The 55,859-nt window shown below is 68.2% G+C and carries 35 protein-coding genes (1 of these 35 only partly in view); 11 read left to right on the top strand and 24 right to left on the bottom strand.

What is annotated here, in order from left to right:
- Positions 1-110: 110 nt before the first annotated feature.
- Complete coding sequence (locus tag KEG57_RS30475) at positions 111-2,039, bottom strand: hypothetical protein (protein ID WP_272421935.1); 1,929 nt, start codon at positions 2,037-2,039, stop codon at positions 111-113.
- Positions 2,040-2,044: 5 nt separating this feature from the next.
- Positions 2,045-2,782 (bottom strand): hypothetical protein, encoded by a 738-nt coding sequence (locus KEG57_RS30470; RefSeq protein WP_272421934.1) that lies wholly within the window; start codon positions 2,780-2,782, stop codon positions 2,045-2,047.
- A gap of 197 nt (positions 2,783-2,979) precedes the next feature.
- Between KEG57_RS30470 and KEG57_RS30465 the strand changes: the two genes are divergently transcribed.
- Both KEG57_RS30465 and KEG57_RS30460 read left to right on the top strand, forming a co-directional pair.
- The gene (locus KEG57_RS30465) at positions 2,980-4,020 is read left to right on the top strand and encodes a hypothetical protein (RefSeq protein WP_272421933.1); all 1,041 of its coding nucleotides are present in this window, start codon (positions 2,980-2,982) and stop codon (positions 4,018-4,020) included.
- 26 nt (positions 4,021-4,046) lie between these two features.
- Complete coding sequence (locus KEG57_RS30460) at positions 4,047-4,610, top strand: hypothetical protein (protein ID WP_272421932.1); 564 nt, start codon at positions 4,047-4,049, stop codon at positions 4,608-4,610.
- Between the two features lie 90 nt (positions 4,611-4,700).
- On the opposite strand, the gene KEG57_RS30455 is transcribed toward KEG57_RS30460, so the two are convergent.
- Entirely contained in the window at positions 4,701-10,979 is a 6,279-nt protein-coding gene (locus tag KEG57_RS30455; RefSeq protein ID WP_272459084.1) for a MopE-related protein, read from the bottom strand.
- Positions 10,980-11,092: 113 nt separating this feature from the next.
- Positions 11,093-12,013: a hypothetical protein gene (locus KEG57_RS30450; RefSeq protein ID WP_272459083.1), complete on the bottom strand. Its 921-nt coding sequence runs from the start codon at positions 12,011-12,013 to the stop codon at positions 11,093-11,095.
- A gap of 107 nt (positions 12,014-12,120) precedes the next feature.
- On the opposite strand from KEG57_RS30450, the gene KEG57_RS30445 reads away from it, so the two are divergent.
- The gene (locus KEG57_RS30445; RefSeq protein WP_272459082.1) at positions 12,121-13,665 is read left to right on the top strand and encodes a methyltransferase regulatory domain-containing protein; all 1,545 of its coding nucleotides are present in this window, start codon (positions 12,121-12,123) and stop codon (positions 13,663-13,665) included.
- A gap of 38 nt (positions 13,666-13,703) precedes the next feature.
- Positions 13,704-14,336 (top strand): peptidoglycan-binding protein, encoded by a 633-nt coding sequence (locus KEG57_RS30440; protein ID WP_272421928.1) that lies wholly within the window; start codon positions 13,704-13,706, stop codon positions 14,334-14,336.
- A gap of 4 nt (positions 14,337-14,340) precedes the next feature.
- Here KEG57_RS30440 and KEG57_RS30435 read toward each other — a convergent pair whose 3' ends face one another.
- From KEG57_RS30435 to KEG57_RS30425, 3 genes are read right to left on the bottom strand one after another with little or no spacing between them, the layout of a single operon-like run.
- Complete coding sequence (locus KEG57_RS30435) at positions 14,341-18,219, bottom strand: penicillin-insensitive murein endopeptidase (RefSeq protein ID WP_272459081.1); 3,879 nt, start codon at positions 18,217-18,219, stop codon at positions 14,341-14,343.
- A 26-nt stretch (positions 18,220-18,245) separates the two neighbouring features.
- Positions 18,246-18,461, bottom strand: a complete 216-nt coding sequence (locus tag KEG57_RS30430) for a hypothetical protein (RefSeq protein WP_272421926.1) — start codon at positions 18,459-18,461, stop codon at positions 18,246-18,248.
- The gene (locus tag KEG57_RS30425; protein WP_272459080.1) at positions 18,458-19,747 is read right to left on the bottom strand and encodes an MSCRAMM family protein; all 1,290 of its coding nucleotides are present in this window, start codon (positions 19,745-19,747) and stop codon (positions 18,458-18,460) included. The genes KEG57_RS30430 and KEG57_RS30425 overlap by 4 nt, the downstream gene beginning before the upstream one ends.
- A gap of 117 nt (positions 19,748-19,864) precedes the next feature.
- Between KEG57_RS30425 and KEG57_RS30420 the strand changes: the two genes are divergently transcribed.
- From KEG57_RS30420 to KEG57_RS56165, 4 genes are all read left to right on the top strand, one after another.
- The gene (locus KEG57_RS30420) at positions 19,865-21,865 is read left to right on the top strand and encodes a type VI secretion system Vgr family protein (protein ID WP_272459079.1); all 2,001 of its coding nucleotides are present in this window, start codon (positions 19,865-19,867) and stop codon (positions 21,863-21,865) included.
- 10 nt (positions 21,866-21,875) lie between these two features.
- Positions 21,876-22,628 carry a toxin-antitoxin system YwqK family antitoxin gene (locus KEG57_RS30415; RefSeq protein WP_272459078.1) on the top strand — a complete coding sequence of 251 codons (753 nt, stop codon included), beginning with the start codon at positions 21,876-21,878 and terminating at the stop codon, positions 22,626-22,628.
- Between the two features lie 2 nt (positions 22,629-22,630).
- On the top strand, positions 22,631-23,020 hold the full coding sequence (locus KEG57_RS30410) for a DUF4280 domain-containing protein (RefSeq protein ID WP_272421922.1): 390 nt from the start codon (positions 22,631-22,633) through the stop codon (positions 23,018-23,020).
- A 305-nt stretch (positions 23,021-23,325) separates the two neighbouring features.
- On the top strand, positions 23,326-25,014 hold the full coding sequence (locus tag KEG57_RS56165) for a hypothetical protein (RefSeq protein ID WP_372518186.1): 1,689 nt from the start codon (positions 23,326-23,328) through the stop codon (positions 25,012-25,014).
- Between the two features lie 1,744 nt (positions 25,015-26,758).
- On the opposite strand, the gene tssG is transcribed toward KEG57_RS56165, so the two are convergent.
- The 17 genes from tssG to KEG57_RS30320 all read right to left on the bottom strand — a co-directional run bounded on the left by tssG (position 26,759) and on the right by KEG57_RS30320 (position 52,831).
- Positions 26,759-27,820 carry a type VI secretion system baseplate subunit TssG gene (gene tssG, locus KEG57_RS30400; RefSeq protein ID WP_272421919.1) on the bottom strand — a complete coding sequence of 354 codons (1,062 nt, stop codon included), beginning with the start codon at positions 27,818-27,820 and terminating at the stop codon, positions 26,759-26,761.
- A complete protein-coding gene (tssF, locus tag KEG57_RS30395) occupies positions 27,784-29,592 on the bottom strand; it encodes a type VI secretion system baseplate subunit TssF (protein ID WP_272421918.1) in 1,809 nt (602 codons plus the stop codon). The genes tssG and tssF overlap by 37 nt, the downstream gene beginning before the upstream one ends.
- Positions 29,589-30,065, bottom strand: coding sequence for a type VI secretion system baseplate subunit TssE (tssE, locus tag KEG57_RS30390; RefSeq protein ID WP_272421917.1), 477 nt, complete (start codon positions 30,063-30,065; stop codon positions 29,589-29,591). Before tssE ends, tssF begins: the two co-directional genes overlap by 4 nt.
- Before the next feature lie 36 nt (positions 30,066-30,101).
- A complete protein-coding gene (locus tag KEG57_RS30385) occupies positions 30,102-30,596 on the bottom strand; it encodes an Hcp family type VI secretion system effector (protein WP_272421915.1) in 495 nt (164 codons plus the stop codon).
- A 103-nt stretch (positions 30,597-30,699) separates the two neighbouring features.
- Positions 30,700-32,202, bottom strand: coding sequence for a type VI secretion system contractile sheath large subunit (gene tssC, locus KEG57_RS30380; protein ID WP_272421914.1), 1,503 nt, complete (start codon positions 32,200-32,202; stop codon positions 30,700-30,702).
- Between the two features lie 20 nt (positions 32,203-32,222).
- Positions 32,223-32,723, bottom strand: a complete 501-nt coding sequence (gene tssB / locus KEG57_RS30375) for a type VI secretion system contractile sheath small subunit (protein WP_272421912.1) — start codon at positions 32,721-32,723, stop codon at positions 32,223-32,225.
- 173 nt (positions 32,724-32,896) lie between these two features.
- Positions 32,897-33,976: a type VI secretion system protein TssA gene (gene tssA / locus KEG57_RS30370; RefSeq protein WP_272421911.1), complete on the bottom strand. Its 1,080-nt coding sequence runs from the start codon at positions 33,974-33,976 to the stop codon at positions 32,897-32,899.
- 14 nt (positions 33,977-33,990) lie between these two features.
- The gene (locus KEG57_RS30365; RefSeq protein ID WP_272459077.1) at positions 33,991-38,037 is read right to left on the bottom strand and encodes a type VI secretion system protein; all 4,047 of its coding nucleotides are present in this window, start codon (positions 38,035-38,037) and stop codon (positions 33,991-33,993) included.
- Positions 38,034-38,789 (bottom strand): DotU family type IV/VI secretion system protein, encoded by a 756-nt coding sequence (locus KEG57_RS30360; protein ID WP_272459076.1) that lies wholly within the window; start codon positions 38,787-38,789, stop codon positions 38,034-38,036. The genes KEG57_RS30365 and KEG57_RS30360 overlap by 4 nt, the downstream gene beginning before the upstream one ends.
- Positions 38,790-38,796: 7 nt before the next feature.
- Entirely contained in the window at positions 38,797-40,125 is a 1,329-nt protein-coding gene (gene tssK, locus KEG57_RS30355; RefSeq protein ID WP_272459075.1) for a type VI secretion system baseplate subunit TssK, read from the bottom strand.
- Position 40,126: 1 nt separating this feature from the next.
- Positions 40,127-40,453 carry a hypothetical protein gene (locus KEG57_RS30350; protein WP_272421906.1) on the bottom strand — a complete coding sequence of 109 codons (327 nt, stop codon included), beginning with the start codon at positions 40,451-40,453 and terminating at the stop codon, positions 40,127-40,129.
- A 353-nt stretch (positions 40,454-40,806) separates the two neighbouring features.
- A complete protein-coding gene (locus KEG57_RS30345) occupies positions 40,807-41,307 on the bottom strand; it encodes a hypothetical protein (protein WP_272459074.1) in 501 nt (166 codons plus the stop codon).
- Between the two features lie 393 nt (positions 41,308-41,700).
- Positions 41,701-42,384 (bottom strand): hypothetical protein, encoded by a 684-nt coding sequence (locus KEG57_RS30340; protein WP_272421904.1) that lies wholly within the window; start codon positions 42,382-42,384, stop codon positions 41,701-41,703.
- 16 nt (positions 42,385-42,400) lie between these two features.
- The gene (locus KEG57_RS30335) at positions 42,401-42,919 is read right to left on the bottom strand and encodes an SMI1/KNR4 family protein (protein ID WP_272421903.1); all 519 of its coding nucleotides are present in this window, start codon (positions 42,917-42,919) and stop codon (positions 42,401-42,403) included.
- A 1-nt stretch (position 42,920) separates the two neighbouring features.
- Positions 42,921-44,498: an HNH endonuclease gene (locus KEG57_RS30330; RefSeq protein WP_272459073.1), complete on the bottom strand. Its 1,578-nt coding sequence runs from the start codon at positions 44,496-44,498 to the stop codon at positions 42,921-42,923.
- Positions 44,499-44,588: 90 nt separating this feature from the next.
- Positions 44,589-48,296: a hypothetical protein gene (locus KEG57_RS30325; RefSeq protein ID WP_272459072.1), complete on the bottom strand. Its 3,708-nt coding sequence runs from the start codon at positions 48,294-48,296 to the stop codon at positions 44,589-44,591.
- A gap of 119 nt (positions 48,297-48,415) precedes the next feature.
- Entirely contained in the window at positions 48,416-52,831 is a 4,416-nt protein-coding gene (locus tag KEG57_RS30320; protein WP_272459071.1) for a tetratricopeptide repeat protein, read from the bottom strand.
- A 184-nt stretch (positions 52,832-53,015) separates the two neighbouring features.
- Between KEG57_RS30320 and KEG57_RS30315 the strand changes: the two genes are divergently transcribed.
- The 3 genes from KEG57_RS30315 to KEG57_RS30305 all read left to right on the top strand — a co-directional run.
- A complete protein-coding gene (locus tag KEG57_RS30315; RefSeq protein ID WP_272421896.1) occupies positions 53,016-53,606 on the top strand; it encodes a peptidylprolyl isomerase in 591 nt (196 codons plus the stop codon).
- 25 nt (positions 53,607-53,631) lie between these two features.
- Positions 53,632-53,928, top strand: a complete 297-nt coding sequence (locus KEG57_RS30310; protein ID WP_272421894.1) for a polyhydroxyalkanoic acid system family protein — start codon at positions 53,632-53,634, stop codon at positions 53,926-53,928.
- A 267-nt stretch (positions 53,929-54,195) separates the two neighbouring features.
- On the top strand, positions 54,196-55,859 hold the start of the coding sequence (locus tag KEG57_RS30305; protein ID WP_272421893.1) for a tetratricopeptide repeat protein. 3,079 nt of this gene lie beyond the right edge of the window; the window shows 1,664 of its 4,743 coding nt (coding positions 1-1,664); its start codon is at positions 54,196-54,198; its stop codon lies beyond the right edge, outside the window.

The following is a 55,859-nucleotide window of genomic DNA, read 5'->3' as shown; positions in this document are numbered from 1 at the left end:
AAAACCGCGCATCGCGCGGTTTTTCCGCCTTCGGTCCAGGCCGTGCCTGGTCCGGGGTGAAGGGGGCGGACAGCCCCCTTCTGGGGTGCGGGGCAAAGCCCCGCGTCTCGTCAGGGGTCAAGCGCGAGCCGGCCCATCCAGAGGGCGCCCTCGTTGCGAGGAAGGAGGCCGTGTTCGCCCTCGGAGAACCCGAGGACTGCGCTCACGAGCGTCACCTCGCCCGCCCCCACGGCGAGGCTCATGAGCCCCGCGTTGCACGACAGGATCCGATATCCGAGGGGCGCGCCTGCGGGGTCGAGGGCGAACGTGAAGAGCGCGCTGCCGATGCCTGCGCCAAACGTCGGCGTGCCGCCCGGGAGCGGCTGACCGCTTACGTTGAAGCCCGACATGGCGCGGCCTGCGAGGACCACGCGCCCATCCTCGGCGACATCCACGTCGCCGAGCGTGAACGCCTCCGCGAAGGGGCTCGCCGACTGGTCGAAGTACTGCCCCCAGATCTGCTTGCCGGCCCCGTCGAGCGCCACGACGAACCCGTCCTCCCCCACGCCCGTCGTCGTGACGACCTCCAAGCCGAGGTCGATGAAGCCGGCGAAAGGCCCCGCCACCACGACCCCGCCCCCGGGCCGCGCCGCGAGGTGCACCTCATAGCCCAGGCGAGCGTGGACCTGCCCGAGCTCCCGCGCGACGATCGGCGTGCCTTGTGGATCGAACGCCGCGACGAAGAGCTGCGACGCCACCGGCATGGACGACATGGGCCCCACGATGAGCGGCAGACCATTGCCGAGATCGAGCGCGCCGTTGGACAACCCCACGATCCAGGTATTGCCCTCGGCGTCGGCCACGGCGTCGAGCACCTGCTGATCGTACTCGTCGCCGTAGCGGCGCACGTAAAGCAGCTCGCCCGCGGCGTCGTATCCGGTGATGAGCAGGTCCGCGGAGCAGTAGTCCGCGGGCGGCGTTGCCTCGACCGGGCCGCCGGGGAACGGGATCGTGCCGTAGAGGCTCTTCACGAAGCTCACGCCGCCATCGGGGCGCGCCGCGATGTGCGGACCGGGCGGCAAACAATTTTCGAGCGGGAAAAACGCGTCCTCGACGAGCCCGACGCTCCACGCGGCGGCGCCCGCGTCCGACATACGGGCCACGAAATACCCGCGTTGCCCTGGGGTGTTCAGGAGCGCGCCCGCGCCGAGATCGATCTGCGTCGTGAAATGGCCCGCCACGTAGAGATCGCCGCCTTCCTGCGCCGAAAGCGACGAGATCCCGTCCACGCCTTCATCGCCGAACGTACGATCCCAAACGACCTTCCCGTGCGCATCGAAACGGACGAGCACCGCTTGGCCGGCGCCGTCCGCCAGGACCACCCGTTCGCCGAGGTTCAGATTGTTGGCGACGTGGGCGCCGAAGACGAACCCGCCCCACGCGTTCTCGACCTCGAACGCTGGGAGGAAGCCGGCCGGGCCCTGCGCGGGGATCGAGACGAAGCGCGGCGGGAGCGGTTTTGCGGCGGCGTCCTTGCGGGAAAACGTGATCTCGTTCGGCAGCCGCTCGAGCTGCGCCGCCGAGTCGTAATAGGACTGCAGGGTGGCGGTTTCGGCCTCGTACACCGCGCCCTGGAGCTCCATGGGCTGGCCGATCGAGCAGAGCCAGGCGAGCTCGTCACCGGGCGCCTTCAGGCTCACGCCCGTGAACGGGACGCGGACCTTCGTCTCGTCATACAACTCGGCCTCGAGCGGGAACAACGAATCGCCGTTCGGCACGCGGAGGTCGGTGACCACGGGCGTGAACGGGGCGCCGGTCGTGGTCACGTCGAGTTTGTCGAGCCAGATCTCGGCCTCGTCCTCTCCGCTCCCTAGGGCGAGGTTCGCCGTGAGGTCGAAGGCGCCGTCGAGCTCCACGCGGCCATCTTCGCGCGTGGAGAGCTCGACCTCGGGGTTCAGGAAATCGACCTGCAGGCTGCCCACCTCGCCGCGGCAAGCGACGAGCGCGAGCGCGGACAGGGAAGCGACGAGGAGAGGCGCGGTGGGCGAGGACGAGGCCATGGCGATCAGTAGCGTACCGTGAATTGCGCCGAAGTCGGACCCACGCGCAAAGACGCGGCGGCGGGGGCCTGCGCGTTGCGCGCGCCGTAGATCCAGAAACCGAGGCCCAGGCCCGTAACCGCGAGCGCGCCGAGGTAGGCCCCGGTGGCCACCGCGCTCGGCAAACCTTCGAGCTGGAAATCGTCCCCCCTGGCGGCCGCGAGGCCCGTGCACGCGAGGCCCACGCCGAGGGCCGTCGCGAAGATGCCCCGCTCCGTGAATGCGTCGCTCTTCCGCGGGGTGGGTGTTCCGTCGGTCCCGAGCCCGACGAGCGTGGCCGTGACGGAGGCGATGCCGATGCCGATGCCGTTCGCCAGGAAGAGCCTGCCCGCGAAATCGAGGTTCGGGTCGAGGACGCCATAACAACCGGCGACGCCGCACCGCTCGTCGGCCGTCTCCGCGACGCCCATCATGACGCCGCCGGCCACGATGAACGCCGCGCCGAGGCCGAGGACGCCGAGGCTGTATGGAACCGTCGGCGCGCGAAATGACGGCGGGTCTTTCGGCGCGGGCGGCACTTTCTGCGCGGGCGGCGCGGGCGCCAGCGCGGGTGGCGTGGACTCCGCGTCTACGGGCGCGGGATCGGCCTCGGCCTCGAAGCCCATGGTGGGCAGCGCCCCCTGACGCACGACGTCCCCGCTCCCCGCGCATCCCGCCATGAACACGAACGAGAGCCAGCCGAACCTCGAAATGCCCCTGCCCATACCTTCCTCGCGCCTCCTCACCCGGCTTGCCGCGGCATGAACGTTCGCGCCCTCCTGCGCGCGCCACGTTCTCAGAGTTTCGCGCTCGAGACAAGCTGACGCGCCGGGACCGACCGCCACGGCCGCGCCGAGGGCCTCCGCCGCGCGCTTGTATTGTTCTTGATCCGCCGTCGGATCAGCCTGTAACATCGAAAACGATGCGTCCGGTATCGCTCCTTCTCGCGGGCATCGCTCTTTGCACGGTGACCGCGCGTGCCTCGGCGGACGAGCCCGCGGGCACGCGGCAGGCCGATGGGTCGCAGGCGGCGGCGGTCCAGGCGGCGCGCGTCGAGATGGAGGCCGGAAACTTCGTGACGGCCTGCCCCGCGTTCAAGGTCGCCTACCGCGAGGAACCGCGCCCGTCCACGCTCTTCTGGCTCGCCACGTGTTACGACAAGTGGGGCCGCATCGCCACGGCGGCCGTGCACTACGACGAATACCTCACGGCGTTCGAACAGCTCTCGGACCTCGAACAGAAGGCCGAGCGCGACAACGAGGAGGCCGCTTCGGCGCGGCGCCATGCGCTCGAGGCGAAGATCCCCAAGGTCATCCTCCGCGTCCCGCGCAACGCCCCGGCGACGACGCGCGTGCTCCGCAAGTCGCTCGAGGGGGGTCCGCCCTTGGAGGTGAGGATTGGCGTCCCGCTCCCGATCGATCCGGGCGAGCACGTGCTCACGACCGAGATCCCGGGCCGCCCCTCCGTGTTCACGAAGTTCCGACTGAAGGAGGGGGAAAACCAGGTCATCGACGTCGTGATGCCGCCGGCGACGGAGACCGGCGAGCCCACGAAGACGGCGACGGCCCTGCAGCCGGTGCCCTCGAGGTTCCCCAAGCTCGATAGTGGGATCTCGGGCCGTCGCGTCGCGGCCTACACGCTCGGGGGGCTCGGCGCGGTGGGCATCGCGGGGGGACTCGTGATGGGCATCATCACGTGGGCGCAAAAGGAGCCGATCGAAAAGAATTGCCTCCCCACGAACCCCAAAATCTGCAACACGACGGGCGTGGGCGCCAAGCAGACGGCGGCCATCACGGGGATGATGAGCAATGTCGCGCTGCCCGTCGGGGTCGCGTTGCTCGGCACCGGGATCGCGCTTTATTTCACGGAGCCGCCTCCCTCCAATTTCGGCAAGCTCGGGCCGGGGACGCAGGTGCGCGTGGGGCTCGGGCCCATGAGCGGCTCGGTCGAAGTGCAATGGTGATGCGGCGCCGGGCCAGGAGACAATCGATGATGCGCGGGACGGGTATTCGCTGGGCACTCGGGTTCGTGGCGATCGGGACGCTCCACGGCGTGGGCTGCGCGCGGGAGCCCGAGGCGGACGACGAGGGGGCCGTGGCCGCGCTTTCGCAGGCCCTGGCGGAGTCGCCGCTCGGCAAACCGGCCTCGTGTGGCCTCGTGGAGTACCGCGCCCCGACGACGTGGACGACGACGGCGCAGGACGGATTCGAGATGCTCACGTCGCCGGATAGCCGCGCGCACATCCTGCTCGCGCCGCTCAAAGCCTCGGACACCCTGGCCGGCAAGCGCGACGCCGCGCTCGCCGTGTTCGGCGCGACCGAGGTGCGTCTCGCCGAGGAACGCTCGATTCGCGTGGGTGAGGGGCAGCTCGAGGCGAAGGCGAGCGACGGCGCATGCCGCATCGCCATGGGCGAAGCGGGCTTCCAGTATGCCGTCGTCGACGCGGGACGCGAGGAGAAGACCTTCGTCTTTTATCTGTTCGAGAAGAGCGCGCCGGAGTCGACGCGTACCGAGGGGATGCGCATGATCGCGTCGTTCCGCGCGAAGTTCTGATCGGTCGTCCCTCGAAGCACCGCGGACGCCCTTGCGGCGCCCGCCTTCTGCCGGCCCGGCCCCCGCGAAGGGAGCCGGGCCGCTGCCATTTCACGGGGAGCAGACGCCGGCGCCGTTGCAGGCGCTCGGGGCGACGCAGGTGTTCGCCGGGAAGTCGTCGTACTTACCCGAGGTGATCGGTTGACAGGTCCCGTTGCCCCCGCTGCCCTTCGCCGCCGCCGAGCAAGCCTCACAGACACCCGAGCAGGCGCCGTTGCAGCAGACGCCGTCCACGCAGTGGCCGCTGTTGCACTCCGCTGCACTGGCGCACGCCTGCCCGTTCAGCTTCTTGCAGCCGCCCGCGCCGTCGCAGCCCTGGCCCGTGGGGCAGAGCGAATCGGACGTGCCCACGGGGACGGGCGAGCACACGCCCGGGTTTCCGGCGGTATTGCACGCCTGGCAGACCCCGTTGCACGACGAGTTGCAGCAGACGTTGTCCACGCAATTGCCGCTGCCGCATTCGTCGGGCGTCGAGCAGGTCTGGCCATTGGCCTTTTCACAGGTGCCCGCGCCGTCGCAGGCGCTCGTCCCCGTGCACGTGTTCGCTGGCACGTTGTCCGGCTGTCCTGCCGGGATCGGCGAGCACATACCGACATTGCCCGTCACGCTGCACGACTGGCACGTGCCAGTGCACGCCGAGTTGCAGCAGACCCCCTCGACGCATTGCCCCGAGGCGCAGTCGTTCGCCATGGTGCAAGACTGGCCATTTTCCTTCTTGTTGTTGACGCACGTGCCGCTCGGCCCGCACGCGTTCGCGCCGCTGCAGACAGTCGTCGCGTTCGTGTCCTCCAGGCCGGGGATCATGTCGCCGCACGTGCCGTCCGTGGTCCCGCCGGCCGCGATCGAACAGGCATCACAGGTGCCCGTGCATGCCGCGTTGCAGCAGACCCCGTCCGCGCAGAAGTTGCTCAAACATTCGCCGGTCGTCGAGCACGCCGAGCCATTCGTCTCCTTGCAGACGCCCGAGCCGTTGCACGCGTTCATCCCGACGCAGGTGCTCGCCGCGACGTTGTCCTGCATGCCCGACACGATGTTGCCGCACGTGCCGTCCGAGCCTTGCCCCTTCGCCGCCGCCGAGCACGCCTGACAGGTGCTCGTGCACGTGCTGTTGCAACAGACCCCGTCCACGCAGTTGCCGCTCAGGCATTCGTTCCCCGCGCCGCACACCGCGCCGTTCGACTTCTTGCATGTGCCCGTACCGTCGCACACGTTCGTCCCGGTGCAGGCGTTCGCCGGGACCGTGTCCTGCGTGCCCGACGTGACGTTGCCGCACGTGCCGTTTGCCGGCGCGCCCGATGCCGCCGCGCACGTCCGGCAGGTGCCGTTGCACGCGGAGTCGCAGCAGAACCCGTCGATGCAGTTGCCGCTGAAGCACTCGCCGGCCGTGGAGCACGCGCTGCCGTTCAGCTCCTTGCACACGCCGGCGCCGTCGCACACGTTCGTCCCCGTGCAGTTGCCCGCCGGGAAATTGTCCGGCTGACCGCTGTCGATGTTCGTGCAGGTGCCGGCGAGCATGATGTTCTTGTTGCAGGTCTGGCACGACCCGCAGGCCATCGCCGTGCAGCAAACCCCGTCGACGCACGCGCCGCTCGCGCACTCGGAGGCCGTCGAGCACACCTCGCCCTTCGTCTTCAGGCACGCGCCGCTGCCGTTGCAGACGTTCGAGCCACCGCAGACGGGCGCGTCGTCCGTGCTGCCCGGCGCGATGTTCCCGCAGACGCCGTTCGCCGCGGCGCCTTTCGCCACCGAGCACGCCTTGCAGACGCCGGTGCACGAGGTGTCGCAGCAGACCCCGTCCACGCAGTTGCCGGTGACGCAGTCGCTGCCCGTCGCGCACACGATGCCATTCGCGCTCTTGCACACCCCGCCGCCGTCGCAGGCTTTCGGCGCGGCGCACGTGTTCGCGGGGTAATTGTCGGGCTGGCCCGACGTGATGTTGCCGCAAACGCCGTTCGTCGCGGCGCCCGCCGCCACCGAGCACGCCTGGCATTCACCGGTGCACGTGCCGTTGCAGCAGACCCCGTCCACGCAGTTGCCGCTCAGGCATTCGCTGGCGTTCCCGCAGACCTGCCCGTCGTTCTTCTTGCAGGTCCCGCTCCCGTCGCAGGTGTTCGTGCCGGTGCAGGCGCCGACGGGGTTGTTGTCCGTCGTGCCGGCGTTGATGTTCTGGCACGTGCCGGCGGTCATGATGTTCTTGTTGCAGGTCTGGCACGTCGAGCACGACCCCGAGCTGCAGCAAACGCCGTCGACGCAGGAGCCGCTCACGCACTCCGTCCCGACGACGCAAGCCTCGCCCATCTTCTTCTTGCACGCGCCGGTCCCGTCGCACACGTTCGCGCCGCCGCAAACGGGCGCGTCATCCGTGCTGCCCGACGCGATGTTGCCGCATTGCCCGTCGGTCCCGGCGCCCTTCTTCGCCAGCGTGCAGGCCCGGCACGTCCCGCCGCACGCCTCGTTGCAGCAGACGCCGTCCGCGCAGAAACCGCTCGAGCAATCGCTCCCCACGCCGCACGCCTGACCGAGCGCCTTCTTGCAGACGCCCCCGCCGTCGCACGTGTTGAGCCCGCCGCAGACCGGGTTCGCGTCCGTGCCGCCGTTCTGGATGTTCGCGCAGGAGCCGTTCGTCGCCGCGCCCGCCGCGATCGAGCACGCCCGGCACGTCCCCGCGCACGCCTCATTGCAGCAATAGCCGTCGACGCAGTTGCCGCTCGTGCACTCGTTGCCGGTCGGGTTCGTGCAGGTCTGTCCCGTCGCCTTCTTCGAGACGCACTGGTTCGAGGCGTTGCAATAATGCGTCGACGCGCAGTTTGCGTCGCTCGTGCACGTCGTCGGGCAGGAGACGCCCGGCGCGCACACGTAGGGCGTGCAGCTCGCCGTGACCCCGGCCTTGCACGCACCCGCGCCGTTGCAGACCTGCGTCACGTTGAGCGTGGTGCTGTCCGCGCACTGGCCGTCCATGCAATCGTTGTCGGGGTCTTGGCCGTTCGCGATCGGCCCGCACGTACCGTCCGCGCCGCTGCCCTTCTTGCCCGCCGAGCAGGCCTGGCAGAGGCCCGTGCACGCGTTGTTGCAGCAGACGCCGTCGACGCAGTTGCCGTTCGCGCACTCGTTGTTGCCAATGCACGAGTTGCCGTCCGCCTTCTTCGCCTGGCAAGACGAAAGCAGGCAGTAGTTGCCCGTCGCGCAGTCCACGTCGCCCACGCACGTGCTCGAACACGCGTTGTTCTTGCAGAGGTATGGCGCGCACGAGATCTGCGACGTGGCCGTGCAGGTGCCGGAGCCGTTGCAGGTCGAGCTCGGGCTCAGGGTCGTCGCGTTGAGGCACTCCGCCGCGGCGCAGGGGGCGCCGTTCGGGTGCAGGGCGCATTTGCCCGTGCCGTCGCAGACGCCCGTCGTCCCGCAGCTCGCGATCGACGTCGTCGCGCACTCGTTGTCGGGGTCTCCGTTGTTCACGACCGGCCCGCAGATGCCGTCGCTACCCTGGCCCTTCTTGCCCGCCGAGCACGCGTAGCAGGTGCCCGTGCAGGCCGAGTCGCAGCAGACGCCGTCGACGCAGTTGCCGCTCGCGCACTGGTTGTTCGTCTGGCACGACGAACTGATGGTGCCCTTCGGAATGCACTGGCTATTGTTGCAGTAGTACCCGCCCGCGCATTGCGCGTCGATCGCGCAGCTCGTGTTGCACTGGCCGGCGCTGCACGTGTACGGCACGCACGACTGCTCGGCGCTCGTCAGGCACGCGCCGTTGCCGTTGCAGAACTGCGGCAGCTTCGCCGTCGTGATGTCCTTGCACGTCGCCACCACGCACTCGACGCTATTGCTGTATTTCGCGCACGCCCCGGCGCCGTTGCAGAAGCCCGTGTTGCCGCAGCTGCTCGGGTTGTCCGACGCGCACTCGTTGTCCGGATCGGCGTTGCCGACGATCGCCTGGCAGAAGCCGTTGTTGCCCTGGCCTTTCTTGGCGGCCGAGCACGCGAAGCAGGTGCCGTCGCAGGAGCTGTTGCAGCAGAACCCGTCGACGCAGTTGCCGCTCGCGCACTCGAGCGCCGAGAGGCAGAACTCGCCGATCGGCTTCGGCGCGCACTTGCCGGCCGAGCAGATGTTCGTCTTGCAGTCGATGGCGTTCAGGCAATTCTTGCCGATGTCACAGGCCTGGCAGGGCAGGCCGCCGCCGCAGTCGATGTCCGTCTCGTTGCCGTTCTTCGTTTGATCGTTGCACTGCGCGGGCACGCAGATGCCGCCCGTGCAGACGCCGCTCTGGCAGTCGCCGGCGAACTGGCACTGCTTGCCGTCCGAGCACTTCTTCTGCTCCTGCACGCACGGGCCGCCGCAGTCGAGGTCCGTCTCGGCGCCGTTCTTCTTGTTGTCCGAGCAGGTCGGCGAAAGGCAGATGCCGCCCGTGCAGACGTCGCTCTTGCAGTCGACGTTGGTCTTGCACTTCTCGGACGGGTCGCATTTCTCCGGACAACCGCCGCCGCAATCGACGTCCGTCTCGGTCCCGTTCTGCACGAAGTCCGTGCACTGCGAGGGGGCGCAGATGTTGTTCGTGCAGATCTTGCTCTGGCAGTCGGTCGCCACGAGGCACTTCTGGCCCGTGTCGCAGCGGGCGACGCAGTCGGGGCCGCCGCAGTTGACGTCCGTCTCCTGCCCGTTCGCCGCGCTGTCGGTGCACGTCGGCGCGAGGCACGTCTTGTTCGCCCCGCAGACCTTCTCCTTGCAATCGGCGCCGACGTTGCAGCCCTGCCCCGTGCCGCAGCCCTGGCACTGGCCACCGCCGCAATCGATGTCCGTCTCGCTGCCGTTCTTCGTGGTGTCGCCGCAGGTCGCCGCCTGGCAGACCTTGTCCTTGCAGGAGAGGCTCACGCAATCGAGCGCGCTGTTGCAATTCTGGAGGTTGACGCAGAGCAGAGGCTTGCAGGCGTCGCCGCAGTCCTTGTCGCTCTCGTTACCGTTCTCCACGCCGTCGAAGCAGGTCGGCGCCTGGCACTTGCCGCCGACGCACACGTTCGAGAGGCAGTCGGACCCGTACTCGCAGTTCTTCGTGGGCTGGCAGCCGGGGCAGGCGGAGCCGCCGCAATCGACGTCCGTCTCCGTGCCGTTCTCCGTCGCGTCGTCGCACGTGTCGCCGACGCAGATGCCGCTCACGCAGACCTGCGAGACGCAGTCGTCGCCCGTGTTGCACTTCTTGCCGTCGGGGCACTTGATCACGCAGGTGCCGCCGCAGTTGACGTCGGTCTCGCTGCCGTTCTGAATGCCGTCTTCCGGGCAGCAGAGGACGCCCTCGTCGATGACGCCGTCGCAGTTGTCGTCGACCAGGTTGCAGCCCTGCTCGGGGTTCTGGAAGGGCTTGACGTCGGGCGTGCAGATCGTGCCCGGCTTGCCCGTCTCCTCGTCGATGCCGCAATCCGTCTTGCCGAACTTGCAGATGCCGGGCAGCTTCGTCGTGCAATCGAGGCCGAGGCCCATCGCGTCGTCGGGCAGGCCGTTGCAATCGTCGTCGAGGCCATTGCAGACCTCGGCGCCGGGGAGCACCTCGGTCAGGCACTTCGTCTCGTCGAACTTGCCGCCCTTGCAGGGGTAATACCCCTTCTTGCAGACGCCGATGCCGACGAACTTGTCGTCGCCCGTGTAACACTCCTTCGTCTGATCCCCGGAGCACTCGCAGCCGGAAATCTCGTCGATGGCGCCATCGCAGTTGTTGTCGACACCGTCGCAGACCTCGCCGCCGGGGATGACGTCCGCCTTGCAGTCGCCCCAGAAGCCGTTCAGGCAGGTCTGATCACCTTCCTTGCAGTTCGCGACGCCCTGCGAGATCGGCGGGCCGCCGTAACACTTGCGGGTCTGCCCCTCGGTGCAGGCGCAGTTGTCGTTGACCTTGCCGTTGCAATCGTTGTCGAAGTTGTCGTCGCAGTTCTCGAGGCCCGGTAGCACCTCGCCGGTGCAATCGAGCCAGATGCCGTTCGTGCAGGTCTGGATGCCGGTGATGCAGATACCGACGTTCCGGGTGAGGGGCGCGCCGCTATAACAACTCTGGACCGCCCCTTCCATGCAGGGACACCCCTCGTCGATGAGGCCGTCGCAGTTGTTGTCGATGCCGTCGCAGATCTCGTCGGCCTGGGAGTCGACGGGCGGACAGGTCATCGGCAGGCCGTTCACGCACGCGGGCCGGATCGTGCGACAGGCGCCGACGCCGCACTCGAGCGGCGGCAGGTCTCCGGCGCTGCACGGGTTCTCGTCGCTCTCGGTATCAATGCCGAGGATCGTGGTGCAGCTCAGGATGGTCATCGCCGCCATCAAGAGCCCCAGCAAGGAGTACCCGGTCCGCCGCGTCATAGGGCTGCCTGCCTGATAAAAAGGTGAGAGGGCGGTCCCATCGTATCCGCAGCGAGGACCTCCTTACAAGAGTGTTGCGGCCGATCCAGGCGATACGCGCCGCACCCCGCCGCCTACCGCTTCACTGTCGCCGCAGCTTTCTTCTTCGCGAGCTCCGCCTCCTCGACGAGGCACCGGTGCGGCTTTGCCCCCGAGCTCCCCTCCCCGCAAATCAGACAGAAAAACGCCGTCACGGGCTCGGGCGGCGGTTGCTTTTTGGCTGGCTGCCGGGACGGCGGCGCGGGGAGCGGTTTTCCTTCGACGGCGGCAGCGGCCTCGGCCGCCTTCTTGCGGCGCTCGAGTTCGTCCCTGAGGGCGCGCACCTCGGCGGCGAAGGCGTCCTTTTGTATCGAGAGGTCCTCGACGTCCTGCTCGGCTTGCCGGAGGGCGCGGGAGAGCGCCTCGACGCGCTGTATCGCGGCGGCAAGGTCCCCGGAGCGGCCATCGGTCTTGCTGCGGGCCTCGGCGAGCTCACGTTCGAGCGCCTCGGCCCTTGCGCGCGCCTCCCGGAGCTCCCCGGACAGCTCTTCGGACCTCTTTTGCGCCTCCCCAACCTCTCGGGACAGCTCTTCGGACCTCTTTTGCGCCTCCCCAACCTCTCGGGACAGCTCTTCGGACCTCTTTTGCGCCTCCCCGACGTCTCGGGACAGCTCTTCGGACCTCTTTTGCGCCTCCCCAACCTCTCGGGACAGCTCTTCGGACCGCTCGCGCGCTTCCCGGAGCTCGCTTTCCAGCTCCGCGGATCTCGCGCGCGCCTCCGCTGCCGCCGCCGCCTCCGCTGCCGCCGCCGCCTCCGCTGCCGCCGCCGCTCCCGCTTCCGCCTCCGCCTGCGGCAACGCCTTCTTCGCCTCGGCGGCGGCCTTCCCGAGCGCCCGCGCCTCTTCCCGCGCGGCCCCGAGCTCCCGCGCGAGCGCGCCTCGTGATCGCAGAAGCGCTACGACCACGAGCACGAGCGCGCAGACCACCGCGACCAGAATCAACGAGAGCCCATCCATACGCGCACCGGCGCGTGCCCAGCATGGGGCAGGCAGGCCCTTCAAGGCAAACACTTGCGCCCGCCTCCCGATCCCGCCAAGGTGGCCGGCCCTTCCGGAGGACGCGCTTGGCCGACGCGAACGAGGATTATTTCTACGAGGCCCTGCCCTTCGCCGAGACGCACCCCGACCACCTCGGCGCGATCGGTGTCCTCTTTGGCCTCCGGCCCGCCCCGCCCGCTCGATGCCGCGTCCTCGAGATCGGCACCGCCACCGGCGGCAACGTCCTTCCCATGGCCGCCGCCTTCCCCGAGAGCCGCTTCGTCGCCCTCGATCGCGCCGAAGACTCGCTCGCCGTCGCTCGAAAACACGCCGAGGGCGCCCGGCTCGCAAACCTCGCCCTCCACCTCGCCGACATCCGCGCATTCGAGGACGAACCCGGCTCCTTCGATTACATCGTCTGCCACGGCGTCTACTCGTGGGTCCCCGACGACGCCCGCGAAGCCATTCGCCGCGTCGTCCGCCGGCACCTCGCGCCCCACGGCCTCGCCTACATCAGCTTCAATACCTTGCCCGGCTGGCACCTGCGCGGCGCGATCCGCGACATGCTCCGGCGCGAGGTCGGCACGGAAGGATCCGCCGCCGAGCGCGTCGCGAAGGCGCGCGCTTTTTTGCGTTTCCTCGGCACCGAGGCCCCGGGCTCCGATCCCGCGCGCGCCTGGCTCGCGAGCGAGCTGCAAACCCTCGCCGAGCTCTCGGACCACTACCTGATCGGTGAGCACCTCGCCCCGAACAACCACGCCGAGTATTTCGCCGACTTCGTCCGCGACATGGAAGGCGCGGGGCTCGCGTTCGTCACCGACGCCCACGTGCCGCTCGTGTTTCCCGAGCGCCTCGGGCCCGCCGCCGACGAGGCCGTCCGGGCGCGGGCAGGCAGCGGCGACCTCGTCTCCCTCCAGCAATCGCTCGACCTCCTCGAGCTCCGGTGTTTTCGCCGCGCCGTCCTCTGCCGCGACGACGCCCCCCTCTCGCCCCGCGTCTCGGCCGATCGAATCTTTTCGCTCGTGCTCGCCTCGCCGCTCGCGCCGGGCACCACGGCGCCAAACCTCGCCGAGGGCGTGGAGGAGACGTTCGTCGGGCCAGGCGGGGCGATCGGCACCGATCAGGCCACGCTCAAGGCCGCGCTCGTCACGCTCTCCGAATACACGCCCGGCGGGCTCCCGTTCGACGCGCTCGCGTGGCAGACCGGCGAGAAGCTCGGGCTCGCGGCGTTCGAGGGCGAGGCGCGGGCGCGGCTCGCGCGAAACCTCCTCGGGCTCTACACGAAAGGCGCGATCCGGCTCTGGGCCTCGCCAAAGCCCGTGGCCCAGGCGCCCGCCAAGCACCCGCGCGCCTTCCCGTTCGCGCGTTATCAGGCGAGCGTGGGCAGCCCGTTTTGCACCACGCTCCTGCACGAGGGCGTGCAGGTCGACACGTTCGATCGGGCGATCCTCGCGCGCATGGATGGGACGCGTGACGCTTCGGCGCTCACGGAGGCGGCGCTCGAGGACGCGCGGCGCTGTGTGGTGTCGGTGGAGATGAACGGCGCGCCCTGCACGGATGCGGAGGTGTTCGCCGAGATCACCGAACAGAAGCTCCTGCGCTTTGCGCGGATGGGCTTTTTGATGGAGTGATCGGACGGCGCGACGTGTATCATCGCCTGGGAATCGCCATGGCAGGCACGACACACGACGTCCAGGCGGGGGAGTGCATCGCGACGATCGCGGCGAAATACGGTCTTCCGTGGAAGACGGTATGGGAGGCGCCGGAGAACGCGGCGCTGCGCAAGCTGCGCAAGGATCCGAACGTGCTCGCGCCGGGCGACAAGGTGACGGTGCCGCAGCCGAAGCCGAAGCCGTCGCCGATCGAGACGGGCAAGTCGCACAGGTTCGTGGTCAAGCGCGAGAAGGTCCGGGTCTACCTGAAGCTCACCGCGGGCCAAGAGCCGCTCGCGAACGAGCCCTGGGAGATCGAGTGCGGCGAGCGCAAGCTCGAGGGGACGACAGGGGACGACGGGACGCTCGAGGCCGAGGTGCCGGCGGATCAGGCCGAGGCCGTGCTGAAGCTGCCGAACCGGCGACAAACGTACAAGCTCGCGCTCGGCGAGCTCGAGCCGATCGACACGATCCGCGGGGCGCAAACGCGCCTCAAGAACCTCGGGCTTCATGCCGACGAGCCGAGCGGCACGCTCGACGAGGCGACGACCGCGGCGATCGAGGCCTTCCAGCGCGCCGAAAAGATCTCCGTGACGGGCAAGTACGACGCGACGACGCAGAAGGCGCTCGCGAAGGTGTACGGGCTCTAGCGGCTCAGGTGAGCTCCGAGTCCGAGCGCTTGGCCTTCTTGGCGTAGTCGCACTTCTTGTACACCGACTTGTGGCACAATCTGCACTCCTCCTCGGGGTGCTCGTTCGTCTTCAGCCCCGGCTTCACGTCGACGTGGTAATGGTGGTGGTGGCCCGATAACGCGAATGCCTCGGGCACCTGGTCGGTCACGTACTTGCAATTGAAGAGGACGCGCTTCGCGCCGTGCTTGATGAGCAGCTTCGTGAGCGACAGGGACTCCTCTTTCTTGAACGTCGCCCGGTTGATGCTGCACAGCTCATCGGAGTCGAGGTCCACGCCGGTGCCGTCCTGGTGGGACTTGTGCGGGTCCATCTTGCCACCGTTGTAGAGCGAGACGTCCCCGACCAGGAACAGCGACTTTCCTTGCTCCTTCCACGCCTTGCCCGCGGAGGTGAGCATCTTGATCATCTCCTTCGTGCCCCAGTTGTCCTTCGGGATGCAATTGTCGTCGCGCACCTCGTCGTACCGCTCGTAGTTCTCCGAAGGCGGGAGCTGATAAAACTGACCGTAATCGCCCGCCTTGTGCCCGGGCCGCTCGTAGTTCGCTACCTTCGTCTTTTCCTTGATGAGCTTCGCCGTCGCCGCGTCGACCTCCCCCGTCTCCTTCAACCCGTGCTCGCGCTGGAAGAGCATGACGGCGCCGCGCACCGTGCCGCCGAAATTGCCGTCGGCGTTCATCCCCTTGTTCGAGCTCGCGGCGCTGATCCAGTAGCCGAGCTTGAGCAGATCCTTCTGCAGCTCGACCACGTATGTGCCCTTCTCCTTGCGCGCGAGGCCGCCCCAGGTCTGCTTGCCGTCGTCGTCGCCCTTCTTCAGCACGTAATCGCCGTACGCGACGCCGGACCATTGCGTCTCCGTGGCGACCTTCGGATCCTCCTTCGTCTGCGCCGGCTCGGTGCGTGGGGCGGGGGTCTCCTCGATCTTGGTCATCGCGTAGACGAACCCGATCGGGTTGTAGTGCCAGACGATCGGGCTCTTCGGCAGCTCCACCTTCTTGCCCTCCGCCTCCTTCCACCACAGGTAGGGCCGCATCTTGTCGGCGAGCCCCGAGACGCTGTAGAGCCCCCTCGATTGGATCTGCGCGACGGCCTTGTCGATGTCGCAGCCCCACTCGCTCATGAACCGGCACGCGTAGTATCGCAGCGATTTCGCCTTGGGATTGTTCTTGTAGAAATCGTTCAGCTCGGACGCGGAGATCGTGTCGTTGTACCCCCAGAACTCCTGCTCGATCATGTCGAAAATCTTCTTCACGTCCATGTTCAGATTTTCGTCGGGATCGTCGGCGGACGGCCAGTCCGGGAAGAGGGGCTGCTCCGAGAAGACCTCCCAGTGAATGCCCGCCTGCGCCCCACCCGTCATCGTGCCCGCCGTCCAGATCTGCTCCCCCGCGACCACCGGTTTGTCGAGCTTGACCACGTCGCCGGACTTGAGCTTGTCGAGGATCTCCGCGCTCGGCGCCTTCGTGAGGCTCATGCGTTTGTCGAGCTTCGCGACGAACCCCTCCTTGTTCGCGAGCTTCGCGTCTTTCGCCTTGGTGACGCGGACCTTCATCCACTGATAACTCCCTGCGGTCACGAGGTCGGGGGTGAGCTGCACGAACGTGTCGCCGGAGACGAGCGTACCGATCTGCGTCTTGTCCGGATCCGGGACGCCCGGCGCGCTGCGGAGCCGGACGTCGTCCGACACGCTCCATTGCGCCCCCGAGACCCAAGGGATCGAGGCGAGGACGGAGTTCGTCGTGTCGAGCGCCTGGGGCCCGAGGTGCATGTAGAGCGAATACACCACCCGCGTCTCGGACGGCTTCACGCGCTCCTTCGGCGGCGCGTACCTGGGCGTGACGAGCAAGGACGTGGCGGCCACATAGCCGACCTTGTCCTTCAGGCCTTCCTTCGCCGATTTGGAAACGACGACGTGCGCCCACGAGACGCCGTCCTTCTTCGGATGGGGGACGGTCTTCAGCAGCACCTCGTCGCCCACCTTCAAGGTATCGACGACGGCCGCGGCGTTGCCCGGCTCCTTGCGGAGCACGAGCGTCTCGGCGCGGATCGTGTACCCGATGAGGGTGCGCTTGAGCAGGGCGTTCGCCTTGTTCAAGCGATCCCCGTCGATCTCGTGCCGGATCAGGATGAAGTTCCTGCTGCCGAAGGCCCCCTTCGATTTGTCCGCCGCCGCGGGCAGCCGCACGGCGACGATCCGCCCGTCGAACATCGCGTGGACCGCGGTCCCCTCGGCGACGTGCAAATGGGCGCCGCCGTGCCAGGTCGTATTCGTCCCGAGAGGGAAATAGCCGCTGTCGATCGTCTTCTCGGTGTGCTCGAACATCGCGAGCGTGGTCGAATTGTCGATCTTCTTCCCTTTGCCGATGTCCACGGGGAACCCCATGGACGGCGCGTCCCTCGGCGCGAGGGAGTCGCCCTTGACGAGCGTGTAGATGAGCGACCGCTTCCCGTCGGCCGAAGGCTTGGGCGCGAGCTCGTTGTTGATCGTGCCCTTCAGGGAGTGATCGGACTCGATGACCTCCATGAACCGCAGGTACCGGTCGCCGCGCATGAGGACCTGGCACCCGTCGGACCACCCCTTGCTGGGCGTCCAGCCGCTCGGCACCTCGCCGCCGTAATGGATGTTGATCGAGGCGTTCTGCGTGACCCCCGTGGTCTCAGCGCCCACGGATCCTGCCGCGCTTGCATCGTGCACGCGGACGATGCCGACCGTCGGGTCCGGGTTCAATGCGCGGTAACCGGCTCCCGGCGGCTGCGTCTTGTTCGTGTTGTAGTAATCGCGCCACGCGGGGAGCTTGTTGTACGGGTAGGGCGTGCCGTCTTCCTTGAGCTTCTTGTGGATCGCCAGGCAGTACTTGTGCTGCCCGAGGATGATCACGGCCCCCTTCGAGCCCGTCCTCGTCCACTCGCTCGAGTAGTGGAACTTCTCGACGTGCTTCGCGCCGTCCTTCTTGTAGACGAGGAAAAGCGTGTCGTCGTATTTCGTGTTCGTGCTCGGCACGGGCACCATCTGGTCGGCGTCGAACCCGCGCGCGCCGAGCAGGTTCACGCGGCCCTCCTCGTCCTGGAAGTCGAATTCGGGTTTGCCCTCGTTGCCGAACGCCTTCTGCTCCGCCTTCCACACGCTCCGGAGGTGATCGTAAAGCTCTGCCTCGCCCATCGTCTTGAGGTCAAACGACTTGGTCGGCGTGCTGTATGTCACATCCTCGTGATCGACCGTGTCGTCCGTCTGCGGCGCGTCCTTCAGGTACTTGCTCCGCCGATCGAAACGGTCCTCCGGCACCGCGCTCCAGTTCGACCGATTGGAGAGGTCCGCGCGGAAGCGCGCATAATCGTTCTCGACGACGACCTTCTGGATGCGCTTGCGCGACGCGGGCGTGTAGTCGCCGCGGAACCTGAGATCCACGAGCACGTCGAGGATGCGCGGGTGGAGCGTCTTGAAGTCCACGACGCCGTAGATGTTCTGACAATCTTCCTTGTCGCAGATGCGCTTGACGTCCTTCTCGTGCCACGCATACGTGGACTCGAAGAGCGCGAGCTGCTGGTCCCACGTGAGCTCGGGCAAGACGCCCTTGTTGTTCGTGACGAACGTCCGCGCCTCGGACCCCGTGAGCCCCGCGCCTTTGGCATACTTCTTCGCGACATCCGCGGACAGACCCGCCGCGACGAGGTCTTTTTCGACGTCCGCGGACGAACGGTCCTTCATGTCGTAGCCGCGGCCGATCGTCACGCCCGATCCCATCGTCGGGTGGTGGAGCACGCGCGAGTAATAAGGCGAGCTGCTCGAGTCGCTGCCCTCGGCCTCGAACGTGAGCACCCCTTTCGTCGGCATCTTCTTGCTCATGGCGTTCTCCAGGATGCGTCGTCAGCTCAAGCGGACAGGACAAACGGCCGCAGCACTTCGAGCGTACACACCGCTCGTGTCCCGTCCGCCGACCGCGCCACGCAGCGCACGCCCATATCCTCGATGGAGCCCTGCGCGGGCGGCCCCGGGGGGGACGCGCCGGCCTCGGGCTCCGCCGCAGGTTCGCGGTCCGGATCCCACTCGGGGATCCCGAGATCGGAGTAAAGGACTTCGTCGCTCATGTGCCTCGTTCTCCCGGCCCCCACGTGCTGCCATCGATATCCGGGAACGTGACGGTCCCGCTGCCCGACGGAATCCCGTCGACGCGCGCTTTCCCTTGGTCGTCGAGCGTCCCCTCGACCACCTTGCCGCCCTCGAGCTCGATACGATATCGCGCGCCGGCGCGGGGCTTCGGCGGGTCGTCGTCGTCGACGAGCTCGATCTCGACCCACGCCTCGTCCGCGGAGACCGCGGAGGACGACGACGAAGACGGAGGCGGCGGCGCGGCGGCGCCTGCGCTGCCTGCGCCGTTCGTCCCCCAAAACCCGGCGTCGATGTCCGGGAACGTGACGGTCCCGCTGCCCGACGGAATCCCATCGACGCGCGCCTTGCCGTCGTCGTCGAGCGTCCCCTCGATCACCTTGCCGCCCTCGAGCTCGATTCGATACCGCGCGCCGGCGTAGGGCTTCGGCGGATCGCCGTCGTCGACGAGCTCGATTTCGACCCAATCCAGCGCGGCCTCGGGGCCCTTCTTCCCGTCGCTTTGATCGCTCTTCACCGGCCCGGCCCCGACGGGATTGTCGAAGCGGCGGTTCGTGTCGACCCGCGTGAGCGGCCACATCAAATCGATGAGACCCTTTGCCGCCGGACGCGGCCCCGCCGCGATCTCGGCCGCCGCGGCGACGTACGCGTCCTTCACCTGCGGATCGGGCAGCAGGATCTTGCCCTGCGGGTGCAGTTGCAACCCGAGCTCGAGATCGACCTTCGTGTTCGCGAGCTTCACGCCGCTCGCCTCTTCGGCGGCGAGGAGCACGAGCTCCTTCGCGAGCGTCGAGGGACGTTTTTGCAGGCCAAACGCCCCGAAGAGCAGATCGCCGAGTTTCGCGACGAGCTTCAGCGTGGAGTCGATGATCTGATCGGACTCGACACGCGCGAGGACCGGATATTCGGGTGGGACCTCGGGCGCGGGGCGCAGGTCGCCGGCCTCGTTCTTCGGGCCGGTCAAAGGTGTGGCGTCCGCGCCTTCGACGAGGAAGCCCTCGAGCTCGATCCCGATGTCGAGCGGGCGCACGTGGACGAGCGTGAGCGAGCCGCGCAGGTAACGGTCCGCGAGCTGCTCGATCACGAGCTCGTCGCGCATGTTGTGGATCGACGTGCGATGCAGCTCGTCGGCGAGGATGCGCCGAAGCTCCAGCATGCCTCCACGATCGGTCGCGACGCTGCGCAGAAAGGCGAGGATCCCGTGCCTGTCGAGGCGCTTCGGCCTCCCGAACTGGAAGAGACCATGGCCCGTTCGGAAGAACGTCATCGGCAGGTCTCTTCCTGAAAGCACACCACAGCGCGCTCGATCATCGATGAGTGTGCGCCGGAGATCAAGCCTCTTGCCGAAAACCCGAGAAGCCCGGTACGCTCTCGTCTGAGATCCATGCCTTATCCGCAGGGCACCCTCGGCATCGCCATCTCGACGCCCTTCGGCGCGGACGCGGTGCTGCTCGTCGATCTGCATGGCGAAGAGCGGATCTCGGGGCTCTTCCGCTTCGAGCTCGAGCTTTTGTCGCCGGAGAAGGCGCTCGACTTCAAGGCGATCGTCGGCAAGGGCGTGACCTTGACGATCCGGGGCATGGCCAAGGAGAAGCCGCGCTTCATCCACGGGATCTGCACGCGGTTCGTCCAGGCGGGGCGCGTCGGCAAGCAGACGCGTTACCGCGCGGAGCTGCACCCGTGGTTATGGCTGCTCGGCAAGACCAGCGATTGCCGGATCTTCCAGGAGAAGAGCGTGCCCGACATCCTGAAGGCGCTCTTCCAGGAGCTCGGCTTCTCGTCGGGCGAGCACTTCAAGGATTCGCTGAAGGGCTCCTACGCCCCGCGCCCCTACTGCGTGCAGTACCAGGAGACCGCGCTCGATTTCGTGTCGCGGCTCATGGAGGACGAGGGGATCCATTATTATTTCAAGCACGAGGACGGCAAGCACGTGATGGTGCTCTCGGACGACAGCGCGTCGGCCGCGCCGTGCCCGAACCTCGACAAGGCGCGGTTCGTCGAGCAGTTCTCCACGTCGACGGACGAGGACGCGGTCCTCGAGTGCACGCTCGAAGAGGAGATCGTCGCGGGGAAGTACGCGTCGACGGATTACAACTTCGAGATGCCGAGCACGTCGCTGCTCGCGGAGGTCTCGGGCGAAACGGCCAAGCTCGAGCTTTTCGAGTACCCGGGCGGGCACATCGAGAAGAGCCCGGGCGACACGCGCGCGAAGCTCCGCATCGAGGCCGAGGAGGCGCGGGCGGTGCGTTTGTCGGGTACGTCGAGCTGCCGCGCCTTCACGGCGGGGCACGCGTTCAAGCTCGACGAGCACGATCGGGACGACGCGAACACGGACTGGGTGCTCACCTCGATCATGCACCGCGCGAGCCAGGAGGGGTACACGAATACCTTCGAGGCGTTCCCGAAGAAGACGTCGTACCGCCCGCCGCGCATCACGCCGAAGCCCGCGATCCCCGGCACGCAGACGGCCGTCGTCGTGGGCAAGAGCGGCGAGGAGCAGTGGACCGACGAATACGGGCGCATCAAGGTCCAGTTCCACTGGGATCGCAAGGGCGCGAAGGACGACAAGAGCTCGTGCTTCGTGCGCGTCGTGCAGGCGTGGGCGGGCAAAAGCTGGGGCGCGTGGTTCTTGCCGCGCATCGGGCAGGAGGTCGTCGTGAGCTTCATCGACGGCGACCCGGACCGGCCGCTCGTGACGGGCTCGGTGTACAACGCCGAGCAGACGGTGCCTTATGGGCTGCCGGGCGCGCAGACGAAGAGCACGATCCTGAGCCGATCGTCGAAGGAGGGCGAGGCGGGGAACGAGCTGCGCTTCGACGACAAGAAGGATAACGAGGAGTTTTACGCGCACGCCCAGAAGGACATGCTCTTCGAGGTGGAGAACGACTGGACGGTCAAGGTCCTCCACGATTATACGAAGAACGTCAAGAACGAGCGGAAGGTGACAATCGAAGAGGGCGACGAAACGCTCACGGTCACCAAGGGCAACCGCACGATCAAGGTCGACAAGGGCGACGAGACGCACAGCGTGAAGGGCAAACGCACGCTTACGATCACCAAGGACGAGGCGCACACGAACAAGGCGAACCTCGATTACAAGGTGACGAAGAACTACACGATCAAGGTCGACGGCGACCTCGTGATCGAGGCGAAGAGCGTCACGATCAAGGCCAAGCAGGCGTTTTCGATGAAGGCGGGCACGGATTTCAAGGCCGAGTCCGGGACGGGGATGACGCTCAAGGCCGGCACCGATTTCAAGGCCAAGGGCGGGACGAACATGACGCTCGAGGGCGCGATCGCGCTGAAGGCGAAGGGCGGCGCGCAGGCGGCGGTGGAGGGCGGCGGCATGCTGACCTTGAAGGGCGGCATGGTGAAGATCAATTAGCGAGGATCCGATGCCGACCGACCACGAAGAGCGCGACGAGAACGGCAAACTGATCTCCCGGTTCGAGATGGAAGACGGCGTGCTCCACGGCGAGTTCGTCCAGTACGGGGAGACCGAGAAGCAGATCGCGCACCGGGCGAATTACAAGAACGGCAAGCTGCACGGTTTGTCGATCACGTACGATCCGGAAGGACGCGAGGTCGAGCGTTCCTCGTTCCAGGACGGCGTGCTCCACGGCGAGACGAAGCTCGTCGACGAGAACGGCAAGGTCTCGCAGGTCGTCACGTTCGCGAAGGGCGAGCAGCACGGGCCGACGCGGCTCTACGACGACGGCCGGCTCCGGACGCTCATGCATTTCGAGAAGGGCAAGCAGAACGGCCCGTTCATGTCGTTCGACGAGCAGGGCAACGAGGTCGTCCGGTCGTTCTACAAGAACGGCAAGCTCGAAGGGGAATCCTTGTTCCTCGACGGCAAGGGCAACACCCTGCGCAAAGCGAGCTACAAGGCCGACAAACTGCACGGGGAGGTGATCGAGTACTTCCCGAACGGCGAGGTCCGCGAGCGCGCCATCTATGACAACGGCAAGAAGCAGGGCGACGCGTTCAGCTACGACGTGCAGGGCAAGCTGAAGGCGAAGGCGACGTACAAGGACGGCGAGAAGCGCGGCGAGGTCGAGTACGACGACAAGGGCATTCCGAAGGCGAAGGAGGAGAAAAAAGAGTCCTTCTTCGACAAGGTCGTGAACAAGCTCGCGGGAGGCTGACGATGGGCCAGCACGTATGCATGGGGGCGATGATGCAATGCAGCTTCGGCGTGGCGCCGAGCTCGCTCACGGTGCTTCCCGCGAACCGGACGATGAACAGCGCGGGGCCGCTGGCGAACATCATGGACGGCAAGCCCATGCTGAACGTGCTGCCGTTCGGGATGTGTCAGAGCCTGGCGAACCCGACGGTGGCCGCGGCGACGGCGGCGGCGATGGGCGTGCTCACGCCAATGCCGTGCATTCCGAACACGCCGGCGCCGTGGATCGTCGGTGCCCCAACGGTGCTGCTCGCGAACATGCCCGCGCTGAACAACAGCTCGAAGCTGATGTGCATGTGGGGCGGGGTGATTCAGATCTCGTTCCCCGGGCAGGTCACGGTGCAGGTGCCCTGAGCGCTCTTCAAGGCTTGTTGCCGCTGCCAGGCCATTTGCTGCCGGGGGCGGCGGGAACGACGGGCTTGGCCGCGGGCGTGGCGGGCGGCGCGGGCGCGGCGGGCGCGGGTTTCGCGCCGGCAGGGATCACGGGGGCGGCGGGCGCGGCGGGCGCGGGTTTCGCGCCGGCAGGGACGGCGGGCGCGGCCGGCGGCTTCGGCGCGGGCGCGAAGGGGGCCACGTCCGCCGGAGCGGGAGGCGCGGGGGCCTGAGGCGCGGGGGCGGGAGGAAAGGCGGGCTTTTCGCCGGTTTTTGGCACCCCGGGCATGCCGCCTTCGGGCACCTGCGGTTTGCCTTCCGGCATCGCAGCTTTGCCTGGGGGCGCCGGAGCCTTGCCTTCCGGCACGCCGGGCACCGCCTTGGCAGCCGGAACGTCTACCTTGGCAGCCGGAATGTCTACCTTGGCGGCCGGCGCCGCCTTCGGGGCGGCCGGAATTTCTACCTTGGCGGCCGGCGCCGCTTTCGGGGCGCCCGGAATTTCTACCTTGGCGGCCGGCGCCTCTACCTTGGCGGCCGGCGCCTCTACCTTGGCGGCCGGCGCCTCTACCTTGGCGGCCGGCACCTCTACCTTGGCGGCCGGAGCCGCTACCTTGGCAGCCGGATCCGGTACCTTGGCGGCCACCGCCGCTACATCGGCGCCTGGTTCCGGTTTCGAGACGTCCAGTTCCGGTTTCGAGACATCCGGCGCCGATTTCGGGACATCCGGCGCCGATTTCGAGGCATCCGGAGCCGCCACCTTGGCATCCGGAACCGCCACCTTGGCATCCGGAACCGCCACCTTGGCATCCGGAACCGCCGCCTTGGCATCCGGAGCCGCTGCCTTGACATCCGGAGCCGCCGCCGCGCCGTCCGGAGCCGCCTCCGCGCCGCCCGGAGCCGCGGCCGCCTCCCCTTCCGGAGCCGCCGCCTCGCCCTCGGGCACCGCCAAGCCATCCGCGCCGCCCGCATCCGCGCCCGCCGCCGCGCCATCCGCCCCGCCGGCCTTGGCCTGCGCACCCGCGCCGGCTTGCGCGCCGTCGCCTCCCTTGCGCACGTCCTGGGCCTCTTTCATCGATTGCATCGCGGCCTTGCCGGCATCCTTGACGATGTCCTTCGCCTTTTCGAGGCCCTTCGTCAGGTTCTCCGCCGACGCCTTGATCGCGTCGCCCGTCGAATTCGCGGCCGCCACGACCTCCGCGGCCGCGGCCTGCGCCGCCTGCGCCGCCTGCGTGCAGGTGTCCGTCGCCTCCTTGGCGACCGCCGTCATCTTCTCCTTCGCCGCGGCAATGACGTTCTTGGCCTTCTCGCCCTCCGTCCGCACCTCGCCCATCTGCTGCGAGAGCACGTCCGTCAATGACTTCGCCGCGCCGTCGAATCCAGCCGCGCTCATCGCGGCCGCCGCCTGCTCGGCTGCATTGTTCACGGCCTCGGCCGCATTCACGCCCGCCGTCACCGCGGCCTGCGCCGCATTCGCCGCCGACGCGATCATCCCTTCGAGCCCGCCCGAGACCGCGAGGTTGATCGCGCCCGCCGCGTCGAGCCCCGCGCCCGCCGGGACGATGAGCGCGAGCGATCCCTGCACCGCGCCGAAATCGCCCCGGATGCCGCCGAGGACCCCGTACGCCGCTTTTTTGATCTCCGACAGCGTCGTCCGCGCCTTCAGGAGAATGTCGTCCTTCGTCGCATTGGCGAGCCCCTTCGCCAGCGTGATCTCGCGCTCGACCGCGAGCCGCGCGACCTGCTCCAGCTTGATGAGCCGCGCCGGGATGTCGTTGACGAGCGCATTCGTCTTTTCCTCGAACGCGGCGCCGAGATCCTTGAAGCGCTGGATGGACGTCTCCACCGTCCTGCGAATGGAGGCCACGAGCGCGAGGACCTGCGTCTCGATGAGGTCCTTCATCTCCGAGGCAAGCTGCTTGAACCGCGCCTCGGCCGCCTTGATCGCCCCCATGATGTCGGCGAGCGTCTTCTCGTAGAACGTCTTGCCCGCCTCGACGAGCGCATCGGCCGCGGCCTTGATCTGCTTCTTGCAGTTTTCGAGGTAATCGGGGATCTTCTTCGTGATCGCGTCGACGAGCGTCTTTTGCAGCTCCTCGAACGTCTTCTTGACCGCCTCGCCCTTGTCCTTGATGGACGACGCGATGCTCGTCGCAATCTGGACCGCCTGCATCGCAAGCTTCGGTCCGAGCGCGGCGATCTGCGCGACGACCTTGATACCCTGCGCCTGGATCTTGGGCTTCAGCAGGGTCGCCTGCATCTCGAAGTCCTTGATCAGCTTCTCCCCTTGGGCCTTCGTCTTGGCCTCGATCTGCTTGATCGCAGCCTCGCCCTTGGCCCGGATCTTGGGGATGACCGAGGTGTCCTCGGAATAACCAGCGCTGATGAAGTCGGCGAGCGCGTCGTCGTGCCCTTTCGCGCCCTCGGCCACGAGGTCCCGGACGATCTTGTCGGCATCGAGGTTCAGGTCGGCCTGGAGCGCCTTGATCGAGGCGTTCATCTTGCCGCCGAGCTCCTCGACCGAGCCGATGACGGACTCCTCCATCGTCTGGAGGATCTTCTTGCATTCAGCCTCGAACGTGCCGAGTAGCTCGTTCGCCGCCTTGCGGACGTCCTCCAGCGTGCCGAGCGTCAGATCCCGGATCTGTTCGAGCAGTTTGTCGAGGAGACGATCGAGATCCGCCTTGATCCCACGCACGAGCGCGAAGCCGTCGGCGAGGAGTTTGTCGACGGTGCTCGTGATCGTGAGCAGCGCCTGGTTGAGCAGCTCCGCCGTGCGCGCCACGAGCCCGTGCGCGAGGTTCGAGATCTCGTCGATCGTCTTCTGGATCGCGTCATTGACCTTCGCGAGGATGTCCTGCGCACACTGGTTGATGCGAGCGGGGACCTCGCCGATCGCGCGCCGCACGTCGCCGATCGTCTGCATGATCGTGTCGTCGGTCTGCTTGACCAGCGACTTGAGCGTCTCGCGCGCCTGCTCGATCGAGTCCTTCGTGGCACTACGCAGCTCCGCGACGACGGCGTCGACGTTCGCCGACATCTCGACCTTCGCGCCGTCGTGATCCGGCACCTTGGCGAGCGCCGCTTCGAACTTGCCGCGCACGTCGTCGCCGATCGCCTGGATCTTGCCGTCGATCTGCCCCTCGAGATCGCCGAGCTTCTGATCGACGGTGTCGGCCTGCGTCTTGACCGCATCGAGGACCTTCTTCGCCTGATCCTCGCCGAGCTGTCCGATCTCGTCGATCTTGCCCTTCGCCTGATCGGCCGCGTTCCGAATCTGATCCTGCGCCGTCTTGACGAGCGAGTCTTTTTGCGATTCGAGCTTGCCCTCGACCTCGTCGACGAGTCCGTCGAGTTTGTCCTTGGCCGTCTTGATCGCATCCTCGCCCATCTTCTTGAGCTCGGGCGTGATCCCTTTGAGCTGGCCTTCCGTCTCCTTGATGGCCGTGTCGATGCCGGACGAGATGCCGTTCTTGGTCTCGTAGAGGGCCTTGTTGAGCTTGAGGATCTGCTCTTCGGCCTTGCTGATGATCTGGTTCGTGGAGTCACGGACGGTAGAGACGCCCTTCGTGACCGTGACCTCGGCCTTGTCGATCTGCTCCGTGGCGAACTTCCCGAGCTTGCTCGGAATGCTCTCCGTGGCGCCCTGGCTCTGTTCTGCAGTCGTCATAAGGCCTCAGCAGAACGATATCCCGGCGCGCAGACGGTTGACAAGGGAGTGTTTCAGCCGCCCGGCGCCTCACCGAGGCCTTTCCGAATGGCCGCACGCGACAAACGCACCTCGCGCACCCTGCCGCCGTGCTTGTTCACGTTTCCGAGCCAGGCGATTTGGCCGAGGAGCGCGCACGTGGCGCGGCCGAGCTCGATCCGCGGCGCCTCGCCCTCGGCCAGCACGAGGATGAGGCCAAAGTGGAATCGTGCGCCTGCATAAAAACGGACGAGGGAGCAGAGAGGCCGGAGCGCGTCGCCGTCCGGGAGGAATCGCAGGAATTCATCGAGCTTCATGGGCCCGATGCGCAGATCGAACGTGGACTCCTGATCCCAGAAACGGCCCCCCAGACATGCGTCGCGGCCGAGTGCGCGGTTCTGACCGGATCGGCCGATCGCCGTGCGATCGTTTTCCTCGATCGGGTGAAAGGCGCCTGTGAGCGGGATGGGCTCGATGGGGACGCCGAAATGCCGGCGGAGAATGGCGACGAGGCCTTCGAGCGAACGGGACTCGCTTCCGAGGTTTGCCGCGTGTTCGAGCAGGGCGCGATCCTGGACCGCGAGGCGGCCTTCGAGCGCCTGAAAGCCGAGGCCCATGAGCGCGAAGAGGTGCCGCGCCGCGCCGTCTTTTTCGGGCGAGGAGATGCCGAGGCCGAGGCGATGGTTCTTGCGGATGCGATATGCGAACGAGACGAGGCGATGGTTGAAGATGTCGAGGAAATCCCGCGCCGCGGTGTCGCCGCGGACGGCGCGCATGTAAATCGACTCGACGATCGGCGGCGGCAGTGGGCCGAGGGCGCCGCCGAGACCGAGGAAGTTCACGAGCATCTGCGCGGGCTCGCGTTCGCGGTGCGGCGGGCGAATGCGCGCGACGTCGGTCTCGGGGAAGGCGAGCGCGATGCTCCCGGCGAATCGCACGGACTCGCGCGAAGGATCGGAGCCCTCGCCGACGGGGACGGCGTCGCCTTCCCGAAAGCGTTCGAGGAGGGAGACGGCCTGATAAAAATCGAAGGCGTGCCCCTCGTCGAAGAGCCAGGCCTCTACAGAAGGGCTCTTTCGCCAGCCGTGGGCGGCCATCGTTTCCAGACCTCCGCGCGCGAGGCGCGCTTCAGGACGAGCTCGGTGAACGCATTGATGTGCGCCTGCAAGGCGAAAAATCGGCTCAAGACCGAGGCCAAAAGGACCGGGCTCGATCCGGCGAACTGCTCGTCCGCGAGCGTGAGCGTGATCTCGAGGCCCCGGCAATACCCCCGCCACGCGTCATTGCCGAGGCGACGCGTGACCACGCGGCTCGAAATTTCGAGGAGCGCGTCGATCTGGCGCTCGGCGTCGGGCGAATCGCCGAAGACGTAGGCGCGCAGGATCTCGCGGAGCGCGGCGACGCCGGTCTTGCCGTCCGTGATCGAGAGGTGGTTCTGCGAAAGGTTCGAGACGAGCCGCCAGAGCGCTTCGCCGCCCATCGGCGCGGCGCGCTGGGGGGTTGGTTTCGTCAGACAAACGATTTTCTTGGCCGGGACGGGGCGCTCGGGGGAGAGCTGCGTGTCCTTGGCGATCTCGTTCGCGAGGTCGCGGTTCGTGCAGAGGACGCCGGCGTAAACGGTCTCCGACGGGGGACGTGAGAGCTTGAAATCGGTGTCGACGAACGTGAGCCAGACGTCGGTGCCCGGCAGATCCTTGCGGCCCGTGGCGACGCGGCGCGCGTGCCAGAACGCGCGGGGTCTTTCGCCCGCGCGGTGGTGCACGAACGAGAAGAAAGGCGCGTAATCGATCTGCTTGGGCTCGCCGGGCGCCGTGGCCGCGACGCGCGTGATCGAATGGATCTCCGTGGTCCGCTCGCGACGCGCGTCCGCGACGAGGCGATATTCGGGCCGGGTGTGATCGACGCGGATGGGCTCGGCGCTGCGCGGGAAGAGGTTGATGATCGGGGTGCAGCCGAGCTTCAACGTCGTCGGGCGAACCGCGACGCCGGCCGGCGGCTTCTGATCGAAGAGGACGAGGATCTTCGCGTTCTTGCGCGGCGGGAGCTTCGGCAGTTCGAGGTCGAAGAAATGGAACTTCTCCGGGAACGCGAAATACTCCTGCACGAGGCGATGGCCGCGGTGCGCGTGCGGCGGATACGGCAGGACGTCCTCGTTCGCCTCGAAGCCGACGGGCCGGATCTTTCCGTAGGCCCAGTCCTCCGAGGGTTTTTCCCCGACCACGAGGACCTGCACGGCGTGCGCCGCGAGCAGATCGTAGAGGCGCGCCGCGCCCATGCCCCCGCCCGTGATGTGGAAGCGGAGCGAGCGCATGCCGAGTTTGTCGAGCGGAACGCCGCCCGTCGCGATCTCGATCTCCAGCGCCGCCGCCGCGTTCGTGAGCAGCCACGAGGGAACGTCGAGGTTCTCGGGCGGGACCATGCCCGCATTGACGATCTCGATCGGCCAGAGCGTGACCGGATACGCGGTGCGGAAATGACAGACCGGCCCGGTTTGCGAGGCCGCGAAAAGCGGCGTGTGCTTCTCGACCGTGTACCCGGAGCCGAGCTTGGCCTCCTTCGGGTCGATCTCGAACCCGGCGATCGCCATCGCCGGCACGGGACACGCGAGCTGCGGATAAAGGGTGCCGAGCAGCGAGGTCGTGTAAATCGGCAGCTCCGCCTCGATGTCGCGCGTGAGGCGCGCCGAGAGGAACGCGAATGCCTCGACCAGGCGCTCGACGTGTGGATCGGACGAGGCCTGGTTCGAGGTGCCGAGGCGCGCCGCGATCTTCGGATAATCCTTGGCGAACTCGGCGCCACGCTCGCGCAGATACGCGAGCTCACGCGCATACAGCTCGAGCATTTCCCGATCCGGATCACCCTTGCTCATGCGGCCCCCGGGCCTCCTTCGAGCGGCGCCTCGAACGAGAGGGGCTCACGCACCTCGTCGGTGACGAGCGTCGCCGAGAGCGCGACCACGAGGCGCGCATGCGGCGGCGCGTCCTCGCATCGCTTGATTTCCACGCGTACGTTCTGGAGCCTCGGCTCGTACGCCTCGATCGTCTTTTGCACGAGGCGCACGAGACGGCGAAGCTCCTCCGGGACGAGCGCACGGCCGCCGAGCTCGAGGTCGGGCAAACCATAATCGATGGTCGTGCGCTGCCGGGAGAGAGCCTCGTCGCCGGAGATGGGGCTGCGGGTGCCGAGGATTCGACCGAGCTCGCGGGCCACCGAGGCGCGCAGCCCGTCTCGATCGAGGGTGCAATAGGGGACGGCTTCCTGTTTTTGAGCAGGGTTCTCGTCGACCAGCCGGTCGAACAGGGGAACCCTGCCCGCGCTCGTGGCTCCCCACGCTTTCGCCATTCTGTCGTTCCCCTGGGACGCCGAATCGTCCTCGGGTTAGAGCTTCTTGTTTTCCTCGAGCGTCCACCCCGCCTCGGCCGTGCCCTTCTTGCCGGCCGGCGAAGGCTGGCCCTGCTGGGCGTACGACCACTTGATCTTGCGGTAGTTGAACGTGACCGTCTCGACCGGACGACCGCCGCTGCCGCCGCTCACCGCGACGTTCGTCAGGATCACGTCCTCGAACGTGATCTTGTAATAAAGAACCATGTCGCCGTCATTCTTGTCGGCCTGGAAGACGGTGAGCTCGGCCTTCTTGATGTTGTCGCCGCCGCTGCACTTGAGGTTCAGCGTGGGCGACGAGATGTCGAGATACTTGCTGAACGTGAAGTCCGAATGAACCGTGCGGCCGTGCGCGCGCGCGTTCGCCGAGCCGCCCGCCGTCAGAGGCATCGCGACGGTGTGGCTGAAGGAAAGGATCTCGATCTTGTCCTTCCCCTGGCTCGCCGTGCTCTCGCCTTTGACGCCCTCGATCTCCAAGAAACTAGTTTCCATCGTGCAATCCTCCGCGTCCCCGTCGACCGTCGCCGCCCGCGCGCTCCCTTCGAGCGCGGGACGGCAACATCCTGATGTACCCTACACCGATTCGCGAGGCCCGTCACGCAGCCGGAGGCGGAAGATCCGCCACGAGGCGCATCGAGACCGTGAGCTCGTTGAGCTGGAAGTGCGGCTTCAAGAAAACGACAGCACGGTACGCGCCGGGCTTGCCGGGCACGTCCGTCACGTCGATCCGCGCCTCACGCAAAGGCAGTCGCGCCTTCGTGTCCTGACCCGCGTCGTCGTTCAGGAGCACGTAGTCCGCGATCCAGTTGTTGAGGTACGACGACACGTTGTCCTTCGTCATGAAGCTGCCGATCTTGTCGCGCATCATGACCTTGATGTAATGGGCGAACCGGCTCGTCGCGAGGATGTACGGGAGCTGCGCCGACAAACGGGCGTTCGCCGTCGCCGAGGGCAGGTTGTACACCTTGGGCTTGTTCGCGGTCGCGCCGCCGAAGAACGCGGCCTGGCCGCTGTTCTTGCGATAACAAAGCCCGATGAAGCCGAGCTCCGAGAGCTCGTTCTCGCGGCGATCGGTGATCGCCACCTCGGTCGGCGTCTTCACCGCGAGATCGCCCTCGCTCGTCTTGAAGACGTGCACCGGGAGGTTCTCGACGAGGCCGCCGCCCTCGACGCCGCGGATCGCCGCGCACCAGCCATAATGCGCGAACGCGTTCGTGATGCGCTGGCCGAGCGCGTACGCCGCGTTGCCCCAGAGGAAGTTCTTGTCCTCGGCGCCGACGTTCTCCTCGTAGACGAACCCGTCCACGGGGACGCCCTTCGGGCCATACGGCAGGCGCACGAGGACGTGCGGCAGGACGAGGCCGACATAACGGCTGTCCTCGCTCTCGCGGAACTCCTTCCACTTGATGAGCTGCGTGCTCTCGAAGAGCTTGGCGAGATCACCGGGCACGCCGATCTGGCCGAAGTTCTCCATGTCGAAGAGGTGCGGGCTCGCCGCCGAGATGAAGGGCGCGTGCGCCGCCGCCGCGACCTTCGAAAGCTCGGTCAAAAGGCCGACGTCCGGATTCGAACCGTCGAACTCGTAGTCGCCGAGAAGCAGGCCGTAGGGCGCGCCGCCAAACGTGCCGTACTCCTCCTCGTACACCTTCTTGAAAAGCGAGCTGCGATCGAACTCGGGCGAGGCTTCAAAATCCTTGCGTAGCTCGTCCTTGCGGACGTTCATCACGCGAATCTTGAGACGCGTGCTCGTCTCCGTGTTCATGACGAGGTAGTGAAGCCCCCGCCAACGCGACTCGAGATACTGGAACTCGGGCGCGTGCAGGATCGCGTCGAGCTGCTTGCCGATGATCTCGTCGATCTCGTTGATGCGATCCTGAATGGCCGCGACCGCGCCGAGATCGAGGGCCCGCTGCTTGTCGTTCGGATCCCGCTCGTCGAGGATCTGCTGGCAAAACTCCCCGATGATGTCGCGCGCGTGCTTCTTCTGAACGGGGTTGTCCCCGCGAACCATCGCGCCCTCGGAGAGGATCTGATCGATGATGGCAGAGCCGTCCGCGCTCGAGGCGATGAGTTGCTTGACGCTTACAGTTTCCGGCATGTTCGTACCCTCCGCGCGGCCTAGCTCTGATCCTTGGAGACTTCCGCCGTGATCTTCTGGAGAGCATCCGTGCTCTCCATGACCTCACGCAGCGCCGCCGAAAGCTCGTCGTTGCCCTCGAGCTTGGCGAGAAGATCGTTCAGGCGCTCGCGCGCGCGAAGAAGCTTGCGGAGCTCCGGGATCCGCTCGACGAGACGCTCGGGCCGGAAATCGTCGAGGTGCGTGAACGTCAGCGGAATCCCGATCTTGCCGGTGCCCTTGAGGACGTCGTCGACCTTCACCGTGATCTCGGGCTTCGTCGAGGCGAGGACGTCGTTGAAATTGTCGCGGTCGATCTCGACAAACTTGCGATCCTTCAGCTTGGGCAGCGGGTTTGCCTCGTTCCGCCCCAGGTCGCTGAGCACGCCGACCACGAACGGGATCTCTTTCTTCTCGATTGCGTTGCCCGTCTCGACGTCATAGGTGATCTGCACACGCGGCGGACGGTTTCGGTCCAGCCAGTGCTGCTTGCTCTCTGCCATCGATGGCTCCCTTCCTCGGCTCTCGCGGCGGCGCCGCGGCTTGCGAACTCTCCGAAAACCCGCCCGCGCACGGCGCGTAAGGCTGGCGCATTACCCTTTTACCGTGCCCAGGCTCGTCAACACAACACCCTCGTAGGGGCGCTCTCTCGCACCCCCCCTTTTTCCCCCCGGCGTTACTCCTCCCTCCCGCGCATCCCGAGCAAGCGCTGTATCGCCACGAGATCATCGGGGTTTCCTACGAACTCGTAGAGGAGCTGGGCGAGCGACATGTTGCCCCACTGCACCGCACGTTTGACCAGGTACGGCACAGGGCTGTGCGGCTCGGTCCGCATGAGGTACTCGGCCGCCTCGGCGAGCCGATAATAGGCGTCGGCGCGGCTCGTGATCGCAAACGAGCCGCCCGCCCCTCCCCCGGAAGGCGCCGTGAACGCCGCCGCAGCCGCAGCGGCCGATCCGAGCGGCGGCGGGCTCGCCGCGGGCGCGCTCGCCACGGGCACGCTCTCGCCGTTGATACGCGCCGTTTCGCGCGCGAGGAGCTCGATCTGCGTGAGGACCTCCCGCACGCGGCGGAGCGTGGGCGGGCGCGAGATCTGCGCGGCGATCGCCGCCTCGGCCGCCTCGGCCGCCATGATGGCCGTGCCCGCGTCGAGCGCGATGTCGGTCCAGCGCGTGCCCGCGCCGCCGAGCGAGATCTTGGCGAGCAGCGATTCTCGCGTGGGCCGCGCGCCCTCCCCTTCCCCGTCGGCGGACACAGACGCGCCGCCGAGCTCCCAATCGAGCAGCGAAAAGGATCCGTCGCCCTCCGTGAAAGGCGTGCGGCGCAGGCGATCGGAGAGGACGTCGTCCATCCACTCGTAAAGCGCGGCGCGCGCCGCGGCGTCGGGGTCGTCGCCCACCTCGGGGAAGAGGCCGTCCCAGAATCGCTCGCAGAGCCCGGTGACGAGGGACAAACCATGGCCGAGGCCCTTCACGCGGTAACGCCGGAGCCACGCCTCCACGAGCCAGGCCGCGATCTGGAGGTCCTTCGATTTCTTGCGCAGCGCTTCCTGGCAAAGTTTGTCCACGAGCGCGAGGTCGGAGACCTTGAGCTTGGTCTCCCATTCGCCCATCGGCAGCGAGGGGTCGTCCTCGCGGCGCGCCTCGCGGACCCGATCGTAGGTGCCTTCGTACCGGAGAGACGTGCCACAAGGCGCCTCCTCGGAGATGGGCTGGAGCAGGATCTCCAGATCGATGAGCGGGGCCTTCGTCGACATCGAGGCTCTGTCTCCTAAAGGTTCGGGGCGATCGCCGGAAACTCGGGGTATCGGAGGAGCCGGTCCTTCTCGACGCCGGTGAGCGCGACGCGGATGAAGACACGGACGGTGTTGGCGTCGGTGCCGACGCGCTCGATGAAGCCACCCGTCGGATCGGGCGACGATTGCACGACGAAGCCGAGCACGTGCGAGCCCCCCTCGGTCTTCTGCGAGCCGTCGCGCGCCGCGGTCTGATGGAACGCGATCATGCGCAAGAGCGCCCAGGGGCCGCGCTCCTCGAACGTGACGGTCCGATCATTGACGAAGACATTGGGGCCCTGCGTCGGCAGCGGGACGTCGAGGCTGCTCTTCGCCCAGCGCAGATCGAGGCGGACCGAGTCGTTCACGCGCCAGCTCGCCTCGGCCTTGGGGCCGTCGCGCCACAGGCGTTCGTCCGCGAGGCGCACGGCCCACTCGGCGATGCGGTTGCCGCCGACCTCGAGGCCGGGATTGACGCGGAACTCGACCTTGACGTCGTAGATGCCGTCCTCGGCCGACTCGACCTGCGCCCACATGGGCATCATGAAGGCGCGGACAGCCTCGATCTTTTCGAGGAATCGCCCGACCTCGCCGGCCGAGGCCTTCGTGTCCTTGCCGAGGACGTAGCCGAAATCGGAACGGAAATCGGCGGCGTCCTGGAGGAAACGCCGCACGGTCTCGGGCCGCGCGTCCTCGACGCGGATGCCCGGCTCGATCTTCACGAAGGGGAACTTGCCCGACAGCTCGCGGTTGAAGGTGCGGCGGAGCGCGGCATAACGATCACGCATCTCCTCGCCGGCAAGGACGCGGCACCGCTCGCGCAGCTCCTCGACGATGTACTTCTGCTTGCCCGCGAAGAAGCCGCCCGCGCCGTCGACGCCGGCGCGTTTGTCGAGCTCGGCGATGCAGTTCTTCGCCGTGATGAGCGGGAGATCCGAGAGCATGAAGGTCTCCAGGTTCGAGACCCCGTTGCCCGCCTTCTTGTTCTCGTAATCCTTGAGCGGCCAGGCGACGTTCTGCCAGAGCGAGACGTTGGGATCGCCGCTCGCGTCGCCCGCGACCTCGGGGCTCTCCATGGCCGTGAGCAGCGGCTCGGCGAGCTCCTTGTGCAGCGTGGCCGCCCGGGTGCGCTGGGCCGCGGCATACTCGGACAAACGCCCGGCGTCGGGGACGCTGAACGCCTCGAACGCCGGCGTCGATTTGCCATCCCACCAGGTGAAGCCGCCCTTCTTGAGGCCGTAGAGGTTCTCGGCGCGCAGGACGTCGGCGCCGCGGCCGAGGACCTCGGAGCCCTGGCCACGCAAGACCTCGCGCAGACGATCGCGGGCGTCGTCCATGCGCAGGCGCACGAACGCGCCGATCATCTCGCGAATGGGCGCCATCGCCTGGCCGAGGTTCGCGGCGTCGGCGCGGACGTTCTCGAACTGGCGATTGTTGTTCCCCGACAGCGGCGTGGCCGGCCGCGCGGCGCGGGCGACAACGCCGAGGGTGTTCGCCTTGACCTGGCGAACCGTGAGGTCGGAGATGGTGTTGCGGATGCGCGAATCGACCGTCTTGAGGACGCCGCCCTGGACGAAGGCCTCGTAGTCCTTGGGCAAACGCGCGGCCTCTTTGAGCACCTCGCCGTCCCAGTCGACACGCGAGCGATCGACGTCGGGCGTGAGGGTCTTCTCCTCCTCGGCCGTCATGAACGTCTGCTGGCGGAGCGCGTCGATGGGCGCCTTGAGCCCGAGGATGAAGGGCGAGAGGCGCATGAGCAGGACGCCGCCCTTGCGCTCCAGGATGGGCCCGGAGAGGGGCGCGCCCGCGCTCGCGACGTAGGTCTTGAGGTCGAGCAGGCGCGCGTCGACGCCGCCGCGCAAGGACGCCTCGACGTCGGGGCCGAGGAGGCGCGAATTCTTGACGGTCTTGAGCAGGTTCGCGATGCCCTCGTTCGGCGGGAGCGACTCGCCCGAGACCCAGGAGAGCGTGGGCGCGCCGAGGTGCGCTTCGACCCGGGCGATCGTGTCGCGCAAGGTCCAGAGGTCCTGCACGGTGTACTCGGCGCCCTTCGTTTCGAGGTCCTTCAGGCTCTGCACGAGCTGCTCGACGTCGGCGCGGACGACGGCGTCGCTGTAGGCTTCGAGGACCCGATCCTGCAGGCCCTTGAAGAGCGCCGTGGCCTTCTCGCGGGCCGGATCGCGGCGCGGGGCGACGTCAAAGGGCTGACGGCGCGCGCCGCGCGTGAGGGCGTTGCGGTAGTAGTCGACCGCGATCGTGGGCGAGGTCTTGTAGCCGAGCAGGTAATCCGAGAGGTCGGCGACGCTCTGCATGCGGGCGTCGGGCGTGGCGTCCTTGGGCAACTCGCCGAGCAGGCCGTCGTGGCGCGCGACGTGGGCCTCGAACGCGGTGAGCTCGCGCAGCCACGTCTCGAGGTTGATGTACTCCTGGCTCTTCTCGACGCTGAGGGGGAAAAACGCGTCGGGCGGGGGCTGCGGCGGGAGCGGGCGCAAGAGGTGCGCGGCCTCCTCGTTGAGGCCGGCGCGGAAGGTGTCGACGAGGACACTCTCGAGGGCCACGACGAACGCCTGATCGACGCGGCGATCGAGGCGGCCCCACCAGGAAGAAGGATTCAGCGGGGAGCGGAGGCGGCCCGACTCTTCGATCGTTTCGAGTTTTTCGATCAGGGCCTTGGCGCGGAGCTTTTTGGCGTCGAAGTTCGCCTCGGTGCCCGGGGCCTCGCTCTTCGCCGAAAGGACGTTGCTCTGCACGTCGCGGAGGAACGGCATCAGCGCGTTCGTGCGGCGTTCGAGGCGCGAGGCGTCGATCCAGAGGGCCGCGAGGAAGGCGCCGCCGAGGCAACACGCCACGATCTGGAGCGCGAGGTTGATACGCCGTCGGCTCCGGAGCGCGGCGGCCGCGGGCTGGCCGAGGTTCCGCTCGGCAAACACTTTGTGCTCGAAGAGGTCCTTCGAGAAGAGGACCTTGCCCGACCCAGCCGCGGCCGCGGGCGGGGGCGCGAGCGCGGCGGGCGTGGCGCCCGGGGCCGTGAGCTGCGGAGGACCGGGCGGATCGGCGAGGCCGCAAAAGTAGATGCCGCGGAGGGTGAGCGTGTCCTGGCCGGCGCCTTCGAGAAAGACGGGGTCGACGTAGGTTTGCAGGCCGTCGGTGAGCGCCTCGATCTCGCTCGGGAACAGGAAAAAGTCGTCAGGCGCGCGGACGACGGAGGGGCCGGCGAAGCGTCGCGCCTGGTAACGGAGGAGTGCATCGCGGACGGTGCCGAGCGCTTCGGAGGCCCAGTCCTCGGAGCCGTCGGTGAAGGGCGGGTGCGGGCTCGACCAGCCGAGGATGTCGTCGCGACGGGTCTGCGCGACCTCCATGCCGAGGCTACGGAAACCGGCGAGGCGATCGGTCTGCGTGACGATCACGTAGACCGGGACGTTCATGCCGAGGGTTTGCTGCGCCAAGGAGATGGCGGCGCGCAGGATCGTGGCCTTGCGCTTGCGCTCGGCGGGCGTGGAGCGCGCCGTCTGCATGATCTCGGCGCAAGGGACCGTGAGCAGGATGCCGTCGATGGGGCGATCGGGGTGGAGGCGCTTGAGCTCCTGGAGCAGGGCGCGATACGGCGGATCGGGCGCGGCCGTGCCGCCCTCGCCGAAGAGGAGGCGGCCGGCGACGTCGACGAGGAGGGCCTTGCCGAGCATCCAGAGGTTGACGGACGACGTATCGCCGGGCGCGGGATCGCCGCCCTCCATGAGCTGGACGCTGAGGCCCGAGCCGCCGAGGAGCGTGGTTTTTCCGGACGAGGGTTCGCCGAGGACGAGGTACCGCGGCATCTCCTCGCGCGCGGTCTTGTCCTGGACCTTCTTGACGAGCGCGGCTTTGGCCTTGGCTACGGAGGCGCGGATCTCGGCGATGGGATCGGGCGCGCCGCCCTGCCTCGCGAGCTCCGCGGCCTTCTGCGCTTTCTTCTTCTGCGCGAGGACGAACGCGTAGATCCCGACGCCAACGACGGCGAGCGCGATCAGGCCGGCGACGATCTTGAGGAGGGTGCCGACGGTCACGTGGCGTCCTCGATGCGGTCGAGCACGGTGTCGAGCTCGGCCGTGCGATAAAGCCAGAGGATCTCACCGATGACGATCCAGCCGAGGATGACGACGAGGAACGGCAGGATGCCTCGGGAGAGGGAGGGCAAACGCTTCTGGGGTGTATCGGTCGCGGTGTGCTCGTGCGCCTGGGGGCAGAGGTCTTCGCCGCGGACGATTTCGGGATCGGTGCGGGCGAGGAAGTCGACGATACGCGCGCGGTAGGTCTCGGGCTCGCCGGTGCCGAGGGGCGCGTACCGGCCGCGGAAGCCGAGCGCGAGGGCCGTGAGGTACACCGTGAGGAGCTGCGACGACGCCGGGGTGCGTCCATTGAGGGCGTCGTCGATGCGGTTGAAGAAACGATCGCCCGAGTCGCGGGTCTGAAAGACGATCGATTCGAGCGGTTTGTCTGCCCAGTACTCTTTGCCGAACCAGTCGAGGTGGAGGAAGACCTCGTCGGCCATGGCGATCATGACGTAGCGGGTCTCCTCGAAGAGGCGGCGTTCGTGCTCGGGGAGCGAGCTCTGGATCTTGCCGGCCTGCTGTTCGAAGGCGTCGAGGAGGCGCTGCTGGACGGCGTCGTGTGGCATGACGCCGCCCGAGGCGACGACGACGCGCTTCTGCGTGACGACGTCCGCGTGGAAGTTGCAGAACGCGTCGACGAGGACGCGCTGGTCCCGCAGGGCGGCCTGTTTGGGGCCGAGGGCAAAGCGTCCCGGAGAAGCAGCCATCGCGCCCCTACCCGCTCTTCACGTAGAGGACCGCCTCGGACGGCCCGCTCTGGCCCGTCGGATCGGCCGTGTTGCACAAGGTGAGCGGCTCGCCCGGGTCGAGGTAGACGCTCTGCTCTTCGAGCTCGAAGAGCAAGGTGCCGGGCGTGGCGACGAGGTCGCCGTGGCGCTCGACGCGCTTCCTGCCAGCGCCGAGGATGCGGCTCTCCTGCATGGTGCGCAGGCGCCCCGGGGCGCCGATGAGCGCGCCGTTCATCCAGTTGAGGAGCTGATCCTCGCGCACGCCGCGCGGCGCGCGGACGGCGATGACGACGGCGCGCGTGCGGAACTCGCGCTGGAAGAGGACGTTGTACTTGCCCTCTTTGAGGTCGAACGGATAGGCCGTGAACGACTCGATGATGCCCTCGTCGACCATGCGGAAGATGTGATCGCGGGCATTCTCGAAGGTCGCGCGGAGGTCGTCGTGCCGGTACCTCGGCAGGAGCGGCGGCACGGGCGTGCGCGCGAGCGAGGAGATCTGGCCGACGAGGCCCGTGAGCGTGACGAACAGGGAGAACGGATGCGGGCGCTCGGAGTAGAGGACGGCCTCGAAGGGAGGGAGCGCGGCGACGAGGCACTGGATCTGACGGCGGATCTCGCCGATGAGCTCGCGATCGGTGGTGCGTGAGAGGAAGTTCGCCTTCTCGGCGAGGCGCATGGCCTTCTCACGGAGGCGACCGGCAAGGCGTTGACACATCTCGTCGAGGGGCGAGCCCGGGGCGACGCCGAGGGTCGGCGGGATGTAGTCGGTCGCGACGAACGCCTCGCCTTCGAGGCGAACGCGCGCGATGGGCAAACAGACGAGGCGCGGCGGAGGTTCGGCCGCGACGAGGAGGCGGACGCTCGGGGCGATGCGCGGGATCTCGAGGGGATCTTCGCCGGTGTGTTCGTCGACGACGGCCGCGCCTTCGGCGGAGCGGTGGCGCGCGAGGTCCGCGGCGGAGGCGGAGACGGCGGCCTGCGCGCGCGGGACGGCGAGGAAGACGGTGGCGGGTGCGTCGCGGACGAGCGCGGCCTGGGGGCGGAGGTCGACGGAGAGGTCGTGTTTGCCGCCGGCGTGATGGACGAGGGTGCCATCGGGCATGATGGCTTCGACCTGCTGGACGCGGAGAAGGCCGCTGCCGAGTGTGCCTTCGGCGAGCTTCAACGTGGCGATGCCGTGGTGATACGGCGCGGCTTGTCCGAGGTGATAGGCGAGCAGGCGTTCGGACCTGCGATCGGCTTCCTGGAAGTGCTGCGGCGACAGGAGCATCCCGTCGTGCCATTGAATCGCGAGGGGAATGTCGTCGGCGCGCATGTCAATCCTCCGGAGCATCGAGGGGGCTCACGACGAGGTCGTCGTCGCCGAGGTCGACCCGCATCCGGCGTTGCGGGCCAATACGAAAGCGATGATCGCCGGGCGAGCGGTAGTTTGCAAAGATGACGGCGCCGAGGGCCTTGCCGTCGACCTCGACGACCATGGGCGGTGGGGCCTGGCCCGGGACGAATTCCCAATCCCACTCGGTGAACGCGGTGCCGCTCGGGAAATCCCGGCGCATCTGCTCGCGCTGCTCGTACCACTGCTTGGCGGTGAGCTTGATGATCTGGTCGAAGAGCTTCGCGTCCTGGACCGCGACGAGGGTCATGGGGACGGGCGAATTCCGGTTCGCCTTGGCGGTGATTGCGACCTCGACGAGAAAGCGGGTCGGCGGGGGACCCGAGGAGCACCCGAGGCCCAAAGGCAAGACCAGGGCAAGCGCTGCGATCCATCGCGCCCTGCCCCTCGCTCCGCCCCGAGCGTGCCTACACGAGCCCATGAGTGTCGTATAGGGTAGAGCGATCGTGCGGGACGGGTCTACAAACTCGCGAAGGTAGACTACAGAGGAGAGCGGAATCGATGGGTTAGGGGGGACGGCTGTGGGATGGCCGAGGAGGGGGCGGGGGTTTGGGGGCGTAGCTCGGCTTGCCCGCGCGTAGCCCCCGAGCGTCGAACGAAGGGCTACTTTTCGAGGCTTGACGTGGCCGCGGCTTTCGCGGCTTCGTTCTTGCGGCGGGTCTTCACGGCCTTGAGCGCGGTCTGGGCGTTGTAGCGGACGGTCTTCTCGAAGGGCGCGAGGATGCCCTTGTTGCGGGTGCGCTGGGCGGTGGACTTGGCGATGTCGACCATCTGGGCGATGGTGTTCTCGCGCTGGTGGACCTTGAGGCGCCTCGACTCGCGGGTGGCCTCGAGCATCTTTTCGAGGAGCGCCTCCTTCCTGGTGAGGGCGTCGATGCTCATCGTCTCGACGGTGAAGCGCTCGTAGACCTTCGCGGGGATCCCCGCGGCATCGCCGAACACGGGAATGGCGCCGGCAAGCTCGTCGACGACGTCCTCGATGCCAGGCTGCACGCCACGGAAGCCCTTGGAGGATCCGGCTGGGAGATCGACGAGATCTTCCTTCACGTCAGCGAGGGTCACATCATAAGGGCCAGCATAAGGAGAGAACGTATCCGTCGTCATCGAGCACCTCCGGTTCGGGGTGCGCGAGAGACGCTGGCGCCGGATATTTCCTTCAGGGGCAGCACGATCTCGTCAGGGGCGGAGGTTGAGGACGGGGTGCGGGAGGACGAGGATGGGCTTTTGCCTCGCTGAGGCCAGGCTCTCGGAGGCTGAGGACGGCCTGCCGGGTAGGTGACGACGGCCTGCGGGAGGACGAGGACGGCCTGCCGGGTAGGTGAGGACGGCCTTCCGGTTAGGTGAGGACGGCCTGCCGCGTAGATGAGAACGGCCTACGGAAGGACGAGGACGGCTTGCCGCGTAGGTGACGACGGCCTGCGGAAGGACGAGGACGGCCTGCCGGCTCGCTGAGGACGACCCGCTGGGTAGCTGAGGTGTGCAACCGGAAGAGCGGGCTCAAACCGGATCCACGAGCGAAAGGACAGCCCGTAGAACAGCATTGGGTATGGCGAGCGAGGCGAATGCGACGAAGAGCTTCAGGGCGAGGCCGTGCTTCTTCGTGGTGAGCCAGTTTGCCCCGATGCGGAGCAGGTACGTGAGCCAAAGCCCGCAGAGCGCGGTGAAGGCCAGGCCGAAAGCGAAATGGGTCCATATCACCCCGACGTCGAGCATGGCTTTCAAAAACACGGTCACGGCTCCCGCGGTTCTTGCAAGCCACACCAGCAGGGCGCCGAGGACGCAGAATGGCATCGTCACGACCGTGAGATGTGGGAGCGCCGCCAGGACGAGGAGCACGCGCGCGTGATCGATCTCGATGGGTCCGCTTGCCCTGCGCCCGGCGCGATGAAGGACGAGGACCGCCGTGATCGATGCGGCGATCATGGCGCTGGAGGGGCCTATCACGCGGAGCACGGCGATGCCCGTGAAATACGGGAGGAGCTTGTCCGGATCGAAGAAGCTCAGCGCGTAGGCGAACCGGAGATACTCCACAGAGCCTACAACCAGCCCGACCACGACGCCGACCGGGAAAGAGAACATCACCACCCTTTCGTAGGGCGCGACCACGCTGGGGAGGGGCGCGGCGGGCGGCGACGCGGCGGACGGCGCGTACGCCGGACCGAGGTCGAGTTGGTCGTCCATGTCTCTGCCGCGAATCCTACTCGGCAGGTTTGTCGGGGTCAAGCTCCGCGGCGTTCGCCGCCGCGTTCTCCGCCGCGAGCTTTTTGATCTCGGCTAGCTCCTCGGGCGTCCACGCTCGCAGTTTCTGGAGGAACGCGTCGAAGTCGCTGGCGACGAAGTAGGGCTCCCAGTCCGCATAGTAGTCGAAATAGTACACGCGGCCTCGCTGCTCCCCCTCGGTGACGATGCCGAAGAGGCTTCCGCCTGAATCACACGCGATTGCGAGGACATCATTGCCCAAGCTGGGCCGCTTCCAGTCCTCATTGTTCCACAAGAGATCCTCGGATTCGTACTCTCGTCCTAGGCCAAAGAATACGTGGACGTCCGCGCCCTTGAAGGGGGCTCCGGCGATGTCGAGTATGTCCGGGTCTGGCCGGCCTCCATTGTACTCTTGCAAAAACCGGCGATAGGGTTCGGGCAGGCGCACGCCGAGCTTCTCCTCCAACTCTCGGAGGGCCTGCTCGCTCAAAGGTTCTCCGCGGTCTGTGATTTCCATGTCATGGTCTCCCCTTCGTTGCGACCCCGCCGGTATGTCCTGTGTCCGCATGAATTTGTGTGGGCACGAGCTGCATCGTCTTCCCGTCCTGGTGATGGTGCCACGTATGGTCTTTGGGCGTTACTTTCTCTCCCGCTGCCTCATTCGCGAGCCGGTAATCATGAGGCCGGTCCCCCGTCTGGGTGATCTTTACCTCCCTTTTTACGACGCCAGCAGCCTTGAAATCCGGATACCCCTCGGCATCGAAGGGCACCCCGGTCTTGGGGTGGTTCTTGCCCGCGAGGTGCTGGTTCCGAATTTTCGGCGCCCCCGCCTGCCCCGCCGCGCCGTTCGGCGCCCTGACCGGCTTCGTCGTCGTCGTGACTGTCGTCGCGCTGGGCGGTGCCACTGCCTTCGGCGTGCTCGCGGCCGGCGGACTCGGCAGCTTCGGCCGCCGCAAGAACCCGCCCGGTCCGCCCGCCGCGCTCGGCAGGAACACCGGCATACTTCGAAGCCTCTGCTGGGCGCCCCGCAGCACCCTCGCCCCCACGGTCTCCAGGGCCGCCGCTCCCCCGGAGGCGACCATCAACAAGGTGTCCGCCAGGGCGTTCACGATCGCGAATTTCAGCTCGGCGTCCGCCCAGCCTCGCCCATACCCCTTGAGGAAGCCCTCCCAGGCGATCGTGGCGAGCCGCTCGTCGTCGTATGTCGGCAGGTCAGGGATTGCATCGAGTTGTTTGGCAAGATTGGTCCGGATGACTTCGAAGACTTCGGCATCAGGTTTGTCCCGAATGTCATAATCGAAGTTTCCTAAATACGTGACGTCGATGGAGTCCTTCACTCCAGCCGCCTTGCCGAGCGTCGCCCCCCACTCGCGCCCGATCCGCTCCCCCGTGCGCCTCGCCTCCTCCTCGGCGTCCCTCCGCGCCAGGTTGACTTTCTGTTCTTCGTATGTCTTCCCGGGCGGAGGCGGCGGACACGGCACCCTCGTCCCAGGCATCGGAGCGGGCGTGGGCGCCGTTTGCCCGAGGAAGCGCTGATCCGGTGGCCTGTTTCCCGGCCTGTCGCAGGGCCTCATCGCCGACGTCCGCGTCACGGTTCGGACCGTGGTGCCCTTGGCCGGCCCGGCTTCCGGCTCTTCCGCCGCAATTTTCTCCGGCGGCGGCGGCGGCGGCGGCGGCTTGTCGCAGGGCAGATCCTGATACGCGAGCCCCAAAAGCCTCCGGCTCTCGGGCGGCGCGTGGGGGTCATGGATGAAGACGGCCTTGACCGAAGGGTTTTCCAGGAGCTTTTCGAGCGGTTCGAACGCCGGTCGATGCACTCCGTCCCCGAGCTCGTACCAGTAGCGCGCATGCGGGCCGACGCGGGGATGACGCCGGCAGACGCGAAACAAGCTCTTGCCCTGGAGCTCCTGCGCCCATCCCTCCGCGCGCACGCCCGCCGCCCCGCACCCGACGAGCCATACCGAGACGCAAACAGCGAAGAGCAGCGGAAACGCAAGCCGAAGAAACCGCACAGCAGCGCCCACGAGCATCAGGGCGGCACCGTTGCCCCAAAGGCGAGCATTCGACGAGGGTGAGAGCGCACGGTGCGAGGTCATGACAAGCCCTCCCTACAGGCCGCAGGAGTCCCGTGGCGACCCAGGTTACGGGATGGCAAATCGAGCGCACAAGAATGAGGGGGGAGCGAATCAGGCGAGAGAGGCAGCGCGGCGGCGCGAGGTGACGCGTCGACGAGCGAGGAGCCCGGCGGCGAGCATCAGCGCGGCGATCGGAGCGCCCGTCGCAGGCGCATTCGCGGCCTGGCAGCCGACGGATACGGCCGAGCCCTTGGCCTGGTCGGCTCCGCCGCCCGGGGCCAGGTCGTCTCCACCGCCCGCGCCGGTCGTGGTCACGCCCGTGCCCGAGGAGCTGGATTCACTGCTTCCGCCGCTTCCGCCGCTCCCGCCGCTTCCACCATTGCCGCCGCTCCCACCATTGCCGCCACTCCCGCCCGTGCCGGCTCCGCTGCTCTGGCAAACCCCGCCCATGCAGGTGCCACCCGCGCAGGATTCGCCGTCCGCCTTCGCCGGGTCGTCGCAGGTGCCCGTCGCCGGATCACAGGTGCCGGGATCGTGGCATTCGTCCTGGGCCGTGCAGACGACCGGATCGGCTCCGACGCACGCGCCCGCATTGCAGGTGTCGCTTTGCGTGCAGGCATTGTCGTCGTCGCAGGTCGCGCCCGTGAGCGGGGTGCAGGTGCCGTCGGCCGATGCGCCGAGCGCGGCCGCGCAAGCCTGGCAATCGGGCGCCGAGTCGCCGCAGCTCGTGTTGCAGCAGACGCCGTCGGCGCAGAAGCCGCTCGCGCAATCGGTCGATGCGGAGCAGGCGGCGCCGAGGGGCTGGGAGGTCGTGAGGAGACGGGCGCGGATGCGGTTGCTTCCGAAGGGAGGCGCGGTATCGCCCTTCGTATAAGCGAGGAGCAGGTGGCCCGCGCCGTCGCTCGCGAGCGCCGGGCGACCGTGGAACATGGAGCCATTGCCCGCGAAGGGCTGGCCGCCGGGGGTGAGGACGTCGCCGGCCTCGGTCACCCAGCTCCCATAGATGGCTCCATTGGCGCCGTGCCTCCCGTCACGCCAGACGATGAGGCAATCGGTCCCGTCGAAGGCGATGGCGGGATGGCTGCTGTAGATATTGGAGGGGGTCAGCTCGACGTCGAGGGTGTCGATGAGGACCCCGGCGCCCGTCACGCGGGCCAGAAAGACGCGAGTGCTGGTGTACGCGACGGTGAAGTTCAGCCCGTCGTACGCCGTCGCAACGGGGCCGTTGGTCGTGGTGTTACGAATGACGATCGCCGTGTTGTCCAGGAGCGCCCCGGCGGTCGTGACGCGCCCCCCTCGGAAGCCCCCCACGCCGCCCAAGATACCCGGAGTATACCATGCCACGAAGTATTGGCCCCCGCCGAACGCCATGGCGTGAGAGAAACCGGCCACGCCGAGCGATCCGATCTGGAAGCCGGTCGGCTGGAGCAGCGTGCCGGCCTGGGTCAGCAGGGCGCCGTAGACGCTGAAGGAGGAGGCGCTCGAACGATTGTCCTGCCAGGTGACGAGGTAATTCGTGCCGTCAAACGCGAGCTGCGGGGCTTGTTCGTGCCGGTTGGCGACGGCGACGAGGGGGATCCCGCTGGGATCGGTGATGACGCCGGCCGCGGTCATGCGCGCGGCGTAGAGGTCGTAATAGGTCCCCGAGCGCTTGTCTTCCCAGACGATCATGTACTGGCTGCCGCCCCAAACGACCTTCGGGGAGGATTGATCGCCGGTCGCGGCCGACACCTGGATGCCCGAGGGATCGAGCACGTCGCCGGCCGGCGAGACCCGCGCGCCATAGATGTCGAGGTTCGTGTTGTTGCGCAGGTCCTGCCAGACGACCAGGTAGTTCGTGCCGTCGTAGGCGAGGGAGGGCGCGTCCTGCTGGTTGGCGGCCGAGAGGAGCATCAGGCCGCCCGCATCGTCGACCGTGCTCCCCGTGAAGCGCGCACCATAGGCGGCCGCATTGCCGCCGGCGCGCAGGTCTTCCCAGGCAGCGAAACAAGCGCCGCCCGCGCACGCGACGCTCGGCCGGGATTGCTGGTTCGTGGCGACGGCGACCGCGGTCCCGGTCCCATCGAGCGCAGCGCCGGCGACCGAGACCCGCCCCTGCCAGATGTCGGAGTCGCCCGTGCGATTGTCGTTCCAGACGACGACGTACCCGCTGCCGTCGAACGCGACAGCGGGGGACGTCTGCGTTCCCGCGTTCTTGGAAACCTGCATGCCGATCGGATCGAGCAAGGCCCCGGACGACGAGACCCGCGCGCCGTAGATGTCTTTGTTTCCCCACCTGCCGTCTTCCCAGGCGACGAAGTAGTCCGTTCCATTGGAGGCGACGGAGGGGAGGAGCTGGGTCTGCGCCCCGAGCGAGATGGCAAAGCCAGTGGGATCGAGCACGGCCCCGGCCGCTGTCACGCGCGCGCCGTAGATGTCCGCGATGGCGTTGTTTCGCGTGTCTTCCCACGCGACGAGGAAGTCGGTTCCATTCGACCCCACCACGGGGTTGGACTCGATCTTGGCCGTGCTCGCGAGGACGGGGAATTGACTGCCGACGGCCGCGCCCGTCGCGTCGACGCGCACAGCTTGCACCTTCCCGTCGGCCGCCCAGACGACAAGGGAATTCGCGCCCGCGGCGGCCACGTCGATCGCGCTTACCCCGGCGGTCTGGCTTCCCAATTTCTTCGGGTCCAGCACGGCGCCGTCCGGCGTGACGCGCGCGCCTACCACGACGCCGCCCTCGGCGCTGCCCCCCGCCCATACCACGAGGTAATGGGTGCCGGTGAAGGCCACGGCCGGCCCCTTGGTTGGGCCGTTGGAGTGTACCGCGTTTCCGATCTCGAAGCCCCCCGGGTCGAGGATCACGCCCGCGGGCGTGACGCGGACGCCCACGACCGTTTGCAGGCCGACTTTGTTGATCTGCCGCGCGTCGAGCCAGGTAACGAGAAAGTTCGTCCCGTCGAAGGCGACCTGCGGGTACGTCTGCGCTGCGGACACCGGGAAATAAATGGGGGCATCCAGGCCAAACTCCGGGCCAATCGTCGGGTCGAGCACCGCAGGGTAAGCGGAGCCCTCCACGACGGCCGCGGGCACGGTCAAGACGAGCTCGCCCCCGGCCTTGGCATACCGCACCGGGACCGCCGTCCGTTCCCCGCGCCCGTCGATCCACGTCGCCAGGCCATACCGAAGCCCGAGGCCCGTCGCCGGATCGACGAAATGGTGCCCCGCCGCGGTCTCGCCCGCGTAGGCCTGGCCCGTGACCCGGACGCGGATTTCGAGATCGCCGCGGCCCTTCGGCTGCGCCTCGAACGAGAAGCTCTGCTCGACGCCCTCGTCGTCGTTCCGCAGGTGCTCGGTGACGTCGCCCCGCGCGATGGCGAGGTGGCCATCCTGCTCGACGCGCCCTTCGACGCCACGAAGGTTGCGGGCCGCGCCGCGGGTCATCGAGACGGTTTCGAACGTGGCCTCCGCGCCCTGCGCCGCTACGGACGCAGGCCGAACCGAAAAGGCCGAGGTCGAGGCGCGCACCTCGTAGGTGCTGTGCCCGCCCGTCCAGCGTTCGCCGTCCTTCCGGAAGGCGAAATGGACCTGCCGCATGACCCCGTCGAGATCAAACGGAGCGGACGTCTGCGTGCGTTTCCCCGGCGCGCGCGCAGGCGCCGGCTCCGGAGGCGCGGTCTCGCCCATCGAGGGCTCCGCATCGCGGGCGGAGCACGACGCGAGGAGCGCGACGAGCCAGACGACGAACGCGGCCCCGATGCCGCGCCGAATACGATCACGAGCCGCGACACCGGACGCGGCTCCCTTTCTCGGACACGAAGATACGAGTCCAGACATAACCCCTCATCCACTGTAGCAGGACACACTGCCCAATCGTGGTAGGGCCCTGTACCACGTGCCAGCGGATGGAAGGAAGTGCTTTCTGGGGTCTGGTTCGGCGAGGAAGGAAATGCGGGTCAAGGATTGGGGTGAGGGGGCGTTCCCCCCTGCCCCAGCGACACGAGCGCCCGCTCCACGTCGGTGCGGTACGCATTATCCATCGCCGCCACGTCCTTGAATCGGAGGAAGCTCTTCACGGCCTTGTCCTTTTGCCCCGTCGCGCGCATCGCCTCGCCGTGGAGGAAATACGCGTCGGCGTGCCAGCTCTCCGCCGGTCCGCCCTTCTGCAGGAGCAGCTCCACGGCCTTGTCGAGCTCCGGCGTCGCCGCGTGCTTGTTCCCGTTCGATTCGAAGATCTTCCCGAGCCGATAATGCCACTCGGCGACCGAGCCATTGCCGGCGATCGCCTTTTGCCACGCCGTCTGCGCCTCCGGCCAGCGGCCGAGCTCCTGATAACAGAGCGCCATCGTGGCGTGCGCCTCGTGCCGGGAGGGGCGCTTTTGCAAGGCAATCTCGAGGTCCGCGAGGGCATCGAGCGTGCGGCCTTGCTTGTGGAGCAAGACGCCGCGTTGCCAGTAGGCGTCCGCGAGCTCGCGGTCGAGCTCGAGCGCGCGCTTCAAGGCCGCCTCGGCCTTCGGGAACTGGCCGAGGACGTTCGCCGCCCAGCCGACGTACAGGTAATATTCAGCGCGATTGCCGTCGATCTCCGTGGCCCGCTCGAGGAAGCGGATCGCATCCCCCGCCGCCGTCGAGCCACCCTTCAAGAGGAGCGCGCGGCCGAGGAAATGGTTCGCGTCCGAGGAGCTTCCGCGCTCCTTCAAGACCTCACGCAAAATCGGCTCGGCTTGCGCCGCATGGCCCGCCATGACCTGCGCCGAGCCGACGCGCATTTTGAGGTCGATGTCCGTCGGCGCCTTCTCCAGCGCCGCCGCATACATCTCGAGCGCGCGCTCGCTCTGGCCCGTCTCCTCGTAAAGAAGGCCGCGCTCGAGCGAGAGGCCCGGGAATTCCTTGTCGATGGTCGCGATCTGGTCGAAGACCTTCTGCGATTCCTCGAACGAGCCCATGCGGCGGAGCGTGACGCCGAGGCGGAAGCGCGTGCCGAGGTCGTCCTCCTTGGCGAGCGCAGCCTCGAATTCGGTGCGCGCCTCGGAATAACGGCCCGCCTGCGAGAAGACCTCGCCCTTGGCGCGGTGGAGCGCCGGGAGATCGGGGAACTTGGTGCTGGCCTCGCCAAGCTTGGCCTGCGCCTCGTCATTGCGGCCGGCCGCCGAGAGGAGCGAGGCGAGCGCGACGTAGGCCTCGACGGCCTCGGTCTGCACGCCGCCGAGCTTGATGGCCTGGGCGTAAAGGGCCTCGGCTTCTTTCTTGTTGCCAAGCGCATCCTCGACGCGGCCGAGCCAGTAGGCGGAGGCGGCGGCGTCGGGTTTGTCGGCGCGGAGTTTTTCGGCGAGGGCCTTTCCGTCCTTGAGGCGTTCGAGCGCGAGGAGGGTTTTCGTGGCGCCGATGCGGGCCGGAAGGCTGGTCTCGTCGACGCGCATGGCCTCCTCGAAGCGGAGGAGCGCCTGGGAGAAGCGGCTCGATCGATAAAAGAGCTCGCCGTCGCCGATGAGCGCGGCCGCGCTGCGCGGGTCGATCTTGAGCGCCGCAGCAAAGGCCTGCTCGGCCGCGGTGATGCGGGAGCGACCGAGGTGAATGCGGCCGATTTCGATGTAGGCCTCGACGAGCTCGCGTTCGCTGGCAGAGGCGCGAATGTCGCCGTCGGCGGTGACCTTGCCGAGGAGATCGAGGGCCTCGGTTTCTTTGGCAGGGTCGCGGCCGAGGATCGAGGCGAGCAAGGTGCGCGCGCCGGCGTGCTTGGGGGAGGCTTCGAGCGCGGCGCGGGCAGTCTTTTCGGCGCTCGCGGCGTCGCCCTTGGCGAGCTCGGCGCGGGCGAGGCCATAAAGGGAGCGGGCGCCCTTGTGAAGGGAGACGGCGCGTTTCCACGCGACGAGCGCGTCGGCGGCGGCGCCGGAGGCGAGCTCGATCTCGCCGATCAGAACCGCGGCGTCGATGTCGTTCGTATTGGCGTCGAGCGCGTCCTTGGCGAGGCGACGGGCTGGTTCAAGGCGGCCCGCGAGCGCGTGCTCTGCGGCAACCGCGAGGGTGCGCTCGCGGCTCGGGCTCTCGGTCTGTCCGAGGAGCTGCTTGCCGAGGGTCTCGTCGTCGCCACGGCGGCCATGGCGGAGGCTACGCGCGAAGGCGACGTACGCGGCGTACGCAGCCGTCGCGCGGTGGCGCGGGCGCGAGACCTGCGCGGCCTTGGCGGCGTCCAGCCCGCGCGCGGCGGCCGCGGCGGTGTCCTCGTCGAGCGTGGCCTGCGTGTTCTTTTCGAGGCCGGTGAGCGCCTCGGCGTGCGCGGAGGCATTCACGAGATCACTCACGGCGTGCACGCCGAACGGGCCGATGTCGGGCAGGAGCGCGAGCGCGCCGCCGCCGATCGCGATGAGGACGGCCGCGCCGATGCCATAGACGCGGCCACGGCCGCGGGGACGCGTTTCACTCGCGGGTCTCGCGACGCTCTTCGGAGGTTTGTCGCGCTTGGCGAGCGGCGCATCAGCCCCGTCGGACTCGCCCGGCGCAAGGTCGACCTCGTCGCCGATGCCCGCGCTGTCGTCCGGAGGCGGCTCGGGCGCGGCGCCGAGGTCGACCTCGGCGCGCTGGGTCGGCGCGCCCGTGCTGATCGGCGCGCTCACCGCGAGGTCGATGGCCGGCTCGAGGGAAAACTCCTCGCCCGGCTTGGAGACAGGGGCCGCGGCACGCGTGCTGTTCGGCGGATGCGGCGTGGTCTTGGGCGCGGCAGCGGTCCTGTTCGGCGGGGGATCGGCGAACGCGGCGTCGAAGGCCGCGTCGTCGAGCTCGAAGCTGGGCGTCGAGGGCTGAGCGGCGCGCGGAGGCGCGGCGGGCGCGGCGGCGGGCGCAGGCGGAGGGTCACTCGCGAGGGGAAACTCGAGCTCGCCGAGGTCGCCCGGATCAAAGGCCGCGATCGCGCTGGACGGGACGGTCGCGCCAGGATCCATCCTGCGGGTCACGTCGTTCCGTGTCGCGGAGCCCGCGGTCGGCGGCAGCGGGAGCTCGAGGTCGCCGAACGACGGGCCTTCGGGCGCGGGCAGGTCGAGCTCGCCGAAGCCGCCGAGATCGGGCGCCGGGAGATCGATCTCGCCGAAATTGCCGAGGTCGGTGTCGGCGGTAACGGCGGGCAGGTCGAAGCTGCTCAAGGGTTTTCCGCGCAGCGCCGTCATCGCGCCCGAGGAGCGGTGCTTCGGGCCGGGCGGGGCCGGCGCGGGGAGATCGGGGGGCTCGTTCTTCGCGGGAGCCCGCGCCGGCGCGGGGAGATCGATCTCGCCGAACCCCTTCGCCGCAGGCGGCGCGGGGCGCGCGGCGGCGGGCCTCGCCGGCGCGGGGAGGTCGATCTCGCCGAAGCCCTTGGCCGCGGGCGCGGGGCGCGCGGGGGCCGGCAGATCGAGCTCGGGCGTGCTCTTCTTCGCAGCGCGCGCCGGGCTCGGCAGATCGATCTCCGGTTCGGGCGCGCTCTTCGCGACGGGACGCGCGGGCGCGGGGAGCTTTTCGTCCGGCTTCGGCGGCGGCTTCGGCGCGGCGGGGCGCGCGGGCGAGGGCAGGTCGATCTCGCCGAACCCCTTCGTCGCGGGACGCGCGGGCGCGGTCGGTTTGTCCTCCGGTTTCGGAGGACCCGGCTTGGACGCGGCCGCGCGCGTCGGCGAGGGCGACGGCGACGGCAGATCCACTTCGAGCGACGTCGTCGCCGCCACGGCCTTCATCTGCCGGACCGTCGGCTTGGTCGAGGGCATCCCGGGGGGCAGCTCGATCGCCGCGAGCGCGGCGTCTTCCTCCTCTTCCTCATCGAGGGGGAACTCGTTCACGGCCGCCGCGGGCATCTGCCGGACCGTGGGCTTCGCGGGCACCGGCAGATCCACGAGCTCTTCCTCTTCGGCCGCGGGCAAGGACGCCGGCATCTGCCGCACCGTCGGCTTCGCGGGCGAGGGAAGATCGATCTCGCCGAACCCCGGATCGTCGCCTTCGCCCCACAGATCGAGCTCCGTGGCTTCGGCGGGCTTCGGCGCGGGCGCGGACGCGACGGGCTTCGCCGGCGCGACAGGCTTTGCGGGCGCGACAGGCTTTGCGGGCGCGGCGGGCTTTGCGGGCGCGGCCGGCTTCGGCTGGGCGGGGAGCACGGGCGGCTTCGGCGCGAGCGGAGCGGCAGGCGCCTTGCCCGCCACGGGGCGCGGGAGCAGCGGCTCGGAGCCACCTTTCGCGCGCGGCGCGACCGGCGAGGGGAGATCGATCTCCTCCTCCGCCGGCTCCGAGGGCTTGCGGACCAAGAGGCTCGTGCCGCACTTCGAGCAGCGCATCTTGAGCCCCGTCGCCGGGATCCGTCGTTCCTCCACCTGGTACGGCGACTTACAGGAGTCGCACTCGACCTTGACCATGCTCATGCCTTCGAGGGGCCCTGGGGCGCGCGATGGTTCGCGTTGCTCACTTCTACCAGGGTTTGAGGCTTCGCGGCTCTTTTGCGACACGAGGAGGGCGGCGAGCGCGGGCCGAGCGGGCGGCCGAGCGGCGTGGATTCGCGCCTCTCGCTTCCGCTGGGCCGGGGAAATATGCTAACGCGCTCGCCCCATGCAGAAAGCGACCGCCTTCCTCTTCGCCGTGTTGGTCCTCGGGGCCATCGCGCTCGTCGTCGTCCCGCGCGGTCGCGGCGGAAGCCCGTCCACCGAGACGGCGACGGCCGATGCAGGCGCGCCGAGCGACGCGGGCGCGGCGACGGCGGCGGACGGAGGCGCGGAGCCCTCGGATGCAGGCGCGAGCGGCGAGCCTGGCAGCGAGGTGGAACCGGCGGGTCCGGTCGACGCGGGCGGGACGTTGCTGCTCACGGGCGAGGCGCCGCCGCCCCTCGCGGGTGAGGTGCCGAAGTCGGTCGTGTTCGGGGTGATCCTCGTGCAGTACAAGGGCGCGCAGGGCGCGTTGCCGAACGCGCGGCCGCGCGAGGAGGCGCTGACGCTCGCCAAGCAGCTCGCCGAGGAGGCGAAGACGGACTTCAAGGCGGCGGTGGCGAAGGGCGACAAGGGCTCGATGGAGAACGCGGGGCGGCTGCCGCGCGGAATTTTGGAGCCCGCGCCGGAGTATGTTCTCTTCAGCCTGGCCAAGGGCGCGGTGAGCGAGGTCGTCGACACGCCGCGCGGCTACTGGATCGTGACACGGATCGAGTAGGCACGATACGAAGGGGACGGACGCGATGGCGCAGATCGACATCCTGAGGCCCCACGGCATGAGCGAGGACGCGGCGCGGCGGCGCGCCGAGGACCTGGCGAGGCGGCTGGAACAACGCCGCGGGGTGCGCTGGCGCTGGGAGGGCGACGAGCTCCGGCTCGACGCGCCAAACGGGCCTGCGAAGGGGACGCGGGGGTCGGTGCGCGTGACCGCGGAGGCCGTGCGGATCCGGGTGGAGCTGCCGCTCCTGCTCCGCGCGATGCGCCCCGTGGTCGAGTCGAAGCTGCACGAAAAGCTCGACGCGATGCTCGGCAAGGCCTGAGCGAGCAAGCGAGCAGGCGAGGCCGGGAAGGCGCCCCCACCGGGGTCCACGGGCGGGGCTCTCGCCCACGATCGGGACCGGCCGCGTCGAACACGTGCCGCACGGGAATACCCGCGCATCGCGGCAAGGCGCGCGATCGTCGCGATCCGTCGCGAGCACGCTTTACTCCCGACGCACCGTTTGGCTAGTCTCCACACGCAGCATGCAATGGACCAGAAACCCGTCTCCGCGGGAGGCGCGTCGAGCCCAATGACGGTAGAGACACCCATGCCCACGGGGCAGGCCGAGGATGCGGCGGCCTTCCTCAATCGTTTACGGTCCGAGCACGCCGCGCAGGAGGACAACGCGCTCCAAGCGCTGCTCCTGCACGAGTGCGGCGTCCTCGAAGAGAAGCACGGGGAGGAGCCGTCCGCCGCGCGGGACTACCTCGCCGCCTTCAACGCGGATCCGCAAAACCGCGAGTCGCTCGAGGCTCTCGTCCGGATCTTGACCCGACGCAAGTCCATCAAGAACCTCGGGAAACTGCTCGAAGCGCTGACGCGCGCCTCCGTGACCCCGGAGGAGCGTGCCCGCGCGTTCTGGGAGCGCGCCGCGTTCTTGCAGGACTACGAGCAGAATCTTCCGGGCGCAAAAGAAGCGCTCGAAGAGGCCGTCGGCGCGAGCCCCGAGGACCCGACGCCGTGGCTCGAGCTCGAGCTCATCGCGGCGAAGGACGGTGATCTGCCCGGCCGCATGCGCGCCATCGAGGCGCGCGCCGAGCTCGCATCCGATCCGACGTGGAAGGCGTTCCTGTTCATCGAGCTCGCGGAGCTGTCGGCGAAGGCCGGCGACACGCAGCGCGCCTACGATCTGATCGACGCCGCCGCCGCGCTGGATGGTCAGGGCCGTTTCCGGTCGCAGGTGACGCTCGAAGCGATCGCGGCGCGGGAGGACAACACGACGGCGCTCGCGCGGGCCCTCGAAGGTCAAGCGCAGCTCATCGAGGAGGCCCTCGAAGACGCAGAGCGCGGTGACGCGAGCGGCGTGCCCCGCTACGCGCGGCGCGCCGAGTACGCAGCCGACGCGTGGCTGCGCGCGGCAGAGCTGAAGCGGCGCGCGGGGGATCAAGAAGGCTGGGTGAAGCTGCTCGCGCGAGCCGCCGAGCAGCTCCCGCAGTCGTCGCTCATCGCGCGCTCGCGGCTCGCATCGCTGGAGACGAACGGCGACGCGAAGGGCGCGGCGGATCTCGCGCGGGCCGAGCTCGAGCGCGGCACCCCGGGCCCGGCCGCGGCGGCGCTGTGGCTGCGTATCGCCGAGGCGGCGATGCTCGACAACGACCGGGATGGCGCACTCGCCGCGCTGCGCAGCGCGCTCGAAGCAGACCCGGCGTCGATCATGGCGCGCGCGCTCGAGCTCGACCTCTTGAGCGACGCGCAGGATCCGGCGGCGCTCGCGCGATCGCTCGAAGCTTCGGGCGCGTCGTGCCCGACGAACGAGGCGAAGGCGCGCGCGGAGATCATCGCGGCCTACGTGTGGGCCTGCCAGGCCGGAGACTCGGACGCCGCGAAGGCGGCGCTCGGTCGGGCCGCGGCGCTCGGTACGCCGGCGCCGCTGCTCGCGCGGATCGCCCGCACGCTCGCGTCGGTTCGGGGCGATGCGGCGTGGTACGAGCAGGTGACGGCGGAGCTCGTGGCGAGCGGCGCGGAGCCGGGCGAAGAGGCGAGCCTCTGGTTCGAGCTCGGCCGGAGCCGCTCGATCCGAGGCGATGCGGACGGCGCGGCCGAGGCGTTCTCGAAGCTCGCGGCGCTCGACGGTGATGCCTCCACGTGGCTCGGGCGTGTGCTCGCGGCCTACGCGCTCGGCGCGAAGAAGCCGGCGCCGGGCGAGGTGAGCGCGTTCCGCCCGATCGCGGCGACGATCGAGGAGCTCGCGAAGGTCGAGACGGACCCGAG

The organism is Polyangium jinanense (assembly GCF_028435365.1).
Note: the sequence above shows the minus strand (reverse complement) of the source record. Positions and strands in the feature narration are given on the sequence as shown.

Excerpts from the sequence above, each read along its gene's own strand:
- KEG57_RS30475 (WP_272421935.1), bottom strand. The coding sequence starts at position 2,039 with ATGGCCTCGTCCTCGCCCACCGCGCCTCTCCTCGTCGCTTCCCTGTCC.
- KEG57_RS30470 (WP_272421934.1), bottom strand. The coding sequence starts at position 2,782 with ATGGGCAGGGGCATTTCGAGGTTCGGCTGGCTCTCGTTCGTGTTCATG.
- KEG57_RS30465 (WP_272421933.1), top strand. The coding sequence starts at position 2,980 with ATGCGTCCGGTATCGCTCCTTCTCGCGGGCATCGCTCTTTGCACGGTG.
- KEG57_RS30460 (WP_272421932.1), top strand. The coding sequence starts at position 4,047 with ATGATGCGCGGGACGGGTATTCGCTGGGCACTCGGGTTCGTGGCGATC.
- KEG57_RS30455 (WP_272459084.1), bottom strand. The coding sequence starts at position 10,979 with ATGACGCGGCGGACCGGGTACTCCTTGCTGGGGCTCTTGATGGCGGCG.
- KEG57_RS30450 (WP_272459083.1), bottom strand. The coding sequence starts at position 12,013 with ATGGATGGGCTCTCGTTGATTCTGGTCGCGGTGGTCTGCGCGCTCGTG.
- KEG57_RS30440 (WP_272421928.1), top strand. The coding sequence starts at position 13,704 with ATGGCAGGCACGACACACGACGTCCAGGCGGGGGAGTGCATCGCGACG.
- KEG57_RS30435 (WP_272459081.1), bottom strand. The coding sequence starts at position 18,219 with ATGAGCAAGAAGATGCCGACGAAAGGGGTGCTCACGTTCGAGGCCGAG.
- KEG57_RS30430 (WP_272421926.1), bottom strand. The coding sequence starts at position 18,461 with ATGAGCGACGAAGTCCTTTACTCCGATCTCGGGATCCCCGAGTGGGAT.
- KEG57_RS30425 (WP_272459080.1), bottom strand. The coding sequence starts at position 19,747 with ATGACGTTCTTCCGAACGGGCCATGGTCTCTTCCAGTTCGGGAGGCCG.
- KEG57_RS30420 (WP_272459079.1), top strand. The coding sequence starts at position 19,865 with ATGCCTTATCCGCAGGGCACCCTCGGCATCGCCATCTCGACGCCCTTC.
- KEG57_RS30415 (WP_272459078.1), top strand. The coding sequence starts at position 21,876 with ATGCCGACCGACCACGAAGAGCGCGACGAGAACGGCAAACTGATCTCC.
- KEG57_RS30410 (WP_272421922.1), top strand. The coding sequence starts at position 22,631 with ATGGGCCAGCACGTATGCATGGGGGCGATGATGCAATGCAGCTTCGGC.
- KEG57_RS56165 (WP_372518186.1), top strand. The coding sequence starts at position 23,326 with ATGCCGCCTTCGGGCACCTGCGGTTTGCCTTCCGGCATCGCAGCTTTG.
- tssG (WP_272421919.1), bottom strand. The coding sequence starts at position 27,820 with ATGGCCGCCCACGGCTGGCGAAAGAGCCCTTCTGTAGAGGCCTGGCTC.
- tssF (WP_272421918.1), bottom strand. The coding sequence starts at position 29,592 with ATGAGCAAGGGTGATCCGGATCGGGAAATGCTCGAGCTGTATGCGCGT.
- tssE (WP_272421917.1), bottom strand. The coding sequence starts at position 30,065 with ATGGCGAAAGCGTGGGGAGCCACGAGCGCGGGCAGGGTTCCCCTGTTC.
- KEG57_RS30385 (WP_272421915.1), bottom strand. The coding sequence starts at position 30,596 with ATGGAAACTAGTTTCTTGGAGATCGAGGGCGTCAAAGGCGAGAGCACG.
- tssC (WP_272421914.1), bottom strand. The coding sequence starts at position 32,202 with ATGCCGGAAACTGTAAGCGTCAAGCAACTCATCGCCTCGAGCGCGGAC.
- tssB (WP_272421912.1), bottom strand. The coding sequence starts at position 32,723 with ATGGCAGAGAGCAAGCAGCACTGGCTGGACCGAAACCGTCCGCCGCGT.
- tssA (WP_272421911.1), bottom strand. The coding sequence starts at position 33,976 with ATGTCGACGAAGGCCCCGCTCATCGATCTGGAGATCCTGCTCCAGCCC.
- KEG57_RS30360 (WP_272459076.1), bottom strand. The coding sequence starts at position 38,789 with ATGGCTGCTTCTCCGGGACGCTTTGCCCTCGGCCCCAAACAGGCCGCC.
- tssK (WP_272459075.1), bottom strand. The coding sequence starts at position 40,125 with ATGCGCGCCGACGACATTCCCCTCGCGATTCAATGGCACGACGGGATG.
- KEG57_RS30350 (WP_272421906.1), bottom strand. The coding sequence starts at position 40,453 with ATGACCCTCGTCGCGGTCCAGGACGCGAAGCTCTTCGACCAGATCATC.
- KEG57_RS30345 (WP_272459074.1), bottom strand. The coding sequence starts at position 41,307 with ATGACGACGGATACGTTCTCTCCTTATGCTGGCCCTTATGATGTGACC.
- KEG57_RS30340 (WP_272421904.1), bottom strand. The coding sequence starts at position 42,384 with ATGGACGACCAACTCGACCTCGGTCCGGCGTACGCGCCGTCCGCCGCG.
- KEG57_RS30335 (WP_272421903.1), bottom strand. The coding sequence starts at position 42,919 with ATGGAAATCACAGACCGCGGAGAACCTTTGAGCGAGCAGGCCCTCCGA.
- KEG57_RS30330 (WP_272459073.1), bottom strand. The coding sequence starts at position 44,498 with ATGACCTCGCACCGTGCGCTCTCACCCTCGTCGAATGCTCGCCTTTGG.
- KEG57_RS30325 (WP_272459072.1), bottom strand. The coding sequence starts at position 48,296 with ATGTCTGGACTCGTATCTTCGTGTCCGAGAAAGGGAGCCGCGTCCGGT.
- KEG57_RS30320 (WP_272459071.1), bottom strand. The coding sequence starts at position 52,831 with ATGAGCATGGTCAAGGTCGAGTGCGACTCCTGTAAGTCGCCGTACCAG.
- KEG57_RS30315 (WP_272421896.1), top strand. The coding sequence starts at position 53,016 with ATGCAGAAAGCGACCGCCTTCCTCTTCGCCGTGTTGGTCCTCGGGGCC.
- KEG57_RS30310 (WP_272421894.1), top strand. The coding sequence starts at position 53,632 with ATGGCGCAGATCGACATCCTGAGGCCCCACGGCATGAGCGAGGACGCG.